This is a genomic window from Candidatus Acetothermia bacterium, from assembly GCA_024653305.1.
Lineage (GTDB): Bacteria > Bipolaricaulota > Bipolaricaulia > Bipolaricaulales > Bipolaricaulaceae > JACIWI01.
The window spans coordinates 1-41,371 of sequence record JANLFW010000013.1 but is presented as its reverse complement, the minus strand read 5'-3'; the positions used below and the strand labels follow the sequence as shown (position 1 = coordinate 41,371).

40 protein-coding genes, 9 tRNA genes and 1 pseudogene are annotated in these 41,371 nt (G+C 68.8%); 27 read left to right on the top strand and 23 right to left on the bottom strand.

The genetic code is table 11. The features are described 5' to 3' along the window. The 4 genes from NUV94_05945 to NUV94_05930 form a co-directional block, all read right to left on the bottom strand. The coding region (locus NUV94_05945) for a hypothetical protein (GenBank protein ID MCR4392303.1) at positions 1–470 on the bottom strand (470 nt) is incomplete at its 3' end. Positions 471–619: 149 nt separating this feature from the next. Beyond that, positions 620–1,282, bottom strand: a complete 663-nt coding sequence (locus NUV94_05940; GenBank protein ID MCR4392302.1) for a DUF47 domain-containing protein — start codon at positions 1,280–1,282, stop codon at positions 620–622. Continuing rightward, positions 1,279–2,457, bottom strand: coding sequence for a metallophosphoesterase family protein (locus NUV94_05935; GenBank protein ID MCR4392301.1), 1,179 nt, complete (start codon positions 2,455–2,457; stop codon positions 1,279–1,281). The genes NUV94_05940 and NUV94_05935 overlap by 4 nt, the downstream gene beginning before the upstream one ends. Positions 2,458–2,466: 9 nt before the next feature. Continuing rightward, positions 2,467–3,114: a DUF47 family protein gene (locus tag NUV94_05930; protein MCR4392300.1), complete on the bottom strand. Its 648-nt coding sequence runs from the start codon at positions 3,112–3,114 to the stop codon at positions 2,467–2,469. Positions 3,115–3,190: 76 nt separating this feature from the next. Here NUV94_05930 and NUV94_05925 point away from each other — a divergent pair, with 76 nt between their 5' ends. The 20 genes and pseudogenes from NUV94_05925 (at position 3,191) to priA (ending at position 19,580) form a co-directional block, all read left to right on the top strand. Beyond that, a complete protein-coding gene (locus tag NUV94_05925) occupies positions 3,191–5,152 on the top strand; it encodes an elongation factor G (GenBank protein ID MCR4392299.1) in 1,962 nt (653 codons plus the stop codon). Positions 5,153–5,159: 7 nt separating this feature from the next. Further along, the gene (locus NUV94_05920; GenBank protein MCR4392298.1) at positions 5,160–5,702 is read left to right on the top strand and encodes a CBS domain-containing protein; all 543 of its coding nucleotides are present in this window, start codon (positions 5,160–5,162) and stop codon (positions 5,700–5,702) included. Continuing rightward, positions 5,699–6,121: a secondary thiamine-phosphate synthase enzyme YjbQ gene (locus NUV94_05915; GenBank protein ID MCR4392297.1), complete on the top strand. Its 423-nt coding sequence runs from the start codon at positions 5,699–5,701 to the stop codon at positions 6,119–6,121. Before NUV94_05920 ends, NUV94_05915 begins: the two co-directional genes overlap by 4 nt. Positions 6,122–6,146: 25 nt before the next feature. Then, positions 6,147–6,219: transfer RNA gene (locus NUV94_05910), tRNA-Thr, on the top strand. A gap of 91 nt (positions 6,220–6,310) precedes the next feature. Next, positions 6,311–6,397, top strand: a tRNA-Tyr gene (locus NUV94_05905). Positions 6,398–6,438: 41 nt separating this feature from the next. Beyond that, a tRNA-Thr gene (locus NUV94_05900) sits at positions 6,439–6,514 on the top strand. Between the two features lie 73 nt (positions 6,515–6,587). Then, positions 6,588–7,802 (top strand): elongation factor Tu, encoded by a 1,215-nt coding sequence (tuf, locus tag NUV94_05895; protein ID MCR4392296.1) that lies wholly within the window; start codon positions 6,588–6,590, stop codon positions 7,800–7,802. Between the two features lies 1 nt (position 7,803). Then, positions 7,804–7,965 carry a 50S ribosomal protein L33 gene (rpmG, locus tag NUV94_05890; GenBank protein MCR4392295.1) on the top strand — a complete coding sequence of 54 codons (162 nt, stop codon included), beginning with the start codon at positions 7,804–7,806 and terminating at the stop codon, positions 7,963–7,965. 67 nt (positions 7,966–8,032) lie between these two features. Continuing rightward, positions 8,033–8,108 (top strand) — tRNA-Trp (locus NUV94_05885). A gap of 11 nt (positions 8,109–8,119) precedes the next feature. Next, positions 8,120–8,314 carry a preprotein translocase subunit SecE gene (gene secE, locus NUV94_05880; GenBank protein MCR4392294.1) on the top strand — a complete coding sequence of 65 codons (195 nt, stop codon included), beginning with the start codon at positions 8,120–8,122 and terminating at the stop codon, positions 8,312–8,314. Between the two features lie 15 nt (positions 8,315–8,329). Beyond that, positions 8,330–9,430: a hypothetical protein gene (locus tag NUV94_05875; protein MCR4392293.1), complete on the top strand. Its 1,101-nt coding sequence runs from the start codon at positions 8,330–8,332 to the stop codon at positions 9,428–9,430. A 10-nt stretch (positions 9,431–9,440) separates the two neighbouring features. Next, a complete protein-coding gene (rplK, locus tag NUV94_05870) occupies positions 9,441–9,869 on the top strand; it encodes a 50S ribosomal protein L11 (GenBank protein MCR4392292.1) in 429 nt (142 codons plus the stop codon). Next, on the top strand, positions 9,866–10,570 hold the full coding sequence (gene rplA / locus NUV94_05865) for a 50S ribosomal protein L1 (protein MCR4392291.1): 705 nt from the start codon (positions 9,866–9,868) through the stop codon (positions 10,568–10,570). The genes rplK and rplA overlap by 4 nt, the downstream gene beginning before the upstream one ends. Before the next feature lie 9 nt (positions 10,571–10,579). Continuing rightward, positions 10,580–11,101, top strand: a complete 522-nt coding sequence (rplJ, locus tag NUV94_05860; GenBank protein MCR4392290.1) for a 50S ribosomal protein L10 — start codon at positions 10,580–10,582, stop codon at positions 11,099–11,101. Between the two features lie 3 nt (positions 11,102–11,104). Then, the gene (gene rplL / locus NUV94_05855; protein ID MCR4392289.1) at positions 11,105–11,476 is read left to right on the top strand and encodes a 50S ribosomal protein L7/L12; all 372 of its coding nucleotides are present in this window, start codon (positions 11,105–11,107) and stop codon (positions 11,474–11,476) included. A gap of 51 nt (positions 11,477–11,527) precedes the next feature. Then, positions 11,528–14,851, top strand: coding sequence for a DNA-directed RNA polymerase subunit beta (locus tag NUV94_05850; GenBank protein ID MCR4392288.1), 3,324 nt, complete (start codon positions 11,528–11,530; stop codon positions 14,849–14,851). 4 nt (positions 14,852–14,855) lie between these two features. Next, the gene (locus NUV94_05845) at positions 14,856–15,299 is read left to right on the top strand and encodes an NUDIX domain-containing protein (protein MCR4392287.1); all 444 of its coding nucleotides are present in this window, start codon (positions 14,856–14,858) and stop codon (positions 15,297–15,299) included. A 6-nt stretch (positions 15,300–15,305) separates the two neighbouring features. Next, complete coding sequence (locus NUV94_05840) at positions 15,306–16,604, top strand: ArsB/NhaD family transporter (GenBank protein ID MCR4392286.1); 1,299 nt, start codon at positions 15,306–15,308, stop codon at positions 16,602–16,604. Positions 16,605–16,659: 55 nt separating this feature from the next. Further along, positions 16,660–17,259 (top strand): annotated as a pseudogene (locus tag NUV94_05835) (MBL fold metallo-hydrolase). A gap of 308 nt (positions 17,260–17,567) precedes the next feature. Further along, the gene (gene priA / locus NUV94_05830) at positions 17,568–19,580 is read left to right on the top strand and encodes a primosomal protein N' (GenBank protein MCR4392285.1); all 2,013 of its coding nucleotides are present in this window, start codon (positions 17,568–17,570) and stop codon (positions 19,578–19,580) included. Positions 19,581–19,587: 7 nt separating this feature from the next. On the opposite strand, the gene NUV94_05825 is transcribed toward priA, so the two are convergent. Next, on the bottom strand, positions 19,588–20,082 hold the full coding sequence (locus NUV94_05825; GenBank protein ID MCR4392284.1) for a ferritin family protein: 495 nt from the start codon (positions 20,080–20,082) through the stop codon (positions 19,588–19,590). A 110-nt stretch (positions 20,083–20,192) separates the two neighbouring features. Here NUV94_05825 and NUV94_05820 point away from each other — a divergent pair, with 110 nt between their 5' ends. Continuing rightward, entirely contained in the window at positions 20,193–21,413 is a 1,221-nt protein-coding gene (locus tag NUV94_05820) for an MFS transporter (protein ID MCR4392283.1), read from the top strand. Here NUV94_05820 and fmt read toward each other — a convergent pair. Continuing rightward, positions 21,380–22,309, bottom strand: a complete 930-nt coding sequence (gene fmt, locus NUV94_05815; GenBank protein ID MCR4392282.1) for a methionyl-tRNA formyltransferase — start codon at positions 22,307–22,309, stop codon at positions 21,380–21,382. The two genes, NUV94_05820 and fmt, sit on opposite strands and share 34 nt — an antisense overlap. After that, positions 22,306–22,809, bottom strand: coding sequence for a peptide deformylase (gene def / locus NUV94_05810; GenBank protein ID MCR4392281.1), 504 nt, complete (start codon positions 22,807–22,809; stop codon positions 22,306–22,308). Before def ends, fmt begins: the two co-directional genes overlap by 4 nt. Positions 22,810–23,068: 259 nt before the next feature. Between def and recG the strand changes: the two genes are divergently transcribed. The 4 genes from recG to tgt are packed head-to-tail and all read left to right on the top strand — an operon-like array spanning position 23,069 to position 27,572. Next, positions 23,069–25,135 (top strand): ATP-dependent DNA helicase RecG, encoded by a 2,067-nt coding sequence (recG, locus tag NUV94_05805; GenBank protein ID MCR4392280.1) that lies wholly within the window; start codon positions 23,069–23,071, stop codon positions 25,133–25,135. Positions 25,136–25,137: 2 nt separating this feature from the next. Further along, on the top strand, positions 25,138–25,425 hold the full coding sequence (gene gatC, locus NUV94_05800) for an Asp-tRNA(Asn)/Glu-tRNA(Gln) amidotransferase subunit GatC (protein ID MCR4392279.1): 288 nt from the start codon (positions 25,138–25,140) through the stop codon (positions 25,423–25,425). A gap of 5 nt (positions 25,426–25,430) precedes the next feature. Beyond that, positions 25,431–26,363 (top strand): queuosine salvage family protein, encoded by a 933-nt coding sequence (locus NUV94_05795; GenBank protein MCR4392278.1) that lies wholly within the window; start codon positions 25,431–25,433, stop codon positions 26,361–26,363. Positions 26,364–26,366: 3 nt separating this feature from the next. Beyond that, positions 26,367–27,572 carry a tRNA guanosine(34) transglycosylase Tgt gene (tgt, locus tag NUV94_05790; protein ID MCR4392277.1) on the top strand — a complete coding sequence of 402 codons (1,206 nt, stop codon included), beginning with the start codon at positions 26,367–26,369 and terminating at the stop codon, positions 27,570–27,572. On the opposite strand, the gene NUV94_05785 is transcribed toward tgt, so the two are convergent. From NUV94_05785 to NUV94_05725, 13 genes are all read right to left on the bottom strand, one after another. Continuing rightward, the gene (locus NUV94_05785; GenBank protein ID MCR4392276.1) at positions 27,569–28,753 is read right to left on the bottom strand and encodes a DUF401 family protein; all 1,185 of its coding nucleotides are present in this window, start codon (positions 28,751–28,753) and stop codon (positions 27,569–27,571) included. The two genes, tgt and NUV94_05785, sit on opposite strands and share 4 nt — an antisense overlap. 72 nt (positions 28,754–28,825) lie before the next feature. Continuing rightward, positions 28,826–29,626 carry an outer membrane lipoprotein-sorting protein gene (locus NUV94_05780; protein ID MCR4392275.1) on the bottom strand — a complete coding sequence of 267 codons (801 nt, stop codon included), beginning with the start codon at positions 29,624–29,626 and terminating at the stop codon, positions 28,826–28,828. Continuing rightward, complete coding sequence (locus tag NUV94_05775) at positions 29,610–32,009, bottom strand: MMPL family transporter (protein MCR4392274.1); 2,400 nt, start codon at positions 32,007–32,009, stop codon at positions 29,610–29,612. The genes NUV94_05780 and NUV94_05775 overlap by 17 nt, the downstream gene beginning before the upstream one ends. Then, positions 32,010–32,450, bottom strand: coding sequence for a hypothetical protein (locus tag NUV94_05770; protein MCR4392273.1), 441 nt, complete (start codon positions 32,448–32,450; stop codon positions 32,010–32,012). It abuts the gene before it with no gap. After that, entirely contained in the window at positions 32,443–33,042 is a 600-nt protein-coding gene (locus NUV94_05765) for a TetR/AcrR family transcriptional regulator (GenBank protein MCR4392272.1), read from the bottom strand. The genes NUV94_05770 and NUV94_05765 overlap by 8 nt, the downstream gene beginning before the upstream one ends. A gap of 43 nt (positions 33,043–33,085) precedes the next feature. Next, positions 33,086–33,475, bottom strand: coding sequence for a hypothetical protein (locus NUV94_05760; protein MCR4392271.1), 390 nt, complete (start codon positions 33,473–33,475; stop codon positions 33,086–33,088). 18 nt (positions 33,476–33,493) lie between these two features. Next, positions 33,494–33,568: transfer RNA gene (locus NUV94_05755), tRNA-Arg, on the bottom strand. 77 nt (positions 33,569–33,645) lie between these two features. Then, positions 33,646–33,720 (bottom strand) — tRNA-His (locus NUV94_05750). Between the two features lie 131 nt (positions 33,721–33,851). Next, positions 33,852–33,929, bottom strand: a tRNA-Arg gene (locus NUV94_05745). 60 nt (positions 33,930–33,989) lie between these two features. Next, positions 33,990–34,063, bottom strand: a tRNA-Gly gene (locus NUV94_05740). Between the two features lie 99 nt (positions 34,064–34,162). Beyond that, positions 34,163–34,960 (bottom strand): M55 family metallopeptidase, encoded by a 798-nt coding sequence (locus NUV94_05735; GenBank protein ID MCR4392270.1) that lies wholly within the window; start codon positions 34,958–34,960, stop codon positions 34,163–34,165. Between the two features lie 58 nt (positions 34,961–35,018). Then, positions 35,019–35,096 (bottom strand) — tRNA-Pro (locus NUV94_05730). Between the two features lie 10 nt (positions 35,097–35,106). Next, on the bottom strand, positions 35,107–36,513 hold the full coding sequence (locus NUV94_05725) for a Do family serine endopeptidase (GenBank protein MCR4392269.1): 1,407 nt from the start codon (positions 36,511–36,513) through the stop codon (positions 35,107–35,109). Positions 36,514–36,630: 117 nt separating this feature from the next. Here NUV94_05725 and NUV94_05720 point away from each other — a divergent pair, with 117 nt between their 5' ends. Next, the gene (locus NUV94_05720) at positions 36,631–37,644 is read left to right on the top strand and encodes a hypothetical protein (protein ID MCR4392268.1); all 1,014 of its coding nucleotides are present in this window, start codon (positions 36,631–36,633) and stop codon (positions 37,642–37,644) included. On the opposite strand, the gene folE is transcribed toward NUV94_05720, so the two are convergent. Genes folE through NUV94_05705 form a run of 3 tightly spaced genes read right to left on the bottom strand, consistent with a single transcriptional unit; the run spans position 37,622 to position 40,028 of the window. Next, positions 37,622–38,191, bottom strand: coding sequence for a GTP cyclohydrolase I FolE (folE, locus tag NUV94_05715; GenBank protein MCR4392267.1), 570 nt, complete (start codon positions 38,189–38,191; stop codon positions 37,622–37,624). The two genes, NUV94_05720 and folE, sit on opposite strands and share 23 nt — an antisense overlap. Positions 38,192–38,201: 10 nt before the next feature. Next, complete coding sequence (locus tag NUV94_05710) at positions 38,202–39,554, bottom strand: tryptophanase (GenBank protein MCR4392266.1); 1,353 nt, start codon at positions 39,552–39,554, stop codon at positions 38,202–38,204. A gap of 18 nt (positions 39,555–39,572) precedes the next feature. Then, on the bottom strand, positions 39,573–40,028 hold the full coding sequence (locus NUV94_05705) for a hypothetical protein (GenBank protein MCR4392265.1): 456 nt from the start codon (positions 40,026–40,028) through the stop codon (positions 39,573–39,575). Positions 40,029–40,147: 119 nt separating this feature from the next. Here NUV94_05705 and NUV94_05700 point away from each other — a divergent pair, with 119 nt between their 5' ends. After that, positions 40,148–40,951 carry a HEAT repeat domain-containing protein gene (locus NUV94_05700; GenBank protein ID MCR4392264.1) on the top strand — a complete coding sequence of 268 codons (804 nt, stop codon included), beginning with the start codon at positions 40,148–40,150 and terminating at the stop codon, positions 40,949–40,951. The last annotated feature ends 420 nt before the right edge of the window (positions 40,952–41,371 follow it).

Genomic DNA, 41,371 nt, shown 5'->3' with positions numbered 1-41,371 from the left:
GTCACGATCACCGTGAACCCGAACGAGCCCGAGGTCCGGCCGCTCACCCCGGGATCGAAGCTCGGCCCCGGCTTGACCTGGATCGTGGCCGGGTCGCCTTCCACAATCGAGAACTCCGCCCGCACGATGTCGCCGTCGGGGTCCTCGAACCGGACGAGCCCGGTCTGCTCCTGGCCCACCTTGACCAGGGATGGGAACGCCACCTTGCTGACCGTCGGCGCGGTGGGCGCCTTGGCCTCGATGTAGCCCACGACGTGCTGATGCCCGTCCCACACCCGAAAGTCGGGGTTTCCGGCCTCGGTGGGCTTGGGGAGCGTGGTGACGTGGACATTGTCCAGCCTGGTAGCCCGGGCGTATGCGGCCAGGAAGTCCGCGAGCGCCGGGTAGAAGCTCTCCTCGCGGGCATCGCCTTGGGCCGCGACCGCGGTGAGGTCCGCGAGGTAGCCCCGAAATAGCACCTTCTCCGCCATCGCTCCCTGTTTGTATCCGGTTCAGCCACAGGCGGGCAAGCGTTCGAGATAAGGCATCGAGCAACCCGTGCTCGGCGGCCTTCACCACCGGGAGCAGGGGCGCGCCGCCCACGGAGGTTCAGGGACGCAGCCCCGGAGAGCGGAGGCGCCTACGCCTCGGAGACCATCACCCGGAGGTCTCCAGCCGCGTTCTCTACCTGGTCCACGACCCCCCCCAGCATGAGCACGAGCTGGATCAGGTGGTACCGGTCGAACGCAGGAAGCTCCTCCTTTCGGTAGATCGTGGCCACCACCTCCCGCTCCACCAGGTCCGACTCGTGTTCGAGCTGGTTGATCCGCTCCACCCCCTCCACCACCTTGGGGGCCTGGGCGCGGATGTTGCCGTTGGCCACGGCCTCGTCGAGTTCGCCGATGGTTACGTGATAGGCGTGGACTGTCTTGCTCAGCGCCTCGCCCAAAGCCCGGTACCCGTCCTCGAGTTCAATGCCGAGCTCTGGCCGGCGCAGGGCCATCATCAGCGCCGCGTCTTGACAGAGGTCGGCGATCTCGTCCTGGTGCCACAGAAGCTGCAGCAGCGCCGGACGGGACACGGGCAGCCACAACGCCCGGGTGAGCTGGACCCGGATCTCCCGCTTCATGATGTCCGCCTGGTGCTCCTTTTGGCTTACCAGATCTGCGTTCACTGCCTCATTGCGCAGCCACGCCCGAAGCTGGCGGCCCAGCTCTTCCGCCGCCGCCTCCACCGCCGCCGCGTGCTCCCGCAGGGATACGAACGACCGCCGCCCCAAAAGCCGCACCAACAGGGCTCTCAACCACCATCACCCCCCAACTCCACCACCTCAAGGGGCACCCCGGATAGGAGAACGAGCTCGGTCCCGGTTTCCGTCTTCTGTTCCCTCGCCACCGGGATCATCTTCACCGTGACCCCCGCCTCGCCCACCTCCACCCGCACGTAGTGGAGAACGAAATCCGCGGCGAACACGGACCCCTCCACACGGATCGGGGACAACGGGGCCAGCGGCGCCCCGCCCCCGCCGGTCACGAAGTAGTGTACCCCTTCCCGCACCACATGCTCGTAGTTGTGGCAGTGCCCGGCGAAGACCGCGGTCACCCCATGCTCCCGGAAGATCGGGGCCCACAGCTTGGCCAGGTTCTCATCGCTCCGATAGAACAGGTCCGAACTGTACAGGGGATGGTGCAGGAACACGAACTTGTACCGGGCGTCCTGGGCGAGGACCTCCCGGAGCCAGTCCGTCTGCTCCCGCAGGCCGGTGAACTTGAGGTACACGAGGTTCGAGTCCAGGCCCACCAGGAGCACGTCCCCCCAGCGGAGGGACCACCACTGTTTCCCGGCCCGGCCGCCACCTGCGGGGAGCGGAAACAGGTCGTAGTACGAGGCGTGGTTCCGCTCGTGGTTCCCTAGCACCGGGTAGAAGCTGGTGGCCTGGAACAGGGGGGTCCCGGAGGTGAAGAACTTCTCCCACTCCAGCGGGGTCGGCGACTCGACGAGATCACCCACGTGGACCACGAACGCCGCCTCTTCCGCGGCCATGCGCTCGGCCACGAGCTGGTGTCGGTCGTAGTGGGTGCGGCTGTCGCCGTACACGAGGAATGTGAACGGCTGGAACCGCTCCGGCGGGGTGGTGAACGACGCCACCGGGCTCTCCGCACCGCTTGGCAGCACCACTCGGTACACGTACCGAACCCCGGGGGCGAGGCCGCTCAATCGCACGTGCTGGAGTGCTGTCGGGGCCTCCACGGCCACGCTCAGCGCGCCCGCGGGGTACGCCGAGGCTTCGGCATACCAAACCGTCCCCATCCCCGGCTCGGCAGCCTGCCAGGACACCACGGCCTCGGTCGGCCCCACGGCCGCCACCCATGGGCCCAGGGCGGGCCAGGGTTGGCCCGTGGCCCACAGCGCCACGGCGAGGAGGAGAACCCCCGCTCCCCGCACGGCCATGCCCTTCCTCAACGCTGAGGTGTGCATCTTCCTCCTTTACGGTTGCTGCACAGCGACGGCCATGATCACCAGATCCGACACGTCCTCGGCCCGGTCCGCGAACTCCACAAGCCTCTCCACGAACTCCCGGGCCAGGATCTTCTCCGCCAGGGGAAGTTCGGTGGCGAACAGGCGCATGATCGCCCGGCGCTGGAACTCGTCCACCCGGCTCTCCTTGCGGTCCACTTCCGCGGCGCGCTTCATCGTGTCCGGAGCGCCGTCGAGGAGACCGGCCACCGCCGCCTTGAGGTCCACCATCTGGTCCTGGATGGTGTCCACGATCTCCCGGATCAGGGGATGGAGGAGCTCGGGGAGCTTGACCCGCTGCAGCACGAGGAAGTCCATCGCTGCCTCCGCGGCGTTGGCCAGTCGGTCCACCCCTTCCACGATGTCCAGGAGGTTCTTGCGCGTGCCGGCGAGGAGCGCTCCGCGCACCAGGACGAGCTCCGTCTCCCGCCGCACGTCATCGGCCCGGGCCTCCCGGCGGTGGGTCTCCACCGCCAGTTCTTCCACCTCCTCCCATGGCCGGCCATCCAGGTAGGCGCAGACCCCGCGGGCCATCGACGCCACCGCCTCCTCCACCAGGTTCAGGTGCTCCGCTATCAGTCCCCGGACTTCCACCGCCCGACCGCGACGGAACCACATCGGCCCTCCTTTGTCGCCCTTCTCCCTCTAGGATATACTGCCGTCGCGTTTTCAAGCAACCTTTGAGGTGATCTGGATGAGGCAGGCCTACAGCGTATGTTTCGTCGGTCACTCCGGCTCTGGGAAGACCGCGCTTGCGGAGGCCATTGTCCGCACTGCCGGGGTGCAAGGCGAGGTCGCGTTCGACCGCACACCGGAGGAGAAGAACCGCGGTCTCTCCATCGACCTCTCCGTCGGCTCCTGTACCTGGAAAGACAAGAAGCTCAACCTCATCGTCTCCCCCGGCTTGGGGGAGTTCGTGGAGGAGATCTACAAGGGGTTGGATGCCGCCGACCTCGCGGTGGTGGTGGTGAACGCGGAGAAACCGGTGGAGGTGGTGACCGAGCAGGCGTGGGCGATCCGCCAGCGCATGAACCGGCCGGCGGTGGTGTTCGTGAACATGCTCGATAAGCCCCACGTCGATCCGAAGAAGGTGCTGGACGAGCTGCGGCACAACCTGGACGGGAAGTTCTGCGCCCTCCAGCTCCCGATTCGGGATGGGGACAAGTTCCTGGGGCTCGTCGACCTCCTCACCGGCCAGCCGACCGCGTTCTCCGGCAAGGGAGGCGTGCCGGATCTCGCCGACCAGGCCGGTTCGCTCCGCACCGAGCTCATCGAGGAGATCGCGACCTTCGACGATGCTTTGCTGGAGAAGGTCCTGGCCGACGAGCCGCTGTCCCGCGACGAGGCGCTTTCCGCCATGCGGGCTGGGGTGGGGCAAGGTCGCCTCATCCCCGTGCTGTGGGGTTCGGTTCAGACCGGCCAGGGGGTGAAGGAGCTGGTGGACACGGTGCTCACCTTGGTCCCGGAGAACACGGACGGGGCCGCTGCCCGCCTGCGCGTGTTCTCCCTGGCCATCGACCCCTACCTCGGCCGACTGGGCTACGCCAAGGTCCTCGCCGGGGCGGTGCGCGAGGGGGACACCCTGTTCAACCTCGCCACCAAGGATAAACTTCAGGTCCGCGATGTGTACGGGTTCAGCGGGACGAAGCTGGAGAAGACCGGCCAGGCCGGGGCCGGGGACATCGTGGCGCTCGGCAAGCTGGAGGGCCTGACCCTGGGGGCCACGCTCTCCGCGGCTCCGGACGGGGAACTGGAGCCCCCGATCCCGTTCCCCAAGCCCGTGTTCACCCGGGCCGTGGCCCCCAAGTCCCAAGCGGACGAGGAGAAGATGAGCATGGTCCTGCGGGACTTGGTGGCGATCAAGGCCACGCTGAGCTACCAACGGGACCCGGTGACCAAGGAGGCCCTTGTGTCGGGGATGGGCGACGTGCAGCTCGACGTGCTCGCGGAGCGCCTGCGCACCCGGTACGGGGTGGAGGTGCAGTTCCGGGTCCCCAAGATCCCGTACCGGGAGACGATCCGCAAGACGTCCACCGCCCAATACCGGCACAAGAAGCAGACCGGCGGACACGGCCAGTTCGGGGAGGTCCACCTCCGCATCGAGCCCCTGCCCCGCGGGAGCGGGTTCGAGTTTGCGGACGAGACCAAGGGCGGGGTTATCCCCCAGCAGTTCATCCCCGGGGTGGAGAAGGGGGTGCGGGAGGCGATGGAGGAGGGCGTGCTCGCTGGATTCCCGGTGGTGGACGTGAAGGCCGCTGTGTTCTACGGCATGTACCACGAGGTGGACTCCTCCGAGCTCTCCTTCAAGATCGCCGCCCGGACCGCGTTCAAGCTGGCGGTGGAGAAAGCGGAGCCGGCCTTGCTGGAGCCGGTGATGCTCCTCGCCGTGACCACCCCTGACGCGTTCACCGGGGACATCATCTCCGACCTCACCTCGCGCCGGGGGCGGATCCTGGGGATGGAATCCGCGGCCGGGCGCACCGTGATCCGGGCAGAGATCCCGATGGCGGAAACCCTGTCCTACGCCCTGGACCTGAAGTCCCTCACCCAGGGCCGGGCCACGTTCCAGATGGAGTTCTTGCGCTATGACTACGTGCCCGCTCAGCTCCAAGAGCGGATCCTGGCCCAGCTGAAGGCCAAGGCCGATGAAGGTTAAGGAGTGGATGCACCGTAATCCGCCCGCGGTGCGGGCGGACGCCCCGGTGAGCGAGGCCCAGAGGCTCGCCGAGGCGGAGGGGCTGGCCATTCTCCTGGTGGTGGATGGAGATGGCCGGCTGGTGGGGTTCCTCACCCGCAAGGCGTTGGGCACTGCCCCCAACCCCGCCCTGCCCGCCGGGAAGCTGGCCACCGCCCCTACGGTGACCCTGACCCCCGACGATCCCCTGGAGCGGGCGGTGGTGTTCCTTGCCGAGCGCTACCTGCTCTTGCCGGTGGTGGGGGAGGGAGGACGCCTGGTGGGCGTGCTCACCCGGGGCGGGCTCCTGCGGGGGCTGGCCCAGATGACCGGGTTCGGGGAGGAGGGGACGCGCATCCACATCCGCCCTTCCCAGCCGGCCGAAGTGTACCGGGCCCTCGCCGTCCTGGGCGCCAAGGGGCTCCCGCTGGTGGCGGTGATCCGGGGGAGCGAGGGCGAGGTGATCCTCCACGTGCAGGGGGTGGAGGACCGCGACCGCCTGATGGGGGAGCTCAAGGAAGCGTTGGGATGAGCGTGATCTTCGACTGGGTCAAGGTGCCCGTGCAAACGGGGGCCCACGAGGAGATCCTGGACATCACGAGTCGGGTTCAGGAAGCCGTGGAGACGATGGGCCTGCAGGGCGGGGCCGTGCTCCTGTTCTGTCCCCACACGACCGCCGCCCTCACCGTGAACGAGGCTGCCGATCCGGACGTGCGGGCGGACGTAGGGGCGGCGCTAGCCAAGCTCGTGCCGGGCGTCCCGTTTCGTCACGCCGAAGGCAACTCCCCGGCCCACGTGCGGGCGGCCCTCCTCGGGCCGTCCCTGGTGTTGCCGGTGGAGGAAGGGAAGCTGGCCCTGGGCACGTGGCAGGGCGTGTATTTCTGCGAGTTCGACGGTCCGCGGCGGCGCCAGGTTTGGATCTATGCCCTCGCCTTGACGGCGCGGGAATAGGCCGCTAGAATGGCAGTCTAGCGCCGCCAGTGTAGCTCAATTGGCAGAGCATCCGCCTTGTAAGCGGAAGGTTGCCCGTTCGATTCGGGCCACTGGCTCAAGTCGTACCCCAAGGGATCAACAGGTCCCTTGGGGACCCCAGAAATTGGTGGGGTCCCCACAAAGCCGAAGGCTTTGCGGGGTAAATGAGGAGGGGTAGCGAAGTGGCCAAACGCACCGGGCTGTAAACCCGGCGGCCTCAGGCCTTCGGGGGTTCGAATCCCTCCCCCTCCACCACTTGCGCCCACTGGGCGCAATAGGGTAGACTTTGCCGTTGAGCCCGTGTAGCTCAGTCGGTAGAGCATCCCGCTGGTAATGGGAAGGTCGTCGGTTCGATTCCGACCGCGGGCTCCAGGTGAAAGGGGCTTTTTATTAAGTCCCGGACATCGTATCACTGGCGCATAGGGGAAAGGCAGGAGGTTGAAGGATGGCAAAGGAACAGTTTGTCCGGACGAAACCGCACCTCAACGTCGGAACCATCGGTCACATCGACCACGGCAAGACGACGCTGACCGCGGCGATCACCAAGGTCCTCGCGATGCGGGGCCTGGCCAAGGAGCGGTCCTACGACGAGGTCGCCAAGGCCGACGCCAAGCTTTTCCGACGGGACGAGACGAAGATCCTCACCGTCAACGTCGCCCACGTCGAGTACGAGACGGAGAACCGTCACTACGCCCACATCGACTGCCCTGGGCATGCCGACTACATCAAGAACATGATCACCGGCGCCGCCCAGATGGACGGGGCGATCCTCGTCGTGTCCGCCGCCGACGGGCCGATGCCCCAGACGCGGGAGCACGTGCTTTTGGCTCGTCAAGTGAACGTGCCGGCGATCGTGGTGTTCCTGAACAAGGTGGACATGGTGGACGACCCAGAACTCGTGGACCTGGTGGAGATGGAGGTGCGCGAGCTCCTCAGCGCGTACGAGTTCCCGGGCGATGAGATCCCGGTGATCCGCGGCTCGGCCCTCAAGGCCCTCCAGGCCTCGTCCGTGGATGACCCGGCGATCAAGCCCATCCTCGATCTCGTGGCGGCGGTGGACAGCTACATCCCGCTGCCCAAGCGCGAGGAAGACAAACCGTTCCTCATGCCGATCGAGGACATCTTCTCCATCAAGGGCCGGGGCACGGTGGTCACCGGCCGTGTCGAGCGCGGGCGGCTGCGGCCGGGGGAAGAGGTGGAGATCGTTGGGCTCACGGACGAGGTCCGCAAGACCATTGCCACCAGCCTCGAGATGTTCAACAAGATCCTGGACGAGGCCATCGCCGGGGACAACGTGGGCGTCCTCCTGCGCGGCATCGAGAAGGACGAGGTGGAGCGAGGCCAGGTGTTGTCCGCGCCGGGCTCGATCACCCCGCACACCGAGTTCCTGGCCCAGGTGTATGTGCTCTCCAAGGAGGAAGGTGGCCGCCATACCCCGTTCTTCAACGGCTACAAGCCCCAGTTCTACTTCCGGACCACCGACGTCACCGGGGAGATCGAGCTTCCCCAGGGCGTGGAGATGGTCATGCCCGGCGACAACGTGGACAAGCTCAAGTGCCGGCTTCTCAAGCACATCGCCATGGAGGAGGGCCTCAGGTTCGCGGTCCGTGAGGGCGGCCGGACCGTGGGGGCCGGGGTGGTGACGAAGATCCTTAAGTGACATGGCCAAGAAAGAGAACACGATCCTCGTTACCCTTGCCTGTTCCGATTGTGGCCGGCGGAACTACCATACCCGCCGGAACCGCAACAACACGCGCCAGAAGCTGGCCCTCAACAAGTACTGCCGGTGGTGCCGCAAACACACGGCCCACAAGGAGGTATGACGCCCCAGGCGCGGCGCGCTGTTGGGAATTAAGGGGGCCTCACATAATCGAAGGTTTCGTGGGGTGTAGGCCCGTAGCTCAAGTGGCAGAGCGGCGGACTCCAAATCCGCAGGCTGGGGGTTCGAGTCCTCCCGGGCCTGCCAGGAGGAATTAGATGACCGTGACCCAGAGGATCCGTAAGTACATGGCGTCCGTGCGAGGGGAGGTCCAACGCGTGAGCTGGCCGGCCCGGCGGGAAGTGATCAGCTTGACCGTGCTCATCCTGCTCTTGGTGGTCGCGCTCGCCATCTACCTCGGGGCGGTGGACGCCATCTTCCAGCAGATCCTGCGTCTCCTCCTCAAGAGATAGGCAGAAGGTTTCGCTATGCAACGGAAGAGGTGGTTCGCTATCCAGACCTATGCCGGCTCCGAGCTGCGCGTGAAGCGCCAGCTGGAGGAGCGGGTGCGCAAGCTCGGCTGGGAGGGTTTTTTTGAACCCATCCGCACCGGTGGCGTGGAGTACTTCTTCGTCCCGGTGGAGGAGGTGATCACTTCCCGCTCCGGACGCGGTCGAGCCAGCGAATACCGGATCCCCTACGACTACGACCTCATGGTGGCTACCAACGCCCGTATCCAGCGCGGGGACCTCATCGCCCGCCGCGCCCCGAAACACCTGGCCCGAGCCGCCGAGGTGGTGGCCGTCGAGCCCCTGTGGCGGGTGGTCGTGGAGACGCAAACCCATAGCGACGTGGAGTACATCCTCCCCCAGGAGAAGGGCCTACGCCGGGACATCCGGGTCGGGGAGCGGGTCCGGCCGGGCCTCCCTCTGACCCCTGACGCTGATGAGCACTACCGTGTGGATGTGCGGGGCCAGGTGGCGGCCCGCGAGCGGGTGCGGCGGTTCACCCTGCGCTACGAGAACGGGGAGGAGGAGACGCGCATCATCCCCGAGGCTTATCTCCACCCCCGGATCCGCCCCGGGCAGAGGTTGCCGAACGGGGCGGAACTGGAACGCGAACACAAGATCTACGCCCGCGCCTCGGGCCTGGTCAAGGTCAAGGAGTACAAGGACAAGCGGGTGGTCACCGTCCAGCGCATCGAGAAGCGGCGCCTCATCCCGGGGTACGTGTTCACCAAGATGGGCCTGGATGAGGAGCAGATGTACGAGCTTATCCAGGGCCTGGAGCGGTCGGCCCGGTTCGTGGGGAGCCGTAGCCGGCCGGTGCCCATCGAGGGGCCGGAGATCCTCCTTGTCCAGCGCAAGGCAGGGCTGGCGGAGGTGCCGGCGACCGGGGTCAAGGCGCCCAAGGTGGAGGTGGAGTTCGAGGTCGGCGAGGTGGTCCAGATCGTGGAGGGCCCGTTCGCCGACTTCACCGGCGAGTTGCGGGAGATCGACAAGGAGGCCGAAGAGGCGGTGGTGATGGTGAAGATCTTCGGCCGGGAGACACCGGTCCGGATCGGGTTCGACGGCATCGAGAAGGTGTGAGGAGAAGGCGGTGGCGAAGAACGTAGTGGCCAAGATCAAGCTGCAGATACCGGCCGGCCAGGCCAATCCGGCTCCCCCGGTGGGCCCGGCCCTGGGCGAACACAAGGTCAACATCATGGACTTCTGCAAGCGGTTCAACGAGGCGACCAAAGGGGAAGAACCGGGCCTCATCATCCCGGTGGAGATCACCGTGTACCAGGACCGGTCGTTCGACTTCGTCCTCAAGCAGCCCCCGGTGGCGGTGCTCTTGAAGAAGGCGGCCGGGATCGACAAGGGATCGCCGACCCCCCGGCGGGCCAAGGTGGGCAAGGTGACCATGGAACAGGTCCGCCGGATCGCCGAGCGGAAGCTCGCTGACCTCAATACCGAGGACCTGGAAGCGGCCGTCCGGACCGTCGTCGGAACCGCGGAGAACATGGGGATCGAGGTGGTCCAATGAAGCGCAGTCGCCGCTATCGGGAGCAGGTCGCGCTGATCGAGCAGGAACGCGTGTACCCGGTCCGGGAGGGGCTGGAGCTGATGAAGCGGGTGGCCACCGCCAAGTTCCCGGAGACGGCGGAGGCCGCGTTCAGCCTGGGGATCAACCCGTCCCAGCACATGGTGCGCGGCACCTGCGCCCTCCCCCACGGCACGGGCAAAGCGGTGCGGGTGCTCGTGTTCGCCCGGGGGGAGAAGATCCGCGAGGCGGAGGAGGCGGGGGCGGACTACGCGGGGGGGGAGGACCTGGCGGAGAAGATCCAGAAGGAAGGGTGGCTGGAGTTCGAGCGGGTGGTGGCGACCCCGGACATGATGCCGGTGGTGGGCAAGCTCGGGAAGATCCTGGGCCCCCGTGGCCTCATGCCCTCCCCCAAGACGGGCACGGTGACGAGGGACGTGGGGCCGACCGTACGGGAGCTCAAGGCAGGGATGATCGAGTTCCGCGCCGACCGCTACGGCATCGTCCACGCCGTGTTCGGCAAGGTCACGTTCGAGGTGGATCAGCTCTACGCCAACCTCGTGGCACTGACCCGGGCCATTCAGGAGCGGAAACCGGAAGGGGTGCGGGGACGGTATATCCAGCGGGTGAGCGTGTGCTCCACCATGGGCCCTGGGATCCGTGTGGACGAGGGCGAGCTCATCGCGGCCGCCCAGGCGCTGTGAGGGGGGGTCATGCCGAGACCGGAAAAGGTCGCCGAAGTAGAAGAGCTTAGGGAGCGGCTATCCCGGGCCCGCGCCGTGGTCCTCGTGGACTATCGGGGGCTTCCCGCCCCGGACATCACCGAGCTGCGCCGGTTCGTGCGCAGGCAGGGGGTAGAGTTCCGGGTGGTGAAGAACACCCTGGCCAAGCGGGCGGCCGAGGAGGCGGGGTTCGGGTACCTCGCCGATTTCCTGCGCGGGCCCAACGCCCTGGTGCTAGGGGAAGGCGATCCCGCCACGCCGTTCCGGGTGGCCCGGGAGTGCGCCCGGCGGTTCCCCCAGTTCCAGGTAAAGGCTGGCGTGTTCGACGGCCAGCCGGTGGCCCCTGCCGAGGTCGATTGGTATGTGAACCTTCCCTCGCGGGAGGAGCTGCTGGCGCGGCTCGCTGGGGCCCTCGCCGGGCCGATGCGGGGGTTGGCGGTGGCGCTGTCCGGGATCATACGGAAGCTGGCGGTGGCGCTGGCTGAGGCGCAAAAGCAGAAAGCGAAGGGGTGAACGATGACGAAAGAGGAGTTCCTGCAGGCGATCGAGGCGATGACGGTCAAGGACCTGGCCGAGCTGGTGGCGGCGATCGAGGAACGGTTCGGGGTGTCCGCCCAGGCCGTGGCCCCGATGGCGGTGGCGGTGGCCGCGGAGGCCCCGGCCAAGGCGGAGGCGAAGTCCACGGTGGACGTGGTCCTTACCCACGCCGGTCAGCAGAAGATCCAGCTCATCAAGGTCGTCAAGGACATCACCGGCAAAGGCCTCAAGGAGTGCAAGGACCTCGTGGACAAGCTCCCGGCGGTGGTCAAGGCCGGGGCCAGCCCGGAGGAAGCCGAGGATATCAAGAAGAAGCTCGAGGCCGCCGGGGCCGAGGTCGAGCTGCGCTAGGGCCAGAGAGCAGGGAGGTGAGGGGCCGCCCACGGGGTGGCCGTTCCTCTCATGACCAAACGACACTGGTACGGGCGGGCTCGCCAATGGCTGGATCCCCCTGACCTGATCGCAGACGAACGCGCATCCTACGAGCGCTTCCTCTCCCAGGGGATCCCCGTGGTGTTCGCCGAGGTCAGCCCCATCCGCTCGCCGGGGCGGGAGGGACTGTACTTGGAGCTCCTCGAGCCCTACCTTGGGGAGCCGCGGCATGACGAGTGGGAGTGCCGGGACAAGGACCTGACCTACGCCGCCCCGCTCAAGGTCACCGGGCGCCTGTGGGAGGACGGCCGTCTTCGCCAGGAGGCGGAACTGTACCTCGCGGAGATCCCGCTCATGACCCCGCGGGGGACGTTCATCATCAACGGCACGGAGAACGTGCTCGTGAACGAGCTCGTTCGCTCTCCAGGGGTGTACATCACCCAGGAGGAGCCCCACCTCTATCGGGCCCATTTCCTGCCCGAGCTCGGGGCGTGGTTGGAGATCGACCTCGACGTGCGTCGGTGGACGCTGCGGGCCAACCTGGACCGGCGGGGGAAGGTCCCCATCACCACCCTCCTCCGGGCCCTGGGCATGGAGACCCAGGACATGCTCACCCGGTACACGGTGGACGTGCCCACGGAGGAGCTCACCGAGCATCCGGCGCGGTGGAGGGGGGCCCTCCTCGGGGAGCCACTGGCTGTGGGAGACGCGCAGTGGGGGATTGGCGAGGAGCTGACGGGGGATCGCATCTCCGCCCTGGCCCGCCTTGGCCGGCCCACGGTGCGCTTGGTGCACCCGGGCATCGCCAAGGCCCTGGCCGAGGACAAGACGTCCACCCAGGAGGAAGCGGCCCGGTACATCTACCTCCGGTTCCGCTCCGGCGACCGGGTCACGTCCGGCCAGGCGTTCGAGTACCTTCAGAACCTGTACCTCAACCCGGACACGTACCACCTCACCGCGGTGGGCCGGTTCAAGCTCAACCGCAAGCTCGGGCTGTCCCGGGAGGAGACGTGCCTCACCCCGGACGACGTGTTTTGCGCGCTCGATACGCTGCTCAAGGCCCCCCATAACCCAACCCTGATCGACGAAACCGACCACCTCGCCAACAAGCGGGTGCGCCTCCCCGGCGAGCAGGCCCAAATGGCCCTCCGCGAGGGCCTGGTGCGGATGAGCCGCATCGCCCAGGACAAGCTGTCCCACTACGACCCCGAAGACCGCGACGCCATCCGGCGCATCGTCTCCGCCCGCACCATCCAGGCGTCGATCAACTTCCTGTTCTACACCGGGCGCTTGTCCCAATTCCTCGAGCAGACGAACCCCCTTTCGGAACTGACCCACAAGCGGCGTCTGTCCGCGCTGGGCGGGCTCACCGCCCGCCGGGCGAAGATCGAGATCCGCGACGTCAACGCCTCCCACTACGCCCGGATTTGCCCCATCGAGACCCCGGAGGGCCAGAACATCGGGCTTATCACGTCGCTCGCCATCTACTCTCGGGTGAACGAGTACGGATTCCTCGAGGCCCCGTACGTGGTGGTGAAGAACGGCCAGGTCACCGGGGAGATCCGGTACCTGATGGCCGACGAGGAACCGCGATACCGGATCGCCACGGCCACCGTCCGGGTGGACAAGGAGGGGCGTATCCTCGAGGAGCGGGTGCTGATCCGTACCGGTCGTGAGGAGATCCGGTTCGTGCCCCCGAACGAGGTGGACTTCCTCGAGGTCTCCCCGAACGTCATCGTCGGCGTGTCCGCGTCCCTGATCCCGTTCCTCGAGCGCGACGACGCCAACCGGGCCCTGATGGGGGCGAACATGCAGCGCCAGGCGGTGCCCATCGTGCGGCCCCAAGCGCCGGTGGTGGGCACGGGCATGGAGGCCAAGGCGGCCCGAGACTCCGGGGCGGTGGCGCTGGCCGAGGAAGACGGGACGGTGGAGTACGTGGACGCTCGGCGGATCGTGGTCCGCTCCCGGAGCGGCACCCGCACCTATCGCCTGCTCAACTTCGAGCGCTCCAACCAGGACACGTTGCTGCACCAGCGCCCAGCGGTCAAGCGTGGGGCGAAGGTCCGGCGCGGGGACATCCTGGCCGACTCCCAGTCCACGGAGAACGGGGAGCTGGCCCTGGGCACCAACCTCCTCGTGGGCTTCCTCCCGTTCGAGGGCTACAACTACGAGGACGCGATCGTCATCTCCGATCGGCTGGTCCGGGAGCACGTGCTCGACAGCATCCACATCCAGGAGTTTCAGGTGCGGGCCGAGGAGACGAAGCTCGGCCCGGAGGAGATCACCGCCGATATCCCCAACCTCTCGCGAGAGAGCCTGCGCAACCTGGACGAGCACGGCATCGTGCGCGTGGGCACCGAGGTCCGTACCGGGGACGTGCTGGTGGGCAAGATCACCCCCCGCGGCGAGGCCGAGCCGACGCCGGAGGAGAGGATCTTCCGGTCCATCTTCGGGGAGCGGATGCGCAACTTCCGCAACACGTCGCTCAAGATGCCCCCCATCTCCGGCACGGCCACGGTGATCCGGGTGAAACGGATGTCCCGCGCCGCCGGGGACGAGCTTGAGGCTGGGGTCAACGAACTGGTCAAGGTGTACGTGGCCCAGCGCCGGCGCATCGCGGTGGGGGACAAGCTCGCCGGCCGACACGGCAACAAAGGGGTCATCGCCGCGATCCTCCCCAAGGAGGACATGCCGTTCCTGCCGGACGGCACGCCGCTCGATGTGGTGTTGAACCCGCTCAGCGTCCCGTCCCGCATGAACCTGGGCCAGATCTTCGAGACGAACCTGGGGTGGCTGGCGGTGCTGCGGGGGGAGAAGGCGGCGTCGCCGGTGTTCGACGGGGCCAAGGAAGAGGAGATCCTCCAGGAACTGACCGCGGCGCTGGTGGAGCACGGCCTCGCTGACGGGTCGCGTAGGGACGGCAAGGTCGTCCTGCGGGATGGCCGGACTGGGGAGCCATTCAAGTCGCCGGTGACGGTGGGGGTCCTGTACCTCCTCAAGCTCGAGCACATCGCGGCCGACAAGATCCACGCCCGGTCCACCGGCCCGTACGCCCTGATCACCCAGCAACCCCTGGGGGGCAAGGCCCAGTTCGGCGGCCAGCGTCTGGGGGAGATGGAGGTGTGGGCCCTGGAGGCGTACGGGGCGGCGGCCCTCCTCCAGGAGATGCTCACGTTGAAGTCGGACGACGTGAAGGGCCGGGTGCAGATGTACAAGGCCATCCTCCGTCGTGGGGAGGAGTTCCCCAAGCCCGGCATCCCCGAGTCGTTCCGGGTCCTGTGGCAGGAACTGCGGTGCCTGGGCCTGTCGGTCAAGGCGTACGACCACAGCGACCGCGAACTGGAGATCCTATAAGGCCGTGGCCGAAGAACGGGCGGCAGGGCTGATCCTGTTCCGGGAAGGCGCGGACCGTCGGGAATACCTGATCATCAAGAACCGGGGCGGAGGGCATTGGGGATTCCCCAAGGGGCACGTGGAGGAAGGGGAGGATTTGATGGCCACCGCCCTACGTGAGGTGGCGGAAGAGGTGAGCATCACCCGTCTCCGTCCGGTCTCGGGGTTCCGCGAGCGCATCGCTTACCGGTTCGACCGCGAGGGCCGACCGGTGGACAAGGAGGTCATCCTGTTCCTGGCCGCGGCGGAGGAACCAGGGGCACCGTCGCTTGGGGAGGTCGAAGCGATGCGGTGGTTGCCGTACCCAGCCGCGCTCGAGCAGCTCACCCACGCCGAACAGCGGGAGGCCCTACGGCGGGCAGAGGCGTTCCTCGCCGGTCGGCATTCGCAGCCCCCCAAGGAGGCTTGATCGGCGTTGGAGCTGGCAGGGATTGCGGTAGCTACCGCTATCTTCATCCTCACCTATGTCGCCATCTTCACCGGGCGCGTCCACCACGCGCTGGCCGCCCTGATCGGGGGCGTGGCAATGGCGCTCGCCGGGATCGCGTTCGGCTTCTACACCGAGAAGACGCTCATCGCCCAAATCGACTTCGATACGCTGTGGCTCCTGTTTGGGATGATGGCCATCGTGGGACTGCTCCGGGCGACCGGGTTCTTCCAGTACGTGGCGATCTGGGTCACGAAACAGGCTCGGGGGAACCCGTGGGTACTGCTCGTTTCCCTCAGCGTGCTCACCGCGGGGACATCCATGTTGCTCGACAACGTCACCACCATGCTCACCGTGGCCCCGGTGACCTTCTCCGTGGCCGAGATCCTCGCCTTTCCCGCCGCCCCGTTCATCCTGATCGAAGCCCTTGCCGCCAACATCGGGGGGACGGCCACGCTCGTGGGCGATCCCCCGAACATCCTCATCGGCTCAGCCGCCGCCTTCTCGTTCAACGACTTCCTCAGCCACACCGCTCCGGTGGCGTTGGTCGCCCTGGTCGCGCTGCTCGGGGTGGCCATCCTGCAGCTACGGGGCAAGCTCAGGAGGGGGCCGCAGAACGTGGAGGCCCTGGCCGCGATGGACGCGCGCAAGGCGCTGATCGACCGGCGCACGATGCGCAAGCTCGTGATCGTGGTTGCCCTCGTGTTCCTGTTGTTCTTGGTGCACCAAGTGCTCGGCATCACCCCGGGGATGATCGCCCTCATCGGCGCGGCGATCGCGGCGCTGGTCCTCCGCCCGAAGATGGAGGATTTCCTAAAAGGTGTGGAGTGGGACCTACTCATCTTCCTGATGGGGCTGTTCGTGATCATGGGGGGGCTCGAGCGCAGCGGGGCCCTGCCGGTTGTGGCCCGGGGGCTGGTCGGCCTGGCCGGGGGCAACCTGATCGCGCTCGCGCTGCTCCTCCTTTGGGTGGGGGCCCTGCTCAGTTGGACGATGAGCGCGATCCCGGTCACGGTGACGCTGATCTCCCTCGTGCGCGGGCTGGAGGGATTGGGCATCCCGCAAACCCCGCTCTGGTGGGCCCTGGCGCTGGGCATCGGCCTTGGCGCCAACGGCACTCCGCTCGGCTCGGCATCGAACATGGTGGTGATCACCGTGGCGTCCCGGACCAAGGGGCCCCTCAGCTTCCGCGCCTGGGCTAGGGTGGGCGTGCCTGTGGCCATCTTCACCTGTGCCATCGCCAGTCTCGCCCTTTGGATCGGCATCAGGTCGGGTTGGTTCTTGTGAGGGGGAGCGAGTGCCGGGATTGACCGAGGTGGCACCGCGGGTCTGGCTGGTGGATGTGAACCAGTTTGGACGGCCGGGCCAGGGCGCGGTGTACGTGCTCGGCGGGGGCCGGGCGGCGTTGGTGGAGTCCGGGACGTCCTTGGCCCGAGACCGGATCCTGGCCAGCTTGGACGCGCTCGGGATCCCGCGAAGCGCCGTGGCCTGGATCTTCGTGACCCACGTCCACCTCGACCACGCCGGCGGGGCCGGGGCGCTCCTTCCCCACCTCCCCAACGCCACGGTCGTTGCCCACGAGCGTGGGGCCAAGCACCTCGTGGACCCCAGCCGTCTCGTGGCCTCGGCCGCTGCGGCCACCGGGGACTGGTTCTCTCTGTACGGCACCGCCGTCCCCGTACCGGAAGACCGCGTTGCGATCGCCGCGGATGGGGAGCGGTTCGACCTCGGGCGGTTCGTGATCCGGGCGGTGGATGCCCCGGGCCATGCCCCCCATCACCTGTGCTTTTTTGAGGAACAGAACAGACTCCTGTTCACCGGCGACGCGGCCGGGCTGTACTTGGCAGGGCACCTCTTCCCGGCCACCGTCCCTCCCAGCTTCGACCTCGACGCCTCCCTGGCCACCCTGAACCGCCTTGCCGATCTCCAACCCAAGGCCCTCCTCTACACCCACTTCGGATCCGCCTCTCCTGATTTGCTCGCTCGGTATGCCCACCTCCTCCCAGCATGGGTGGAGCGGGTGGCCCGGCTGCTCCCGGCCCACCCGGACGAGGCTGCGCTCATCCGGGCGGTGCTGGCCGCGCTCGTGGGGGAAGGATGGCCCGCGGACGACCACGCCCGGGAGGACCTGGCGATGTCCGTGCGCGGGGCGGTGGCGTACCTCCGGCGCCGGGAGGGGACGGCGTGATCGCCCGGGTGGCCCTGCCCATCCCCCGGACCGCCCCGTTCGATTACCTGGTGCGGTCAGGGATGGCGGTGGAGGTTGGCCACCGGGTGCAGGTGCCGTTCGGCCGGCGGCGCCTGTGGGGGATCGTGGTGGCGCTCGTGGAGACGACCACCTTCGCCGGAAGGCTCCTCCCCATCGAGCGGTGCGCGGGCCCTGTCCTCCCCCCTGGGGCGATCCCATTGCTCCAGGCCGTCGCCGATGAGTCGGTCGTGTCCCTCGGCCTGGTGCTCGCCCGCCTCGTCCCCTCGCCCAGCCGATCGCGGGCGAGGCGGGTGGCGTTGGCCGTGCCTGCGGAGGTGGCCGAGGCCGCCGTCCAGGAGCTGAGCAAGCGGGCGCCCGGTCAGGCCCGGACGCTGGCCGCGGTCCTGGCGGGGGCCACCACCCCTGCCGAGCTCCGGGAGATCCCCGGGGCGGCCCGGGCGGTGCCGGCCCTGGTGGGCAAGGGCCTCCTGCGTACCGAGTCCCTGCCGTTCTCGTTCCTCTTCCGGGAGACGCCCAAGGAGGTTGCGCTCACCCCCGAGCAGGAGGAGGCGGTGGCGGCCATCGTCGCCGCCCGCGGCGAGGGCCAGCGGTTCCTCCTGTTCGGGCCGGCCGGGGCCGGGAAGACCGAGGTCTACCTGAGGGCGGCCCGGGCCACGGTGGAGCGGGGGCAGGGCGCGATCCTGCTGGAGCCGGAGATCTCCCTCCTGCCGCAGCTCGCGGCCCGGACGCGGCTCGCCCTGGGGCAGCCGCCCGCCCTGTACTTCGGCGAGCTCCCTCCCGGGGAGCGGTGGCGGGTCTGGGACGAAGCTCAGGCCGGGAGGCTCTCGTGTGCGGTGGGCAGCCGGTCGGCGGTGTTCCTCCCGATGGCGGACCTTGGGTTGGTCGTCCTCGACGAGGAGGGCGAACCGGCATACAAGCAAGCGGACATGGCCCCCTACTACCACGCCCGTACCGTGGCCGAGCGCCGGGCCGCGGCCACCGGGGCGGCGGTGGTGTTGGGCGCGGCCGCCCCGGCGGTGGACACCTACTTCCGCGCCGAACGGGGCGAGATCAAGCTGCTTGCGCTCCGGGAGCGGGTGGCCGGGAACCCACCCCAAGTCCGGGTTGTGCCCCGCGGCGAGGCCGTGATCGGGCCAGAGCTCCACGATGCGATGGCCCGACACCTCGCGGAACGGGGGCAGATCCTCCTCTTCATCAACCGAATGGGCTTTTTCACCGGCGCCGCCTGCCGCCGGTGCCAGGACATCCTCCGCTGCCCGGTGTGCGCGATCCCGCTCGTGTTCCACCTCGCCGAGCGCACGTTCCGTTGCCATGTCTGCGGTCGGTCCGTCCCGGAACCGGCGTGCTCCCGGTGCGGGGGGACCCGGTTCCGCCTGTTCGGCGTGGGCACGGAGCGGGTGGAACACGAGGCCCGGGCCCTGTTCCCCCACGCGGCCGTGGCCCGGCTGGACACGGAGACGGCCGCGCAGCGAGACCAGATCCTGTCCGCCCTCGCCTGCGGGGAGCTCCAGATCCTGGTGGGCACCCAAATGGTCGGCAAGGGCCTGGACTTCCCGAACATCACCCTGGTCGGGGTGGTCAACGCCGACCAGCTCTTGTCGGTGCCCGATTTCCGGGCCGGGGAGCGTACCTACCAGCTCATCGCCTCGGCGATCGGGCGGGCCGGGCGAGGGGAGCGGCCGGGTGAGGTGATCGTCCAGTCCGATCAGCCGGATTACTATGCCATACGGCACGCGCTTAACACCGATTATCCCGCTTTCTATGAGGAAGAAATTCGGTACCGCAAGATGCTCTCCTACCCCCCATTTGTGCGCCTGGTGCGGATCCTCGTGGAGGGCCCCCGGGCGGAGAAGAAGGCCGCGGCGCTGATCGGGGACCTGACCGAGCAGGGGGTGGAGGCGTTGGGGCCGGCCCCGCTGTTTCCCCGACGGGCGATGCTGCGGGTGCAGATCTTGGTGCGGGGTCGGGAGGACGTGGCCGCGGCCGTGCGCCGTGTCCTGCCCGTTCCCCCGGCCTGGGCCAAGATCGATCCCGACCCGATCTGGATCGGGTGACGCGAAGCTACAGCACTGGCCAGAACCGGCGATCGTGCCAGACGCGTCGGCGGAGGTCCTCGTCCAGGGCGGCCAGGAGGTCGAGATGTGCCCGTTCCCAATCCGCCAGCCACCGGTACAGCTTCTGTGCCTCTCCGGTCGCCCTGTTCGCCTGCTCGGTGTAGAAGGCCACCGACCGTTCCTCGAGCGCCATCCCCGCGTAGATCGCTGCCGCCTCGTAGCCGGCGGCCGAGATCTCGTTCCGCACCGCGTCGTTGAGCACGGACCCGGCGATGTCCGCCGGCCCGTCGGCGGGCGCCGCCGGGGCGAACCGCCCCGTCCGCACGAGGTCCGCGTACAGCTTGGACAGGACCTCGATGTGCCGCCCCTCTTCCCCGGCCAGGATGGTGAACACCTCGCGCACCGCCTCGTTCGGGGTGGCCTGGACGGCCCCCTCGTAGAACGCCTTCCCCCGCCGCTCGAGGAGGATGGCGCCCTTGAGGATGTCCTCTTGGTTGTCCATTGATCCCCCTTTCGTTTTCATGATAGCGGCGGCGAAACCAGGGAACAACTGAATCCTTGCGGGCGTTGGTATACTCGGGTCTTCCTTGTCGTACCATGGGAGGAGGGACGATGGTGAGCAAGGCTCAGCTTAAGGGACTTCCGCGCAACCTCTGGGCGGTGAGCATCACCAGCTTCCTCATGGACGTGTCCTCGGAGATGGTGCTCAACGTGCTTCCGCTGTTCCTCGCGGGCGTGCTTGGCGTGAGGACCACCTTGATCGGGGTCATCGAAGGGGTGGCCGAGTCCACCGCCTCGCTTCTGCGGGTGGGGTCAGGGCGGCTCTCGGACCGGCTGCGGCGGCGGAAGTGGCTGGCGGTGGCCGGGTATGGCATCTCCGCCCTGTCCAAACCCGTCCTGTACTTCGCCTCATCGTGGGCGGCGGTGGCCGGGGCCCGGTGGGCGGACCGGGTGGGCAAGGGGATCCGCACCGCGCCCCGGGACGCCCTGGTGGCGGACTCGGTGGATGCGGGCCGCCGTGGGTTCGCGTTCGGGTTCCACCGCGCCGCGGATACGGCAGGGGCGATGGTGGGGATCCTGGGGGCGATGCTCGCGGTGTGGTTTACCCAAGGCGGGGCCGGGGCGCTCCAGGCCCGCACGTTTCAGGTGATCGTCCTCGTCAGCTTGGTCCCCGCCGTGTTCGCGGTGCTGGTGTTGGCCATCGGGGCCCGGGAGACGAGCCGGAGGGCGGCCAAAGGGGCGGTGCGGGTGGGGTTCCGCGGCCTGGGCCGGCCGTTCGGGGTGTTCCTCCTCATCGTGGGCCTGTTCGAACTCGGCAACTCCGCGGACGCGTTCCTGGTGCTGCGGGCCCAGTCCTTGGGGGCGAGCGTCCTGGGGATCCTGGGGATGCTCGTCGTGTTCAACCTCGTGTACTCCGTGGTCTCTACCCCGGCCGGGGCTCTGTCCGACCGGATCCCCCGCAAGGCCCTCATCGTGGGAGGGTGGCTCGCCTACGCCGCGATTTACCTCGGCATCGGCCTGGCGGGCCGGGGGTGGACGATGTGGCTCCTGTACGCGGCGTACGGCGCCTACTACGGGGCGGCCTACGGTACGGCGCGGGCGCTCGTGGCCGACCTCGTCCCGGCGGAACTGCGCGGGACCGCGTACGGGGCGTACAGCACGGTGGTGGGGGCGCTGGACCTGCCGGCGTCGGTAATCGCCGGGGCGCTATGGGATTGGTTTAGCCCGGGAGCCCCGTTCTTCCTCGGGGCAGCGCTCGCCTTGGTGGCCGCGCTTGCCCTGTGGGCGTGGCGGCCGGGTCAAGCGAACCGCTCCCCGGCGGTCCGGCAGTAGCCGTTCAGGAAGTCCCGGCCGGACATGGCCCGGCACCCCGCCGGCTGGACTTCGAGAAGTTCCAATGCCCCGTCTCCGGTGGCCACGAGGAGCCGGTCCCGTCGGGGGAGGATGGTCCCGGGGGGGAGGTCCGACCGCCCCTCCTCCACGGGGCGGGTGCGATGGACCTTGACCGGCCGCTCCCCGAAGTGCGTGTACGCCCCGGGGCATGGGTTCGTGCCCCGCACCAGATTGTGGATGCGTCGCGTCTCCCAATCCCAGCGGATGCGCCCGTCCTCCCGGTGGAGCTTCGGCGCGAGCGTCCCCTCCGGGGGCTGGGGCACGGGGGTGAGGGTGCCGCTAGCTAAGCCCTCCACCGTGTCCACGATCAGCTCCGCACCCAGCTCCGCCAGGCGCGCCTCCAGTTCCCCGGCCGTGTCGTTCGGGCCAATCGCGGCCTTGTGCTGGAGCAAGATCGGACCGGTGTCCATTCCCTCGTCCAGGCGAAACGTGGTCACCCCGGTCTCCTCCTCCCCGTGGATGATCGCCCATGCCACCGGGGCCGCCCCGCGGTAGTTGGGGAGGAGGGAGGCGTGGATGTTCACGCACCCCAGCCGGGGGAGGGACAGCACGGCCGGGCGCAGGAGCTGGCCGAACGCGGCCACCACCAAAAGGTCGAGGTCCAAGGACCGCAACCGCTCCACCACGTCGGGGGCGTTGATCGACCGGGGCTGAACGAGGGGCAGGCCGAGGCGCTGGGCCTCCTCCTTGACCGGGGGCGAGGTGAGCGGGAGCCCGCGTCCGGCGGGCCGATCGGGCTGGGTCACCACCAGGACCAGGCCGAACCGCCGCGCCAGGACCTGCAGGGCCGGCACGGCGAACCGGCTGGTGCCGGCGAACGCGAGGCGTACCGTCACGTGGCGGAAGTCACCTGCTCCTTTCGTTTCTGGGCTTCGCGGAACGCGCGCAGGATGCGGCGACGCTCGGAAAACGGGAGGTGATCCACGTACAGCACCCCGTCGAGGTGGTCCACCTCATGCTGGAGGAGCCGGGCCTCCAGGTCGGTGAGGGTGAGCTCCACCGGCCGGCCTTCCTCGTCCATGGCGTGCACCACCACCTCCGCCGCCCGCGGCACCTCCGCCTCCACCCCGGGGATGGACAGGCACCCCTCGGACTCCACGGAGAGCGCGGACGACCGCGCCACAATGGCCGGGTTCAGGAGCACCTGATCCTCGTCCCCAAGGCGGACCATGATCACCCGTACCGGGAACCCGATCTGGTTGGCCGCGAGCCCCAATGCCTCCAGCTCGGCGAACGCCCGGCGCAGGGAGGTCGCCGCCATGCGCGCCTCGTCGCTTCCCGGCTGGACCGGCTGAGCCGGCCGCCGCAAGATCGGATCCGGATAAACCCGTACCATCCCTTGGTCCTCCCAGTGAAGGCGTTTATTATAGATGGATCCGATAATGCCGACAACGGAGGAGGACCTCGCCGCGCGGATCGCCCTCGTGCGCAAGGTGGTGGAGCTCGAGCGGCGGAAGGGGTGCGCCGATGCCGCCGTCCTTGGGGGCCTGGAGGGCTTTGTGAGCCGTCACCTCCCGGAGGGCGGCCATTCCGTGGCTGGCTACGCGGCCCTGGACCCGTCCTCCCGGGAGGCGGCTCTCGCGCGCCTCGAGGAGGTGCTGGCCCGGCTGGAGCGGGGGGAACCGGCCGAGGAGGTTTGGCCGGGGGACATCGCCCATGCCCCGGGGGTGGGGGCGAAGCGCCTGAGCCTCCTCAGGCGGCTCGGCATCCACACCATTGAGGACCTGCTGACCTTCTTCCCCCGGCGCCTCGAGGATCGCACCCGGCTCGTGCCCATCGCCGAGGTGGGCGACGGGGAGGCGGCGATGGTCCAGGGCGTGGTACGGGCGAAGTCGCGGGTCAAGGTGCGGCCGGGCCTGGAGCTCGTGAAGGTAGCGGTGGACGACGGGACCGGGCTTCTGTTTGCGATCTGGTTCAACCAGCCCTGGCTATGGGACCAGATCGACCAAGGTCAGGAATACGCGCTGTGGGGCCGGGCCCAGCTCCGGTACGGGGAGCTGCAGATGGAAAACCCGGTTTGGGAGCGGGTAGGGGTCAACGTTCAAACCGGCCGTTGGGTGCCCATCTACCCGACCACGGAGGGCCTGTCCCAGGCCATCCTCCAGGGCCTGATTCGGCGGGCGCTCAACCGGTTCGGCTCAAGGATCCCGGAGGTGGTGCCGAGGGAGGTGCGGCAGCGCCTAGGGCTCCTGCCGCGCCGGGAGGCGATGGCCAAGATCCACTTCCCGGACGGCCCCCAGGACTTCGAGCGGGCGCGGCAGGCGCTCGCGTTCGAGGAACTGTTCCTGCTCGAGGTCGGGGTCGTCCGGAGGCGGGCCCAAGACCGGCCCACCGGGCGGGCGCTCGTCCCGGACCGCGCATGGATGGACCGGTTCCTGGCCGGCCTCCCATTCCGGCTCACCCCGTCCCAGCAGCGGGCCCTGGCCGCGATCGACGCCGACCTCCGCGCCCCTTACCCCATGCTGCGCCTTCTCCAAGGGGACGTGGGCTCGGGCAAGACGGCGGTGGCGGCTGGGGCGTGCGTCATGGCCGCCTCCGCCGGGGCCCAGGCGGCGGTGATGGCCCCCACCGAGATCCTGGCCGAGCAACACTACCTCGTGCTGCAGGAGCTATTCCGGGATCTCCCGGTGCGGGTGGGTCTTTTGGTGGGGGACCTTGGGCGGAAAGGACGGCGGCAGATGCTCGCCGCGGTGGCCGCCGGGGAGGTGGACGTGGTGGTGGGGACCCACGCCCTGATCCAGGAGGACGTGGCGTTCCACGATCTGGCCCTGGCGGTGGTGGACGAGCAGCACCGGTTCGGGGTCATCCAGCGGGCAGCGCTCGAGGCCAAGGGGGCGGGCACGAACATCCTCGTCATGTCCGCTACCCCCATCCCCCGCACCGTGATCCTTACCCTGTACGGGGAGTTCGCGGTGTCCGTGCTCGAGGAGATGCCGGCCCCGCGGGGAAGCGTGCGCACGGTTTGGGTCTCGGAGTCCCATCGGGAGGAGGTGTACCGAGAGGTGGGGGGCCTTCTTGGGCAGGGGGAGAAGGGGTACGTGGTGTTCCCCCTGGTGGAGGAGTCGGCGGAGCTGGACCTACGGGCGGCTCAGTCGGCCTACGCGGAGCTGCGGCAGCGGTTCCCCGACCATGGGGTGGGCCTGCTCCACGGGCGCATGTCCCCTCAGGAGAAACGGGCGGCCTTGAGCGCGTTTCGGGAGGGAGAGATCCAGCTCCTGGTGGCGACCACCGTGGTCGAGGTGGGTTTGGACGTGCCAGACGCCTCGTTCCTCGTGATCGAGCATGCCGACCGGTTCGGCCTTGCCCAGCTCCACCAGCTCAGGGGGCGAATCGGCCGCAAGGGCCAGCCCGCGATCTGCTTCGCCATCGCCGACCCCACCGCCGACGACGCCCGAGAACGCCTCTCCGCCTTTCGCGACCTCTCCGATGGGTTTAAGATCGCCGAGGCGGACCTGCGCATCCGCGGGCCCGGCGACCTCCTCGGGACGCAGCAGCATGGGTTCGTGTCCCAGCTCCGGGCGGCGGACCTGGTGCGGGACCTCCGGCTCCTTGAACGGGCGCGGGCCGAGGCGCTGCGCGTGGTGGAGGCGGGGGTGCCGGAGGCGCTGGCCCGGGAGGTGGATCGCCGGTTCGGGGAGGCGCTGACCCTGCTGGGGGTGTGAACGTGATCGACGAGCGGACCATGGAGCGCGTGGAGGCCCTTTCCGGGTTGAGCTTGTCCCCGGAGGAGCGGCGGCATCTGCGGGCCGACCTCTCCCGGATCCTCGACTACTTCCAAAAGCTCCAGGAGCTCCCCACCGAGGACGTGCCTCCGTTCACCCCGCTGCCGGGCCAGGTCAACGCGTGGCGGGAAGACGAGCCCCGGGCCTCGGTGTCCCCGGAGGAGGCCATGGCGAACGCGCCGGCGGCCCGCGACGGGTACTTCTTCGTCCCCCCGGTGTTCGAGGGCTGACGGCGATGGAGAACCCGGTCCGAACGGGATCTCGGTGGATTGTGCGCCGGGCCCGCTGGGTGCGCCTCGATCGGAACGCGCTCGACGCCCTGGCGGGGTGGCTGGTCGATCTCCCGCTCTCCACCTGGGAGGGCCGCTACCACTTCCGCGGGGCAGAGGAGCTCTCCCTGCGCTACCTCCTCGTCCTGGACGCATTGAACTTTTGTTTCTGGCCGAACAAGGCGTGGTCCGTGGCCGGGCCCGCTGGGGAACGGCTCACCGGGTACTTCGCCCTGGCCTATGCCCTGCGTCGGGCCGCGGAAGGGGACCCGGAGTTCTTTGAGCCCGAGAACATGGCCGCGCTCGACGTGGACGGGCTGCGCCGCATCCTGGGGGACATCGCCCTCCTTCCCCTGCGGGCGCGGGTCGTACGGGAGGTCGGGGAGGCGCTGCTCCGGTTTGGTTCCGCGCGGGCGTTTTTCGCCGCCGCCCGGGGCTCCTGCCGGCGCCTGGTGGAGCTTCTCACCGCCCACCTCCCCTCGTTCCGCGACGCCGCCGAGTACCGCGGCCGCGCGGTGTTCTTCCACAAGCGGGCCCAGATCCTGTGCGCGGACCTCGCCGGGGCGTTCGCCGGGGAGGGCCCAGGAAGGCTCACGGACCTCGATTGGCTCACGGCGTTCGCCGACTACAAGCTTCCCCAGATCCTCCGCGCAGAAGGGGCGCTTGCCCTTCACCCCGCGCTGGCCCAGCGCCTCGACCGGATGGAACCGATCCCGGCCGGGTCCCCACCGGAGGTGGAGCTGCGGGCGGCGACGGTGGTCGCGGTGGAGGAGCTCACTGCAGCCCTGGAACGCCGCGGCCGGCCGCTCAGGGCGTTCGAGGTGGATTGGCTCCTGTGGCACCTAAGCCAGCGCCAGCTGCCGGTCCCCCACCACCGCACCCTCACCGTGTTCTACTAGCCCATGTCCTCGTTCCGGATCCTGGCCGAGGTCCCGGGGACGGAGGCCCGCCTTGGCGAGCTCTTCACCCCCCACGGCGTGGTTCAGACCCCGGCATTCGTGGCCGTGGCCACCCGGGGCACGGTGAAGGCCCTTGCGGTCCAAGACCTGGAGGCGATCGGGGTGGAGGTGCTGATCGCCAACACCTACCACCTGGCCCTGCGCCCAGGCGCGGAGGCGATCGGGGCCCTTGGGGGGCTGCACGGGTTCACCGGCTGGCAAGGCCCCTGGTTCACGGACTCCGGCGGGTTCCAGGTGTTCAGCCTCGGGGCAGGCAAGGTCCACGGGGTGGGGAAGATCGCGCCCATCTTCCCCGGCGCGGCGCCCATCCGGCCGATGGGGGAATCCCTCGTCCGGCTCACCGAGGATGGGGTCCGGTTCCGGTCGGTGATCGACGGGTCGTGGATCTTCTTCAGCCCGGAGGAGGTGATCCTCCTCGAACGGCTCCTCGGGGCGGATGTGATCTTGCCCTTGGACGAGTGCACCTCTCCGTTCCACGACCGTGCGTACACCAAGGCGGCGATGGACCGGACCCACCGCTGGGCGGAGCGGGCCCTGCGTGCGTTCGAAGGGACGCAGGGGCTTGGCCCCAATCCGGATCAGGCCCTATGGGGGATCGTCCAGGGCGGGGCGTACGAGGACCTGCGCCGGGCGTCGGCGCGAACCATCGCCAGCATGGGGTTCCCCGGGTTCGCGATCGGCGGGTCGTTGGGCCGGTCCAAGGAGGACATGCACCGGGTGCTCGAGTGGACGGTGGCCGAGCTCCCCCGGGACCGTCCCTGCCACCTCCTCGGGATCGGGGCGGTGGAGGACATCCTGGTCGCGGTGAGCTTGGGGGTGGACACGTTCGACTGCGCTGCCCCGACGCGTCTGGCACGGAACGGAGTTCTGCTTGGGTTTGGGGAGCCCAGGTTTCGTCTTTCCATCAAGACAGGGAGGCTCCGCCGCGACGATCGGCCCATCGAGGAGGGGTGCGACTGCCTCACGTGCCGACGGTACCCCCGGGCGTTCCTGCATCACCTCTTTCGGTCCGGAGAGCTCTCCTACTACCGGCTGGCCACGGTGCACAACCTGCGGTTCATGGTCCGGCTGATGGACCGGATCCGGACTGTCCTAACCAGGGGGGCTGTGCCCGACCTCGACCTCGTTCGCGAGCCGCCGCACGGTTAGAGCACCACAAACCCGGCCACGGCTGTGACCAGGAGGGCAACCACGCTCGGCGGCAGCAGCCGTTGCCAGGTGGCCCCGAGGGTGGTCCCGGCATGCGCCGCGGACACGGTGAGGCACGGGTGGAGCGGGGACAAGAGGTACCCTAAGTACGAGGCGAAATAGGTCACGGCGAACGCCCACGGCCCCATCAGGCCGTAGCTCGCGGTGTAGATGGGGATCACGATGGAGGTGGCCGCTTGCTGCCGCCCGGTGGCGAACCCAAGCAGCCATCCGATCCCCAGGCACAGCACCTGGGGCGGGAGGTGCAACCCAGAGATGAGCCCCGGCATCCCGGAGCGCTGGAAGGCCGCGAGGTACGCGAACATCCCTGCCACGATCAGGCCGAACCGCCACGGCTTCCCCCGGCGGGCCAGGTGGACCACGTCCCACACCGTGAGCTTGCCCCACGCGGCGAGAGCCAGGCTCGCGGTCACCCCAGCCAACGTGGCCAGCTCCGGCACCGGGAGGTGGGCCGCCCGCTTGAGGAGGAGGTCCAGGGCCGGGGCGGCGAGGAGGATCGCGAGCGGGGCGAGGAGCGCGGCTGGGGATCGTGGCCCGCTTGGGTCCAGACGACCGGACACCGGGCGCAGGAGCCAGATGTAGCCCAGGGCTGCGGACAGGACGAGGGCTGGGAGCTGGTAGGGGAGCACCGTCCACACATCGAGGCCAGCCAACTTGGCCGCGGTGATGAGGGAGGCGGAGATCGGGTACACGAACAGCATCGCGTGCCGAAACCACACGTTGGCCGCGGCCCGCACCTCTGCTGTCGCCCCACCGGTCCGCTCCAGCAGGGGCGAAGAGAGGAGCGCCCCACCGGGCATGGGGAGCATCCCCAGGAGGGCAGGAGCCAGGGCGAACACGGCCCGCCGCCCCACTCCCAGGTTCTCTACCAGGGCATCCATGCGCCCGGTCCGCTCCATCGCCGCCCCGATCAGGGGCATCACGCTCACCGCCAGCCCGAGCAGGAGCACCCCGGGGTCGGTCAGCACCGCGGCCAGGGTCGGGATCACCTCCCGAAGGGGAAGGGTGAACACGCCCAGGATGGCCGCCCCGACCGCCATCGCCCCCCACAGGCTCCACCGCGCCAGGCCGAGGAGGGCGGCCAAGGACAGGGCGAACCCGGCCCAGATCAGCGCGGACATCGGGCGTTCACGTCCAGCGGCCGTCCTTGTTCGAGGTTCGCGGCCGACGAACCCCCGGGGCGGACCCCGCCCTCAGGGGGCGAGGTAGGGCAGGTTCTCGGGCAAGAAGTACGCGTCCGGGATCTCCGCTTCCGACCGTTCTTGGATCTCCACGACGGCGCGGGTCTTCTCCGTCCGGTCCTCCACCACCAGCCGGCTCGGGCGGAGGCCAAGGGCGTCCTCCACCAGGTCCTCGGCGAAAAGGACCCGGGCCAACGCCCCGTTCCGGTCGTAGAACTCCACCTTAAGCACCAGGTACGCGTCCTTGTGGACCCACAGGCGAATCCGCGCCCACTCCGCCTTGGCCCCCTTGGGGGTGAGGGCGAGGACCCAGGTCGGGTGCCCACCGACCGCCTCCTCCCCCACCAGCTGGGGGGTGTAGTCCTCCCGGTAGCTGAACCCTTGGGCCACGTCGTCGTAGGTGATGCCGCTTCCGGAGATGAACTCCCCTTTCCGCTCCTCCTCGCCCACGAGCTCCTTGACGAGCTCCAACGCCGGCAGCCACAGCCACATCCGGGCCATCCCTTCCTCCGGGATGTGGGCGAGGTACATCGTCCCGGCCACCGCCTCCGGGGCCGCGTACAGGAGCAGGGTCTTGGTGAGACCATCCGGGTATTCCTTGGCCCACACCCGGAACGCGTAGTCCACCGGGGCCTGGCCGGGCTCCTCGATGGTCACCGCGAGCGCCCCGTACAGGTTGCCCCTCCCCGTGCCGAAGAAACCCTGGTCCTCCACCTTGGCCAGGATGTCGTCGGCCGTGATCCCCTGGCCGAGCGCCAAGAGCGGCACCGCCAACATCGCCAGCGCCAACAGCGCTTCAGTCCCGTGCTTCATCGCGCACCTCCTTCGTTTCATCGGTGGGCGGATCTGCCCCCGCCATCTGCACGCGGTATCCCCGCCCGGTTCGCACCAGGCGCACCCGCGGCAGGAGCCACGCCGGGCGCACCCAGCCCAGGGCCGCCGGGAGGATGAACAACGCCCCCACCAGGCTGGTGAGCATGGTGACCGTGATCAGCCAACCGAAGGTGACCAGCGCCCCGAAGTTGGAGAGGAGCATCACGAGGAAGCCCAGGGTCAAGGTGGCTGCGTTCACCAGGATCCCCCGTCCGGAGGTGCGGAACGTCTCCGCCAACGCCTCCTCGTGGCCGCGGCCGGCGGCCCGCTCCCGTCGGTAGCGGGACAGGAAATGGACCGCGTAGTCCACCCCGATCCCCACCGACAGGCTCGCGATCATCACCGTGGCCATGTCCAGGTACGCCCCAGCGTAGCCCATGATCCCGAAGTTCCCGGCGATGGACACCACGAGGGGGATCAGGGACAGGAGCCCGGCCCCGAGCGACGCCATGAGTACGGCGACGATCGCCCCCACCGCCCCCAGGCTGGCCCCCAGGCTGACGACCTGGGACTGGATGAGCTTCTTCGACAGTTGGATGTACAGGCTGGGCGATCCGGTCAGGTAGTAGGAGAGCACGCCCGACGGCATCTCCCTCCCCACGAACCCGTCCACCGCCCGGGTGAGCTCGGCGAACCCCTCCAGGCCCACCGAACGGACCCGGGCGGTGATCCGGCCCTTCCCGAAATCCCGGGTGGCCATGCTCCGGGTTACCTCGCCCCCGCCCATCTCGTAGAGGAGCAGCACCTGGGCCACGGCCTTGGCGTTCTCGGGGACCGCGTAGTACGCGGGATCATCCCCGCGCAGGGTGAAGTACGTCTCCTTCACCAGGTCGGCGAGCGACGAGGTGCTCCCCACCTCCGGGCGCCCCTCGAGGAAACCTTGCAGGCGGTCCATGAACCGCAGCACCTCCGGGTCCTTGAGCCCGTCCCGGCGGCCGGTGTCGATGACCACGGAGAGCTCTTGGCTTCCCCCGAATCGGTCCTCGACGAAGTTGAGGCCCCGGACCACCGGGGAGTTGGCGCGAAAGTACTTGGTCACGTCGGATTCCACCTTGAGGAGCGGGACCCCGGCCAGGAAGGCGCTCAATACCAGCGCCGCGGCGACCACCGTCCACACCGGCCGCCGGGCGAGGAACGCCGCCCCACGGGCCGCGGCCCGGTCCAGCCACGGACGGGTCCCTTTCCGGCGCGGTTTGGGCGAGGGCAGCAGGGCGAGGACGGCTGGGATCAGGGTGATCGTTAGCACGAACGCGACCATCACCCCGAACGCCGAGAACAGTCCGAACTCCTTGGTTGGGTTCAGGAACGAAGAGAGCAGGGTGAGAAACCCGGCCGCGGTGGTCAGGGCCGCCCCGAGCACCGGGATGAACATGTCCTCCACCGTCGCCGCCACCCGTTCCCGGCGGTCCCCACCCCACCCGGTCCGTTGGCTGTAGTCGTTGACCACGTGGATGCCGTACGCCGACCCCACCGCCACCAGCAGCACCGGCAGGAACGTGGAGATCATGGTCAGCTTCGTCCCGGTCATGGCGAGGAGGCCGAGGGTCCAGATCACCGCCACCAGCACCACCGCCAGCGGTAGCACCACCCCCCGCACGGTGCGGAAGCTCACGAACAGCACGGCCACCACCACCGCGATCACCACTGGGAGGAGGAACCCCAGGTCCCGGCGCATGTACCGGTTCACGTACACGAGGAACGCGGCGTCGCCGGCGATGTAGAACCGCTCAGGACCTGCATACCGGGTCTCGATCTCCTCCAGCTTGGCCAGGACTTGGGCCATCACGTCCTCCCGGTCCTCCACCTCCGGCCGGAGCTTGAGCACGAGCACCGCCCCCGAGCCGTCGGCCAAGACCAGGGAATCTCGGATCTGCCGTTCCCCCAGGGCCTTCTCGCGGAACAGGGCCACGTCCTCCTCGGTGGCGGGCGGCCCGGGGAGGATGGTGTGGACCCGGATCGTGGTGGCCGTGCCCTCCACGATCTTGACGTTGGCCGGGGAGATGACCTCCTCGAGCAGCCCTTCGTCCACAAGCGAGCGGAGCTCGTCGGTGATCGCGTAGAGCTTGGTCAGGGAGGGGAGGTTGAAGATCGTGTCCCCCTCCGCGGCGGCCATGGCGAACATGAACAGGGACCCGGCACCGAACAGGTCCCGGGTCCGTTCGTACTGGGCCACCACCGGGTCCTCTGCGGGGAGCATCCTCGAGTAGTCGGCCTGGAACCCGAGCCGCGGCAGGAATGCGGCGAAGGCCAGGGTCACGGCGCCGATGCCCACGAGCACCCACGCCGGGTGCTGGACGATCCCCCGCACGAGGCGCTTCAGCACCTACATCCCTCCGTGCAGTACCCCGAAGTGCTGGAGGTAGCCGGACAAGAGGAAGGGCCAAAGGTCATCCCCCGGGCCACGGACCTCGCGGCGGCCGGCAAACGCCTGGTGGACCCCTTGGGCCAGGCCGTGGTAGGGCCGTTGCAGGGGCTCCGGGAGGTACTGCACTGGGCCCGGAGCGCACAACCATGCGAATCGGCTGTGCGCGGGGAGGACGAGCACGAAGTGGAACGGCTCCCCCTGCCAGGGCTCGGTGGGAAGCTTCAGCATCGCCTGGACCTGGAACACGCCGCTTGCGCGCAGGCCGCGGGCGAGGGCTTCCAGCCGCACCGATTCCTCCAAGGTCTTGGTCTCGTCCACGATGAGGAGCCGTACCTGCTCCCCGGCCGCGGCCGCCCCGATCAGCACCAGCGCCACTGCCAACGCCGCCAGTCTACGCATCACCCCTCCCTTCCGGCCGAAGGGCCCGCCAGGACATGTCCGCCAGCTCCGCCGGCCCCACCTCGAGCAACTCCCGGGCCGCCTCGTCGTCGGCGAGCGCCCGCCCGGTCACCGCCTCCACCAAGCCCAACAGGGCGTAGGCGGTGAGCAGGGGGTGGGCGCGCCGGATCTGGCCGGCCTCCATCCCTTCCTCCAGGAACTTGGCGATGTACGCCGCGTACTCCTCGCGCAGGGCCTGGACCTGGGCCCGCAGGGCGGGCGTCTCCGGGGCCCACGCCCGGCTGAGGAGCTGGACGGACTCCTTATGGCCGGCGAGGGTGGCGAAGTGCAGCTCCACCACCCGGCGGATGATCTCCGAGGCTGGAAGCCCCTGTTCCCACAGGGCCCGGGCCTCCTGGAGGCGGCGCTCGTACTCCTGGCGCAGCACGGCGAGGAAGATCTCGTCCTTGGACGCGAAGTAGTGGTAGATGGCGCCGATGGACACCCCGGCGGCACGGGCGATGGCGCGCATTCCGGTGGCGTGGAAGCCCTGTTCGGCGAACAGGCGCTTGCCCGCTTCCACGATCCGCTCGGCCAACACGGCTGTGCTCATAACGAACGTTCGTTCGATAGCTTACCGCCCCCGGCTCAAGCGGTCAAGGGGCGGTGTAGCCGCAGCGAAGGCACCGCCAGGTGATCTCGCCGGTGAGGAGGTTCCAGCGCACCGGGACGAGCGGCCCCTCCCCGCAGCGGGGGCAGGTGAGGGCGGCAAGGCTAGCCCGCACCTCCATCCCCCCGGGGCTGGCCTCCACCGCGAGAGGCCCGGGGATCACCGCCGTCATCGGCTGAACGAGTTCCACCGCCAGGGGCTCGGGCAGCACCACCTCCACCCGCATCACGCTCACCCCCACCGGCTCCTTGAGGGCCACTTCACCCCCAAACTGCACGGGGATCCCCCGCTCGGCCAGGCCAAAAAGGACCCAGAATATGGCCCCAAGGAGCCCGGCGATTACAACTAGGAACGCTATCAAAAACCACCTCTCCACCGCTCACCCCCTAAAAAATGCGCCCGGGAGGACTTGAACCCCCAACCCTCGGCTCCGAAGGCCGATGCTCTGGTCCTATTGAGCTACGGGCGCAATCCGTGACCCATTATCCGTGAACCGTGATTGCACAAACAACGGATTAACCCGTCACGGATAACGGTTCACGGAGCTGGGAGGAGCGACGGGATTTGAACCCGCGACCGCCGCGGCCACAGCGCGGTGCTCTACCACTGAGCTACGCTCCCCATAAGACACCCCACAAGATCTTACGATCTTGTGGAACCCCGTCCAAACCTCGGCAAGCCCCCGCAAGACCCTTCGGTCCCGTGGGGATTCGTCACAACCGGCGAACTCCACCCCACGAACCGCCTTGTCCTGGCGCGCCCGGGAGGACTCGAACCTCCGGCCTGCGGCTTAGAAGGCCGCCGCTCTGATCCAACTGAGCCACGGGCGCCAAGGCCCGTTATCCGTGAACCGCGAAACTACCCCAAATCGGATCACGGTTTACGGTCCCTGGAGCGGGTAGCGGGAATCGAACCCGCGTCGCTGGCTTGGAAGGCCAGCGCTCTGCCATTGAGCTATACCCGCGCGCTTCCTCCCCCTGGGTTTAGATCCGGTTCGCTTGGGGATTCTATGCATCACAGCCTCCCTCGTCAACGGCAACGACGGCGTGGGATGGGCTGGGGCTCAGACCACGAACAGGAGGAACCGCAGCACCTCCAGGTAATCATCGGTTTCGAACTCCACACGGTGTGAGCCTTGCAACCGCGCCCCGGGGTAGAACCCGGCCCGGTAGGCCTTGGTGTGGTCCTTGTACCCGATCTCCACCACAAATCGCGGCGGCAGGGGAAGGCGGCATTGGTCAAGCGCGCCCTCCAGAGCGCGCCGAACCCCGTCCTGGATTTCCTGCACCGCCCGCTTGGGGTGGATGCTCACCGTGGACTGGCCCACGCCCCACTTCACCGCCAGGGTGGGGATGCGTGGGTTCACGCCCCGGACCTCCTCGCACAGGCCGGCGTCCCCGGACACGAACGCCACCGCTACCCCCCGCAGCGCCGCCGCATATCCGTGGAGGAGGAACTCCGAGGCGTACAGGTCGTTGATCCGGATGTAGGCCACACCACCGGACATGGTGTGGGCAAGCGGGCTCGCCGCCGAACCGGCCCGGGCATGGTAGCCGATCATGACCAGGGCAGCGAACGTCTCGTCCAGCTCCTGCACCATAGAGAACGGATGGCCGCTCCACCCCCGGACGAGCTTGACCTCCGGGGGGAGCTTGCCGGGGATCAGGTTCCGCCCCGTATCGTGGGCGTCCTTGACCCAGATCTCCGTGGCCCCGGCCTCCTTGGCCCCCTCACAGGCGGCGGCCACCTCGGCCGTCATCTGCTCCTGAGCGAGGCCGTAGTCGGGCTTGCTCCGCTCGGTCTCGTCCCAGTGGGTTACCCCGGTCACGCCCTCGATGTCGGCGCTGATGTACACCTTCATCGCCCACCCCCAAGGGAATCTCAATGGCAACACAAAAGGGCCCATCTTGGGCCCCACCTGGTCGGAGAGGGCGGATTCGAACCGCCGACCTCATGGTCCCGAACCATGCGCGCTGACCAGGCTGCGCTACTCTCCGACCTACACCTCTATTGTATCAAGAGGAACAGGGTCCGTCCCTCCCGCTGCACGGTGAGCAGCACCCCCGACTCGGGCAGATCGGCCACGATTCGGTTCCAGTCCTCCACCGATTTCACCGGCCGCCGGTCTACCTCCACGATCACGTCCCCGGCTCTGACCCCGGCCACGTGGCCTGGGGATCCGGGAGCCACCGCGGTCACGATGACCCCGCCCGCGACCTGGGTGAGGCCGAACTGTCTGGCCACGTCCGGGGTGATGTCGTGAACCGTCAGCCCGAACTTGGGCGCCCCGGGAGCCGGGCTGGGCGGGGATACCGTCCCCTCATCCGGCCGCGCCCCCAGGGTCACGGTGAGGGTCAGGGACCGGCCATCCCGCACGAGCCCGATCTCCACCGTCTCCCCGACTCGGCGGTACATGATCTCCGCCTGCAGGGCAGCGGCGGACCCCACTTTACGCCCAGCCACGGACACGATCACGTCCCCGCGCCGGATCCCAGCCGCCTCCGCCGGGGAACCGGAGACGACATCCGCTACCAGCACCCCCTGTCCGGAGGCCACGCCGAACTGGCGCTCCATGCCCGGGATCAGGTCCTGGATGTACACCCCAAGCCAGGCCCGGGTCACCTTGCCCTCCCCGATCATCCGGGCGAGCACCTGCTTGATCTCGTTGATCGGCACCGCGAAGTTGATCCCCTCCACCGCCACCCCGCTCTCGGTGCTGCGGGCGATGACGGTGTTCATCCCCACCACCTCGCCGTACGCGTTCACCAGGGGGCCCCCGGAGTTGCCGGGGTTGATGGCGGCGTCGGTCTGGATCATGCGCCGGTAGTACCCGGACCCGTCGGGCCGGGGCACGTCCCGGTTAAGGGCGGAGACAATGCCCAGGGTCACCGTGTGCGAGAACCCCAAGGGGTTCCCAATGGCGATCACCCAATCCCCGATCTCCAGGGCGTCGGAGTCCCCGAGCGGGGCGGCGGGCAGGTCCGCGGCGTCCTCCACGGCGATCACCGCCAGGTCCAACCAACTGTCCGTGCCCACCACCTTCGCCGGGAGGATCTTCCCGGTCTGGGCGCTCACCCGGATCGAGTCCGCCCCTTCCACCACGTGGGCGTTGGTCAGGACGTAGCGCTTCCCCCCGTGCTCCACCACGAACCCCGACCCGAGCGAGGTCACCTCGCGCCCCCCGAGAGGGGGTACGTCGAAGAAGCGCCGGAAGAACGGATCTTGGAAGATCTGGTCCCACCAACTCGTGACCCTTTTCGCGGCCTCGATCTTCACCACCGCCGGGGCGACCCGGGCGATGGCCGCCTTGACCGCCGCCTGGCCGGAGGCGGTGATCGCCTCTTGAACGTTCTGACCCAGGGCGAGCACCGCCACCACGAGCATCAACGCCGAAACGGCTGTGACCTTCCTCATGCGCGCTTCACCTCCTGAACTGGGTACCACCCTAGCACGTCCGGTTTGCAGGGAGCGTGCAGCCCCGGTGGAGATCCGGTGGAGGGAACCCACGTTCACCTTCTATGATACCCGGCGATGGTGGAAGACGTCCGGGCGATCGCTCTCCTCTCCGGCGGGCTGGATTCGGCGCTGGCGGCGGCCCTCACCCTGCGCCTCGGGTTCGGGGTGGTAGGGGTGAACCTGGCCACGGGGTTCTGTATCGGCCAGGGCCGGTGCGACACCGTGCTCGCCACCGGACAGGCGCTCGGCATCCCGGTCCGGCTCCTCGATGTGTCCCGCGAGTACCTGGACGTGGTCCGCCATCCCCGGCACGGCTATGGTTCGGGGATGAACCCGTGTATCGATTGCCGCATCTTCATGGTGCGGAAGGCGGGCGAGGTCATGGCCGCGGAGGGGGCGGCGTTCGTGGTCACCGGAGAGGTCCTTGGGCAGCGCCCGATGTCCCAGCACCGGCGGGCCCTCGAGCTCGTGGCCGAGGAGTCAGGGCTGGGCGATCGTGTCGTGCGTCCTCTCTCTGGCCGCCTTCTCCCGGCCACTTACCCCGAAAGGCAAGGCTGGGTGCGGCGCGATGATTGGCTGGACATCCAGGGCCGCTCCCGGCGGCGGCAACTGGCGTTGGCCCAAGCGTGGGGGATCCACCACTTCCTCCAGCCGTCCGGGGGGTGCTGCCTCCTCCTTGAGAAGGCGTATGCGGCCCGGTTGCGGGATGCGTCCCGGGCTCGTGGTCTCGCCGCCCTGGACGAGCGCGATTTCGCCCTCCTCCGGTACGGCCGGCACTTCCGCATCTCGCCCACGGCCAAGGTCATCGTGAGCCGGGACGAGACTGAAAACGTGATCCTGAACGGATTTTCATCCGGACGGTGGACGGTCATGTTCCCCGACGTGCCCGGCCCCCTGGCGCTGGTCGAGGGAACGCCGACCGAGGAGGAGCTTGGCCTCGCCGTGCAACTGGCCGCCCGGTACAGCGATGCCCGCCCCGGGGAGCCGGTGCGGGCGGTGCTGGCCCACGTCGGGGGGACGTGCGAACTCACCGTGGTTCCGTTGCCCAAGGACGACCCACGGCTGGTCACGTGGAAGATCGGCGAATGAGGGCCAAGGCCTCGGCCCGGGCCGCAGGATCGGTGCGGAAGATCCCGCGGATGGCGGAGGTGGCGAGCACGCTTCCTTGAGCCCGCGCCTCGCGCAGGGTCAGGCACAGGTGCTCCGCTTCGACGTACACGAGGACCCCGTGGGCGTGGAGCTTCTCCATCAGGGCATCGGCGACCTCGGACGTAAGCCGCTCCTGGAGCTGCGGCCGGGCCGCGGCCACCTCGAGCACCCGGGCGAGCTTCCCCGCCCCCACGATCCGCCCGCCCTTGGGCAAGTAGGCGATGCTGGCCCGGCCCAGGAACGGCAGCAGGTGGTGTTCGCACAGGGAGTGGAACGGGATGTCCCGCAGGACCACCATCTCGTCGTAGGGCTCCTGGAGGAGGACCTCGATCTCCGTCGCCGGGTCCTTTCCCAGCCCGGCGCACAGCTCGACGAGCATCTCCGCCACCCGGCGCGGGGTATGGGCGCGCATCTCCGGGGAGAGCAACTCCTCCCCCAGGCCTTCCAGGATCAGCCGGACCCCGGCCTCGATCTTAGCTAGGTCCACGCTCCACCCCCTACACTCCCGGGACGAACCGGGCCACGAAGTGCCTGAGCGGCCCCCCGCCCTCCACCAGGCGCAGGCCGCGGATCGCTCGGGCCCCCTCCCGAATCCGCGCGAACGCCTCCACCACCGCCTGGAGGTGCTCCTGGGTGTAGACCCGCCGGGGCACTGCCAACCGCACGAGCTCCAGCTTCGCGCTCTCCCCGAGCATGGCCGACCCCACCTCCACCGCCCGCACCCCGCCCTCAAGGTAGAGGGCGCACACCAGGGCTTGGCCGGGGAACGCATCCTTGGGGATGTGCGGGAGGAAGCGGGCAGCGTCCACGTACACCGCGTGTCCGCCCGGCGGCCAGTACACCGGGATCCCGATCTCCCGCAGGCGCTCGGCGAGCCACCGCACTTGAGCCACCCGGTCCCGGAGGTACCCCAAATCCAGGGCCTCCCGGAGGCCCACGGCCAAGGCCGCGAGATCCCGGCCAGCGAGGCCTCCATAAGTGGGAAAGCCCTCCACCAGGATCAGCCGCTCGGCGCACCGGGCGTAGAGCTCAGGGTCGCGGAGGGCGATGAACCCCCCGATGTTCCCGAGCCCGTCCTTCTTGGCGGACATAAGGCACCCGTCGGCCAGGGAGAAGACCTCCCGGGCGATCTCCTTGGGCGTCTTGTCTTGGTACCCCGGCTCCCGCTCCCAGATGAAGTAGGCGTTCTCGGCATGGCGGGCGGCGTCCAGGATGAGGGAGATCCCATAAGAATGGGCGAGCTCCGCGACCGCCCGCACGTTGGCCAGAGACACGGGTTGCCCGGCGAGGGTGTTGTTGGTGAGGGTAAGCATGAGGAAGGGAATCCGGCCCGGGGGGTCACGGAGTAGCTTGCGCAGAGCCTCTACGTCCATGTCACCCTTGAAGGGGTGGTCCAGGTCGGGGTCGAGGCCCTCGGAGGTGGGGAGGTCGAGGGGCCGGCCGCCCAGGGCCAGGATGTTGGCCCGGGTGGTGTCGAAGTGGGTGTTGTTGGGGACCACATCGCCCGGTTTGAGGACGACCGAGAAGAACGCGTGCTCCGCGGCCCGGCCCTGGTGGGTGGGGAGGACGTAGGGCATCCCGGTGATGTCCTGGACCGTTTGCTGGAACTGGACGAACGAGCGGCTCCCGGCGTAGGCCTCGTCCCCCTCCATCAGCGCCGCCCATTGGGCTTGAGACATTGCCCCGGTGCCGGAGTCGGTGAGGAGGTCCACGTACACGTCGGAGCTGGCAAGGTGGAACACGTTGTGCCCTGCTTCCTCGAGCTTCTTCTCCCGTTCCTCCCGCGGGAGGAGGCGGATCGGCTCCACTACCTTGATCTTGTACGGTTTAGGCCAGAAGCCTCCGTCCACGGTTCGCTCCCTTCTCGATCAGAGGCCGAAGTAGAAGTGGATCCCGGTGCCGAACGCCATCCCCCATCCGCCATCCCGTGCCCAGGTCAAACCGAACTCGGTGTTCAGGGCCAGGGACGGGGCGAACGGGAGGGCGAGCTCGATCCCCCCGCACAGGTGGGCGAGGAAGTTCTCGTCCGGGAACAGGAGCGACGCCCCACCGGCCACGTAGAAGCTCGCCGACTCGGTGGCCGCTGCCCGGGCCAGGGCCCGGGCAGCGGCCATCCCGTACGGCTGCCCGTCGAACGTGATCAGGAACAGATCTCCCTCGAAGCCGCGGTCCGGTGTGGCCCAGTAACGAACCGAGATCCCGAACACCGCGGGCAGGGTGGACTGCATTCCCACCCCCAAGCTGGGACGGGCTACTGGGGCCTGGGCCATGGCCGCGAACGTGACCAGAACCACCATTCCCCACAGCACAGCACGCTTGCGCATGGTTCCCTCCTCGGCCCATTGTAGCCCATGGGCAAAGGGGGCGTTGCGGCCGGCTCCGCGCCGGAGGCGTGGGGTTTCATGTTTGACGGCGGGTGGGCGCTACGGGTATGCTGCGCAACATGGGCGGGGAACCGGTTGCGGATGTGGAAATACTGGCCGAGGCATGGCGCCGTGGCGGCGCGGCCCGGCAGCGCCTCATCGTCCAGCTTGCGGATGAAGGGGCGGTGGCCTGGGCCGACCGGCTGACCGCCGGCCCGGCCGAGGCCCGGCGTCTGGCTGCCGCCGTGCTCGCCCACGCCCCTCAGCCGGACCAGGCGGTGGACCGCCTGCGCACCCTGGCGAGCGACAAGGATCGGTTCGTGCGGGAGACGGCGGTGCACGCCCTGGGGGCGCTTCTTGCCCAGCGGTTTGCCGAGGTCTATCCCCTCTTCGGGACGTGGCGGGGCGACCCCGACCCGCTGGTGCGGCGGGCGGTGGTCCTGGCCGCGGCGGCGGCGGCGGATCCGGTGCGCCTGGACTGGGCGGGCCCGCTCCTCAAGCTGCTCGAACCGCTGCTTTCGGACCGGACCCCGGAGGTGCGCAACGCCCTCGGCCCAGGGGTGTTGGCCCATACGTTCTTCCCCGTGTACCCGGACGACACGTTCGAACAGCTCACGTATTGGTCGGCGTCCCATGACGAGCAGGTCCTCTGGCACGTGGCGATGGCCATGACCGGCCCTGGGGTGGAGGCGCGGGCGCGTAAGGCGTTGATCCTGCTTCGGCGGTTGAGCTTGGACGAGCGGCGGTACGTGCGCGGGGCGGTGGTGCGGGCGCTGGCCCGGCTCGGCCAGGCGTGTCCGGATCCGACCGCGAGCGAGCTCAGGCGGTGGCTCGACGATGAGGACCGGGCCCCGGTGGCCCGGGAGGCGTTGCGCTACCTGTAGGGCAGAGCGAAGCCGCGTTCGAGACCGCAGGAGATCGTTGACCCCCACGTGCCCTAGCCGGGCTACCGTTGCCCCAAAGTGGGTGTGAGCACGATGCGAACTTCTTGGGCAAACCGTACCCGACGTCCGTAGTGTACTGCACCGGGGGCTTCCCACCCATTCCCGCTCCGTGCAGGCCCTGGTCCCATTCGCAAGCACACGCAATTGACCGCATTTCGACCTACCCATCGCCTGGCAGCGCCGGCGCATGAGCTAGGAGATTGGGTTCACCCATCGTTGGCCCAGATCTTCGCTGAGTTGCCGAGGATCCGGGTTTCCAATGCGCCACCGTGAGCCACAGGGTCCGGCAGTGCGAGCAAGAGGAGGCCAATGTTTGATTGCAGGACTTGACCTTGACAACCGATGCTGGATGAAAAGAGA

Excerpts from the sequence above, each read along its gene's own strand:
- tuf (MCR4392296.1), top strand. The coding sequence starts at position 6,588 with ATGGCAAAGGAACAGTTTGTCCGGACGAAACCGCACCTCAACGTCGGA.
- def (MCR4392281.1), bottom strand. The coding sequence starts at position 22,809 with ATGGTACGGGTTTATCCGGATCCGATCTTGCGGCGGCCGGCTCAGCCG.
- NUV94_05935 (MCR4392301.1), bottom strand. The coding sequence starts at position 2,457 with ATGCACACCTCAGCGTTGAGGAAGGGCATGGCCGTGCGGGGAGCGGGG.
- NUV94_05850 (MCR4392288.1), top strand. The coding sequence starts at position 11,528 with ATGACCAAACGACACTGGTACGGGCGGGCTCGCCAATGGCTGGATCCC.
- NUV94_05705 (MCR4392265.1), bottom strand. The coding sequence starts at position 40,028 with ATGCGCAAGCGTGCTGTGCTGTGGGGAATGGTGGTTCTGGTCACGTTC.
- NUV94_05725 (MCR4392269.1), bottom strand. The coding sequence starts at position 36,513 with ATGAGGAAGGTCACAGCCGTTTCGGCGTTGATGCTCGTGGTGGCGGTG.
- rpmG (MCR4392295.1), top strand. The coding sequence starts at position 7,804 with ATGGCCAAGAAAGAGAACACGATCCTCGTTACCCTTGCCTGTTCCGAT.
- NUV94_05875 (MCR4392293.1), top strand. The coding sequence starts at position 8,330 with ATGCAACGGAAGAGGTGGTTCGCTATCCAGACCTATGCCGGCTCCGAG.
- NUV94_05785 (MCR4392276.1), bottom strand. The coding sequence starts at position 28,753 with ATGTCCGCGCTGATCTGGGCCGGGTTCGCCCTGTCCTTGGCCGCCCTC.
- NUV94_05825 (MCR4392284.1), bottom strand. The coding sequence starts at position 20,082 with ATGGACAACCAAGAGGACATCCTCAAGGGCGCCATCCTCCTCGAGCGG.
- rplJ (MCR4392290.1), top strand. The coding sequence starts at position 10,580 with ATGCCGAGACCGGAAAAGGTCGCCGAAGTAGAAGAGCTTAGGGAGCGG.
- NUV94_05820 (MCR4392283.1), top strand. The coding sequence starts at position 20,193 with ATGGTGAGCAAGGCTCAGCTTAAGGGACTTCCGCGCAACCTCTGGGCG.
- NUV94_05920 (MCR4392298.1), top strand. The coding sequence starts at position 5,160 with ATGCACCGTAATCCGCCCGCGGTGCGGGCGGACGCCCCGGTGAGCGAG.
- NUV94_05930 (MCR4392300.1), bottom strand. The coding sequence starts at position 3,114 with ATGTGGTTCCGTCGCGGTCGGGCGGTGGAAGTCCGGGGACTGATAGCG.
- NUV94_05925 (MCR4392299.1), top strand. The coding sequence starts at position 3,191 with ATGAGGCAGGCCTACAGCGTATGTTTCGTCGGTCACTCCGGCTCTGGG.
- rplL (MCR4392289.1), top strand. The coding sequence starts at position 11,105 with ATGACGAAAGAGGAGTTCCTGCAGGCGATCGAGGCGATGACGGTCAAG.
- priA (MCR4392285.1), top strand. The coding sequence starts at position 17,568 with ATGGCGGTGGAGGTTGGCCACCGGGTGCAGGTGCCGTTCGGCCGGCGG.
- tgt (MCR4392277.1), top strand. The coding sequence starts at position 26,367 with ATGTCCTCGTTCCGGATCCTGGCCGAGGTCCCGGGGACGGAGGCCCGC.
- NUV94_05915 (MCR4392297.1), top strand. The coding sequence starts at position 5,699 with ATGAGCGTGATCTTCGACTGGGTCAAGGTGCCCGTGCAAACGGGGGCC.
- NUV94_05700 (MCR4392264.1), top strand. The coding sequence starts at position 40,148 with ATGGGCGGGGAACCGGTTGCGGATGTGGAAATACTGGCCGAGGCATGG.
- NUV94_05735 (MCR4392270.1), bottom strand. The coding sequence starts at position 34,960 with ATGAAGGTGTACATCAGCGCCGACATCGAGGGCGTGACCGGGGTAACC.
- NUV94_05765 (MCR4392272.1), bottom strand. The coding sequence starts at position 33,042 with ATGAGCACAGCCGTGTTGGCCGAGCGGATCGTGGAAGCGGGCAAGCGC.
- NUV94_05720 (MCR4392268.1), top strand. The coding sequence starts at position 36,631 with ATGGTGGAAGACGTCCGGGCGATCGCTCTCCTCTCCGGCGGGCTGGAT.
- NUV94_05795 (MCR4392278.1), top strand. The coding sequence starts at position 25,431 with ATGGAGAACCCGGTCCGAACGGGATCTCGGTGGATTGTGCGCCGGGCC.
- NUV94_05770 (MCR4392273.1), bottom strand. The coding sequence starts at position 32,450 with ATGCGTAGACTGGCGGCGTTGGCAGTGGCGCTGGTGCTGATCGGGGCG.
- secE (MCR4392294.1), top strand. The coding sequence starts at position 8,120 with ATGACCGTGACCCAGAGGATCCGTAAGTACATGGCGTCCGTGCGAGGG.
- NUV94_05780 (MCR4392275.1), bottom strand. The coding sequence starts at position 29,626 with ATGAAGCACGGGACTGAAGCGCTGTTGGCGCTGGCGATGTTGGCGGTG.
- rplA (MCR4392291.1), top strand. The coding sequence starts at position 9,866 with ATGAAGCGCAGTCGCCGCTATCGGGAGCAGGTCGCGCTGATCGAGCAG.